Source organism: Pseudoalteromonas sp. SG41-2 (assembly GCF_014164535.1).
Taxonomy (GTDB): Bacteria; Pseudomonadota; Gammaproteobacteria; order Enterobacterales; family Alteromonadaceae; genus Pseudoalteromonas; species Pseudoalteromonas rhizosphaerae.
The window spans coordinates 57672-101314 of sequence record NZ_JACJFK010000004.1 but is presented as its reverse complement, the minus strand read 5'-3'; the positions used below and the strand labels follow the sequence as shown (position 1 = coordinate 101314).

General features: G+C 39.9%; 39 protein-coding genes and 2 pseudogenes (1 of these 41 only partly in view). 22 read left to right on the top strand and 19 right to left on the bottom strand.

The window, feature by feature from the left end; translation table 11 throughout:
- Positions 1-621: 621 nt before the first annotated feature.
- Together H5186_RS04475 and H5186_RS04470 are read left to right on the top strand one after the other, a co-directional pair.
- Positions 622-1611 carry an FHA domain-containing protein gene (locus H5186_RS04475; protein ID WP_182717283.1) on the top strand — a complete coding sequence of 330 codons (990 nt, stop codon included), beginning with the start codon at positions 622-624 and terminating at the stop codon, positions 1609-1611.
- Complete coding sequence (locus H5186_RS04470) at positions 1595-4186, top strand: serine/threonine-protein kinase (RefSeq protein WP_182761126.1); 2592 nt, start codon at positions 1595-1597, stop codon at positions 4184-4186. Before H5186_RS04475 ends, H5186_RS04470 begins: the two co-directional genes overlap by 17 nt.
- Here H5186_RS04470 and H5186_RS04465 read toward each other — a convergent pair.
- Positions 4183-4731: a hypothetical protein gene (locus H5186_RS04465; RefSeq protein WP_182717285.1), complete on the bottom strand. Its 549-nt coding sequence runs from the start codon at positions 4729-4731 to the stop codon at positions 4183-4185. The genes H5186_RS04470 and H5186_RS04465 overlap by 4 nt on opposite strands.
- 214 nt (positions 4732-4945) lie before the next feature.
- Between H5186_RS04465 and rmuC the strand changes: the two genes are divergently transcribed.
- From rmuC to H5186_RS04445, 4 genes are all read left to right on the top strand, one after another.
- Complete coding sequence (gene rmuC, locus H5186_RS04460; protein WP_182717286.1) at positions 4946-6415, top strand: DNA recombination protein RmuC; 1470 nt, start codon at positions 4946-4948, stop codon at positions 6413-6415.
- A gap of 9 nt (positions 6416-6424) precedes the next feature.
- Positions 6425-6736 carry a cupin gene (locus H5186_RS04455; protein ID WP_182717287.1) on the top strand — a complete coding sequence of 104 codons (312 nt, stop codon included), beginning with the start codon at positions 6425-6427 and terminating at the stop codon, positions 6734-6736.
- 220 nt (positions 6737-6956) lie between these two features.
- The gene (locus H5186_RS04450) at positions 6957-7760 is read left to right on the top strand and encodes a hypothetical protein (RefSeq protein WP_259400280.1); all 804 of its coding nucleotides are present in this window, start codon (positions 6957-6959) and stop codon (positions 7758-7760) included.
- Entirely contained in the window at positions 7757-8335 is a 579-nt protein-coding gene (locus H5186_RS04445; protein ID WP_182761128.1) for a DJ-1/PfpI family protein, read from the top strand. The genes H5186_RS04450 and H5186_RS04445 overlap by 4 nt, the downstream gene beginning before the upstream one ends.
- On the opposite strand, the gene H5186_RS22990 is transcribed toward H5186_RS04445, so the two are convergent.
- Positions 8332-9222, bottom strand: a complete 891-nt coding sequence (locus tag H5186_RS22990) for a LysR family transcriptional regulator (RefSeq protein ID WP_182717290.1) — start codon at positions 9220-9222, stop codon at positions 8332-8334. The two genes, H5186_RS04445 and H5186_RS22990, sit on opposite strands and share 4 nt — an antisense overlap.
- 100 nt (positions 9223-9322) lie before the next feature.
- On the opposite strand from H5186_RS22990, the gene H5186_RS04435 reads away from it, so the two are divergent.
- The 3 genes from H5186_RS04435 to H5186_RS04425 all read left to right on the top strand — a co-directional run bounded on the left by H5186_RS04435 (position 9323) and on the right by H5186_RS04425 (position 13004).
- Complete coding sequence (locus tag H5186_RS04435; protein WP_182794166.1) at positions 9323-9814, top strand: DUF2938 domain-containing protein; 492 nt, start codon at positions 9323-9325, stop codon at positions 9812-9814.
- Positions 9815-9823: 9 nt separating this feature from the next.
- Complete coding sequence (gene tmpT / locus H5186_RS04430; protein WP_182794165.1) at positions 9824-10465, top strand: thiopurine S-methyltransferase; 642 nt, start codon at positions 9824-9826, stop codon at positions 10463-10465.
- 196 nt (positions 10466-10661) lie between these two features.
- Positions 10662-13004 carry a S9 family peptidase gene (locus tag H5186_RS04425; protein ID WP_182794164.1) on the top strand — a complete coding sequence of 781 codons (2343 nt, stop codon included), beginning with the start codon at positions 10662-10664 and terminating at the stop codon, positions 13002-13004.
- A 156-nt stretch (positions 13005-13160) separates the two neighbouring features.
- Here the strand turns inward: H5186_RS04425 and H5186_RS04420 are convergent, their stop codons facing one another.
- Positions 13161-13757, bottom strand: a complete 597-nt coding sequence (locus tag H5186_RS04420) for a hypothetical protein (protein ID WP_182739325.1) — start codon at positions 13755-13757, stop codon at positions 13161-13163.
- A gap of 85 nt (positions 13758-13842) precedes the next feature.
- On the opposite strand from H5186_RS04420, the pseudogene H5186_RS22985 reads away from it, so the two are divergent.
- Positions 13843-14184, top strand: a pseudogene (locus H5186_RS22985) (integrase core domain-containing protein); the annotation flags it as partial.
- 165 nt (positions 14185-14349) lie between these two features.
- Positions 14350-14568: pseudogene (locus H5186_RS04410) on the top strand (haloacid dehalogenase type II); the annotation flags it as partial.
- Positions 14569-14701: 133 nt separating this feature from the next.
- Here the strand turns inward: H5186_RS04410 and H5186_RS04405 are convergent.
- Both H5186_RS04405 and H5186_RS04400 read right to left on the bottom strand, forming a co-directional pair.
- On the bottom strand, positions 14702-16012 hold the full coding sequence (locus H5186_RS04405) for a DKNYY domain-containing protein (protein ID WP_182739327.1): 1311 nt from the start codon (positions 16010-16012) through the stop codon (positions 14702-14704).
- Between the two features lie 344 nt (positions 16013-16356).
- Positions 16357-17208, bottom strand: coding sequence for a LysR family transcriptional regulator (locus H5186_RS04400; RefSeq protein WP_182761131.1), 852 nt, complete (start codon positions 17206-17208; stop codon positions 16357-16359).
- A gap of 129 nt (positions 17209-17337) precedes the next feature.
- Here H5186_RS04400 and H5186_RS04395 point away from each other — a divergent pair, with 129 nt between their 5' ends.
- Positions 17338-18009 carry an FMN-dependent NADH-azoreductase gene (locus H5186_RS04395; RefSeq protein ID WP_182717303.1) on the top strand — a complete coding sequence of 224 codons (672 nt, stop codon included), beginning with the start codon at positions 17338-17340 and terminating at the stop codon, positions 18007-18009.
- A gap of 6 nt (positions 18010-18015) precedes the next feature.
- Here the strand turns inward: H5186_RS04395 and H5186_RS04390 are convergent, their stop codons facing one another.
- The 5 genes from H5186_RS04390 to H5186_RS04370 all read right to left on the bottom strand — a co-directional run bounded on the left by H5186_RS04390 (position 18016) and on the right by H5186_RS04370 (position 23050).
- Positions 18016-18201, bottom strand: a complete 186-nt coding sequence (locus H5186_RS04390; protein WP_182739330.1) for a hypothetical protein — start codon at positions 18199-18201, stop codon at positions 18016-18018.
- Between the two features lie 76 nt (positions 18202-18277).
- Positions 18278-18430 (bottom strand): hypothetical protein, encoded by a 153-nt coding sequence (locus H5186_RS04385; protein WP_182739331.1) that lies wholly within the window; start codon positions 18428-18430, stop codon positions 18278-18280.
- Positions 18431-18598: 168 nt separating this feature from the next.
- Positions 18599-21316: a TonB-dependent receptor gene (locus H5186_RS04380; protein WP_182794163.1), complete on the bottom strand. Its 2718-nt coding sequence runs from the start codon at positions 21314-21316 to the stop codon at positions 18599-18601.
- Positions 21317-21571: 255 nt separating this feature from the next.
- Entirely contained in the window at positions 21572-22447 is an 876-nt protein-coding gene (locus tag H5186_RS04375) for a FecR family protein (RefSeq protein ID WP_182717307.1), read from the bottom strand.
- A 60-nt stretch (positions 22448-22507) separates the two neighbouring features.
- On the bottom strand, positions 22508-23050 hold the full coding sequence (locus H5186_RS04370) for an RNA polymerase sigma factor (protein WP_182739334.1): 543 nt from the start codon (positions 23048-23050) through the stop codon (positions 22508-22510).
- Between the two features lie 212 nt (positions 23051-23262).
- Between H5186_RS04370 and H5186_RS04365 the strand changes: the two genes are divergently transcribed.
- Entirely contained in the window at positions 23263-26031 is a 2769-nt protein-coding gene (locus tag H5186_RS04365) for a TonB-dependent receptor (protein ID WP_259400279.1), read from the top strand.
- A 79-nt stretch (positions 26032-26110) separates the two neighbouring features.
- Complete coding sequence (locus H5186_RS04360) at positions 26111-27937, top strand: metallophosphoesterase (RefSeq protein ID WP_182794162.1); 1827 nt, start codon at positions 26111-26113, stop codon at positions 27935-27937.
- Positions 27938-28025: 88 nt separating this feature from the next.
- Here the strand turns inward: H5186_RS04360 and katG are convergent, their stop codons facing one another.
- Positions 28026-30203 carry a catalase/peroxidase HPI gene (gene katG / locus H5186_RS04355; protein ID WP_182784039.1) on the bottom strand — a complete coding sequence of 726 codons (2178 nt, stop codon included), beginning with the start codon at positions 30201-30203 and terminating at the stop codon, positions 28026-28028.
- Between the two features lie 414 nt (positions 30204-30617).
- On the opposite strand from katG, the gene H5186_RS04350 reads away from it, so the two are divergent.
- Genes H5186_RS04350 through H5186_RS04335 form a run of 4 tightly spaced genes read left to right on the top strand, consistent with a single transcriptional unit; the run spans position 30618 to position 33424 of the window.
- Complete coding sequence (locus H5186_RS04350) at positions 30618-31238, top strand: MarC family protein (protein ID WP_149980324.1); 621 nt, start codon at positions 30618-30620, stop codon at positions 31236-31238.
- Positions 31239-31274: 36 nt separating this feature from the next.
- Entirely contained in the window at positions 31275-31913 is a 639-nt protein-coding gene (locus H5186_RS04345) for a glutathione S-transferase family protein (RefSeq protein WP_182717311.1), read from the top strand.
- Positions 31914-31924: 11 nt separating this feature from the next.
- A complete protein-coding gene (locus H5186_RS04340) occupies positions 31925-32566 on the top strand; it encodes a glutathione S-transferase family protein (protein WP_182717312.1) in 642 nt (213 codons plus the stop codon).
- Between the two features lie 36 nt (positions 32567-32602).
- Entirely contained in the window at positions 32603-33424 is an 822-nt protein-coding gene (locus H5186_RS04335; protein ID WP_310736215.1) for an alpha/beta hydrolase-fold protein, read from the top strand.
- An 80-nt stretch (positions 33425-33504) separates the two neighbouring features.
- On the opposite strand, the gene H5186_RS04330 is transcribed toward H5186_RS04335, so the two are convergent.
- From H5186_RS04330 to H5186_RS04315, 4 genes are all read right to left on the bottom strand, one after another.
- Positions 33505-33714 carry a cold-shock protein gene (locus H5186_RS04330; RefSeq protein ID WP_016706518.1) on the bottom strand — a complete coding sequence of 70 codons (210 nt, stop codon included), beginning with the start codon at positions 33712-33714 and terminating at the stop codon, positions 33505-33507.
- Positions 33715-33899: 185 nt separating this feature from the next.
- Positions 33900-34109 (bottom strand): cold-shock protein, encoded by a 210-nt coding sequence (locus tag H5186_RS04325; RefSeq protein ID WP_149980327.1) that lies wholly within the window; start codon positions 34107-34109, stop codon positions 33900-33902.
- Positions 34110-34516: 407 nt separating this feature from the next.
- Positions 34517-34966 (bottom strand): GyrI-like domain-containing protein, encoded by a 450-nt coding sequence (locus H5186_RS04320; protein WP_145238947.1) that lies wholly within the window; start codon positions 34964-34966, stop codon positions 34517-34519.
- 142 nt (positions 34967-35108) lie between these two features.
- A complete protein-coding gene (locus H5186_RS04315; protein WP_182717314.1) occupies positions 35109-35978 on the bottom strand; it encodes a LysR family transcriptional regulator in 870 nt (289 codons plus the stop codon).
- Positions 35979-36081: 103 nt separating this feature from the next.
- Between H5186_RS04315 and H5186_RS04310 the strand changes: the two genes are divergently transcribed.
- Complete coding sequence (locus H5186_RS04310; protein ID WP_149980329.1) at positions 36082-36582, top strand: lactoylglutathione lyase family protein; 501 nt, start codon at positions 36082-36084, stop codon at positions 36580-36582.
- A gap of 126 nt (positions 36583-36708) precedes the next feature.
- Here the strand turns inward: H5186_RS04310 and H5186_RS04305 are convergent, their stop codons facing one another.
- Genes H5186_RS04305 through H5186_RS04290 form a run of 4 tightly spaced genes read right to left on the bottom strand, consistent with a single transcriptional unit; the run spans position 36709 to position 40083 of the window.
- Complete coding sequence (locus H5186_RS04305; RefSeq protein ID WP_182717315.1) at positions 36709-37443, bottom strand: HugZ family protein; 735 nt, start codon at positions 37441-37443, stop codon at positions 36709-36711.
- Positions 37440-38231 carry a heme ABC transporter ATP-binding protein gene (locus H5186_RS04300; RefSeq protein WP_259398440.1) on the bottom strand — a complete coding sequence of 264 codons (792 nt, stop codon included), beginning with the start codon at positions 38229-38231 and terminating at the stop codon, positions 37440-37442. Before H5186_RS04300 ends, H5186_RS04305 begins: the two co-directional genes overlap by 4 nt.
- Positions 38231-39277, bottom strand: a complete 1047-nt coding sequence (locus H5186_RS04295) for an iron ABC transporter permease (RefSeq protein ID WP_145238934.1) — start codon at positions 39275-39277, stop codon at positions 38231-38233. Before H5186_RS04295 ends, H5186_RS04300 begins: the two co-directional genes overlap by 1 nt.
- Positions 39274-40083 carry a hemin ABC transporter substrate-binding protein gene (locus H5186_RS04290; RefSeq protein ID WP_182717316.1) on the bottom strand — a complete coding sequence of 270 codons (810 nt, stop codon included), beginning with the start codon at positions 40081-40083 and terminating at the stop codon, positions 39274-39276. The genes H5186_RS04295 and H5186_RS04290 overlap by 4 nt, the downstream gene beginning before the upstream one ends.
- A 142-nt stretch (positions 40084-40225) precedes the next feature.
- Here H5186_RS04290 and H5186_RS04285 point away from each other — a divergent pair, with 142 nt between their 5' ends.
- The 3 genes from H5186_RS04285 to H5186_RS04275 all read left to right on the top strand — a co-directional run.
- Positions 40226-42307 carry a TonB-dependent hemoglobin/transferrin/lactoferrin family receptor gene (locus H5186_RS04285; RefSeq protein WP_182739339.1) on the top strand — a complete coding sequence of 694 codons (2082 nt, stop codon included), beginning with the start codon at positions 40226-40228 and terminating at the stop codon, positions 42305-42307.
- Between the two features lie 362 nt (positions 42308-42669).
- Complete coding sequence (locus H5186_RS04280; RefSeq protein WP_145238924.1) at positions 42670-43290, top strand: fused MFS/spermidine synthase; 621 nt, start codon at positions 42670-42672, stop codon at positions 43288-43290.
- On the top strand, positions 43283-43643 hold the beginning of the coding sequence (locus tag H5186_RS04275; RefSeq protein WP_182761146.1) for a spermidine synthase. Its footprint extends 524 nt past the window's final position; only the first 361 of its 885 coding nucleotides appear in the window; the start codon lies at positions 43283-43285; the stop codon falls past the right edge of the window. The genes H5186_RS04280 and H5186_RS04275 overlap by 8 nt, the downstream gene beginning before the upstream one ends.

The following is a 43643-nucleotide window of genomic DNA, read 5'->3' as shown; positions in this document are numbered from 1 at the left end:
TATGCCTGTTATTTGGCGCATGCAGTATTATTTTATCAATTTTAAATTTATTTTGAACTAAAGTACCCTGAGGGCGTCTACTCTTTTGCTTGTTGTTGAATTGCAGTTTAAGCAAGCATCATGTTGATTTCCCTATTTGGTTACTAATTTTAGTAATGATTGAGCCAGCCCATTTTGAGCTGGCTTCTTTTATGTCTGCTATTTGGCGCATGCAGTATTATTTTATCAATTTTAAATTTATTTTGAACTAAAGTACCTTGGGGGCGTCTACTATTATGCTTGTTGTTGAATTGCAGTCAACGCAGGCATCATGTTGATTCCCTAGTTTTAGTTACTTATTTTAGTAATATTAGGCCAGCTCACCTAGAGCTGGCTTTTTTTATATTTCATTCTTTTACTTATCCCTTTAATAAACAATTGCTGTAATAGTACGTAATGTTTATTTTGCCTTTTTGTTTCTAAAATACTGTTATCTGGCCGCAATTGTTTGCGGATTAATCCATGAATACATTAAATGTTAATTTTTTGTTTTATTTTGATTTGGTTGTGTCTATTATAGAGAATTGGTTGTAATATCAATAGTTAGACACATACCTCATCATTCGATAAAAGGTAGTGAAAATGGCTTATTTAATTAATAAACATACAAGTGAATATTGTTTTTTATATGCGCATCATAGTTTTGGGCGCTTTCAATATTCTGTAGATACACTTGTCAACGATCTGAGTGTGTCGAAAATACACACTATTATTGAGTGGTTGAATGGTAAGTGGTATATCCGTGACTTAAGCCTGAATGGTACTTGGTTAAATCATAAGCGTTTGGTGAAGGATGACTCTGAAGAACTAAGTATTGGCGATAAAATTTATTTTGCCGGTAATTCAGAGGTCACTTATGTGGTTAAAGATCTCAGTGCTCCTACAGACCAATTAATCAAGTTAGATGACGAGCAAAGTCAAACAGCCGAGACAATTAAGCTTAATCATTACCACCTATTGCCTGAGCAGCAACCTGATAGCGTGGTTGTTTTTGAGCAAAGTAGCGGCCAATGGTTGTTAGAATCATTACACGATGATGAGTTTACGATACGAGAAGTCTTAGAAGATCATAGTATTATTACCTTAGGTGGTGAACAATGGATGTTTCTTTCTAGTCATCTGGAAGTTGCAACCCAGATGAGCTCCGTACCACAATTGTATATTAGTGATTTAGACTTTATTTTTAACCTAAGTTTGGATGAAGAAACATCAGAATTAAAAGTTCAACATCACAATAATAATAAAGATTTTGATTTGCATGTTCGCTGCCATCACTACTTAACCTTAAATTTAGCGCGCTATAGAGCTTTAGATGCTAAAAAAGGAGTATTACCAGCTAACCAAGGTTGGGTAAATACGGAGCAATTAGTGAAAGATTTAGGTGTCGACATGCGCTATTTAAATATACAGATACATCGTGCTCGCAAGCAGTTTTCAGAAGTTTTAGTAAATGTTCATGATGCTGAAAATATCATCGAAAGACAATTGCGAAAAGTACGGTTTGCTGGCGCATCCTTTATGATTTATAAAGGGTGTGAATTAGAGAGTACCTCGGATGTCGTTAGAGCATGAAACAGTATTAAAATTTAATAAAGTCATCACTAACTATAAATTAATTAAACTACTTAACCAAGGAGGTATGGGAAGTGTGTATCTTGCAGAGGATACACGTTTAAAGCGCTATGTTGCGATTAAATTATTAAAGCCTACTGAGCACTCAATAGAACATAGCGACCCCTTGGTTGAAGCGCAGCTGCTTGCTCGTTTAAATCACCCTAATATTGTACAAATACATGATGTAATTTTATATGAGCAGCAAATTTGTATTGTAATGGAGTACTTAAAAGGCAAAACATTACAGCAGTTTCAACATCAGCACGTCACCACACTCTCCGAAAAGCTTAATTTATTAGCACAACTGTGTGCTGGTCTAACCCATGCCCATAGTCAAGATGTTATGCATTGTGATTTAAAGCCTAGCAATATTTTAATTGATAAAAATGAATTAAAAATCACTGATTTTGGTATTGCAACATTACAAAATAAGCCGCTTAGTGAGCAACGTGATGAATCCAGTTGTGGCAGTGCTAGTGCGATGTCGCCTGAGCAGCTTAATAAACAGCCGTTAGATTTTCGCAGTGATTTATTTTCTTTTGGTATGCTGGCCTATATGTTTATTAGTGGCCGTCATCCATTTGGTGAAGGATCTGCGCAAACGATTGCTAATAATATTGCCAACGGTAAAGCGTGTAATGCACATGAGATCATTCCCAAGTTACCTAATGAATTATGTGATTTACTAAATCAATTATTACAACGAAAAAAAGACCGCCGCCCTGTTGATGCTCAAAGTGTAGAGCGTAAGTTACAAGCCGTTATTATAGCTATTAAACAGCAAGAAATTTTGGCGCAAGACACAGTTCCACTAGAGCAACTCGCATTACAAAAAAAATCGCCTAAAAAGGCTGTTTTTTTAGGGACTTTGCTTTGTATTGCCGTGGCTGCAACAGGCTTAATGTATAAGCTGCAAGTACATAAACCAGCAGAGCACTATGTTGCATTTTTACCTCCGGTGGTAAAATCAGCCGCACTGTTATCCGCAGATACAAATATGCTCAAAGCCACAATTGATGATGCTATTAGGCAAAGTATTATTAATAGTAAGCAGTTAAATCTTATTTCGCAGGATGAGGTTGCGCTCATTTTACAAAGCGGCAATGCTAAACTTACTTTTACAGATAAGTTACATAAATTAAAGCAAGCAACGGGTGCACAAGAAGTGGTGACCGCTGAGCTTAATTGCATGCAACCGCAATGCTATTTAACGTTAGTTCGGCTCGAGGCGCCAAATTGGACGGTAAAAGCGCGTAAGCAATGGCCCATTGTAATTGATAGTTATAATCAGATGTACCATTTAAGCAGTCAGCAATTAACAGCGCTTTTCCCTGATTTTGATAGTAAATATATTGCAATGGCGCAGCTTAGTGACAAAGAACAAATAGAACATATTGAGCTTTATCAAAAAGTGCAGCAAGTTGGTGATTACACTGATCAATTATTTATGCGTATTAAAGAGGCTATAGAACAAACCCCGCAGTTATATGCCAACTATGAGTTATTACGTGAAGTCGCCCTGAGTTTATATCAGCAATCACAGCAAGCAGAGTATTTAAATATTGCCAGTAAATTACTTTTTAACTCACCAACTGCGTATCAAAACACCCCTGCATTTGCTACAAATGCAATGCTAATCGCGGTTGCTAGGCAAGATTGGTTAACTGCGAAGCAGTATTTAGCTAAAGCTGAACAAGTTGGAGCAAGTTCTACCGCTCTTTATGAACTTAAAGGTTTATTATATTTACAACAAGATCAGTTGCCTGAAGCACAGCAGGCGTTTGAACTTGCATTAAAAATACGAGCAAATCCAATAATAAAGCAAAATTTAGCGCAAGTATTATGGTGGCAAGGTCAAATTGAAGAGGCAAAGCAGCTGCTTAATGAAGTTATAAGCTTAAGTTCTCAAAACTATATGGCAAATCAATTACTGGCAGATATAGCCCTAACAGAAGGTGATTTAGCCATTGCTATAAAGCAATATAAACAGGCAATTGAGATTAAACCTGATAGCATAGATTTAAGTAACTTAAGTATTGCTTATTCGTTACAAGGAGAGTTTTCGCAAGCATTAATAGTTGCCCAACAGGCGGTTGATATAAACCCAGAGCATATCAGCTTTCGCCTTAACCTAGCTGATATTGAAAAGGTTTTAGGACTTAGTGAGTCATATCCAGCTAATTATTTAAAGGTAGTTGAGCTGGCGCAAGATCAACACACCCTTGATAGTTATTTAGAAGTCGCACAAGCATACAGCCAACTCGGCGAAGCTAAACTTGCCTTGCAAGCACTCAATAAAGCAATAAGTATTGCGTCAGATCATAATGAATATGTGTTCACTGCAGCGCTTGTATATAGTGTGATTGGTGAATATCAGTCAGCGTTAATGTATATAGAAAAGTCATTAATGATAGGCTATCACCCTATGTGGTTTAATTTACCCTGGTTTAAACCTTGGTGCCAAAAAGAAGAGTTTATTGCGTTAATGCAACAATATGACTCTTCTTTTCGTTGTGCTAGTGCTTTATATTAGTATGTAGCACCAGGCCTACGAACAACAATTTTAGGATCTTGTGACATATAAATTTTGCCAGAAGGCACATGTTTAGCTGTATACCTAAACGAAATAGGTAAATACTCAGTTTCTTTGCCTTCGGTTACTTCAACAACTTTTTCAAGATTGTCTTTATCTACACCGTTAAATTCATAGGTCGGCTCTACTTGAGCAATTCTTAAAACTAAAGTGTCGTCATCAGTGATCTCGGTAGATATATTATATTGGCAATTGCTATCTGCACCACAATATTCAACACCATTCCCATAAAATTCCCAATCGGCAGCCACTGACGGATCTAGGCTGATAATAAGTTCTACGTATTGTCTTTTTTCAGTGCTTATGAGATCGTTTTTTCCTGCATTATTAAACAAAACACTCAGCGACTCAGTCGGATTTGTTTCGTTATTAAAAAATGTTAACCAATTTTCTTGTGTATGAGGTAAAACAGTCAACGTTTTAACGGAAAAGTAGTTATCTGCTTTACATTGCACTTCAATATTTGGGGTTTTGATATCGTTCATTTTTTCAGTCCTTGTATTGTTGTATAAGTAAAACCACTTGTTGGTTTTTATTATTGTTCTGAGTGTAGAATAAAATTGTTTATATAACTAATTAAGATGGGTCTTTTGTAATGCTCTGTAATGATTTTTAGAGTCATAAAAAAGTAAAAAAACCTATCGTGGTATTTTTAGATTGGCTATCATGAAGTGTCTTTTGGTTAATTAAAGTTTATTTATGTATATACAGTTACTTACAAACATTGATTGGGTAAGTGTTGGGATTGGTTTTAGTGTTGGCGCGGTGCTTTTTAGTGTTATTTATGCAAGTCGTGGTAAGCGACTAACAGCAGAGCTAAGTGAGCAGCAGCAACAACTAGCTTTATTGCAAACACAGTCCAATGAAAAACAGCAGCAATATACTGCCTTGATAGATGAACACGATTTACTTAAGCAAAGCCACCAAGAACAACGCGACGAAACTCAGCACTATAAAACCCGCTTCACTGAGCAAGAAAAGCAAAGCCAGCAATACAACCATTATTGGCGCAAGGCTGAAGCTGATTTAACAACACTACGAAGCGAATACAATGCCCGTGATGTTGAGCTCAATAATATGCGCACTATGCTTGAGCAAAAGCAAAGCCATTTTGAGCAACAGTTACAACATATTAAAGAAAGCAAAGAGCAACTTAAAAAAGAATTTGAAAACCTTGCTAATCAAATACTCGAAGAAAAATCGCAAAAATTTAAAGTCCTTAATCAAGAAAGTATTGAGCAGCTGTTAAAACCTGTCCAAGGTGAGTTAAAAGGCTTCAGGGATAAATTGGAATCAATTCATGTTGAAGATCTAAAACAACGTGAAGCTCTGAAAATAGAGTTATTACATCTACAAGCGAAAAGCCAAGCAATCACTGAGCAAGCAGACAGGCTCAGTAACGCATTACAAGGGCAAAAGAAAACCCAAGGTAATTGGGGCGAACTCATGCTTGAAAACGTGTTAGACAGCGCAGGACTGCGCGCTGGTACTGATTATAAACGCGAGGTATCGTTTAATACCGAAGAAGGCCGCCTGCGCCCTGACGTGGTGGTGTATTTGCCTCAAGGTCGGCATTTAGTGATTGACGCTAAAACTTCGCTAAACGCTTACACTCGCTACGTAAATGCAGATAATGAACTGGAGTCTCAACAAGCAATTAGAGAGCATGTTGAGGCTGTAAAAGCGCGTATTAATGAGCTGGCGAGTAAATCATATGATCGCTTACCAGGGCTTAACTCTCCTGAAGTGGTGGTGATGTTTGTGCCGATAGAATCAGCTTTTGTTGAAGCTCTTAAGTATCAAAGTGATATTTATCAACAAGCGATAGAAAAGAACATTCTGGTTGCCACCCCCACTACCCTCTTAACCAGCTTAAATATTGTGAAACAGTTATGGCGTTTTGAAGAGCAGACTAAATATTCAAAAGAGTTGTCTAATCGCGCGGAGCGTTTTTATAGCAAGCTCAACGGCTTTTTAACCAGCATGGAAGGTGTTGGTAAACAGTTAGATAAAGCCAAAGAAAGCTACGATAAAGCGTTTTCGCAGTTATATCGCGGTAAAGGCAACCTAATAAAACAAGCCTCAGAATTTAAAGAGCTTGGTGTATCAGTACAAAAAGAACTACCCGCCGAAACGTTAGAGCGGGCGCAATTAGAGCTAGACGAATAAGGAAATTGTATGCAGATCATACGTGGTAAAGAATTCACCGCAGCAAAGGCATGGGGAGCTAAAAATATTGCCAATATGAATGGCATCACTACCCGTTTACATTGGACTGATAAACCCTATAAATGGCATATTAATGATGGCGAAGAAGTCTTTGTGGTGCTTGATGGAGTCGTTGAAATGTTTTACAAACAAGATAGCGAGACGCACTCAACTGTACTGCAAAGTGGTGACATTTTTTATGCCTCAATAGGCACTGAGCACGTAGCCCACCCTATGGGTGAAGCGCGTATTTTAGTGATTGAAACGCAAGGTAGTGTTTAAGCTGCTAAAGTTTGATATTTAATTGCTGGGCTTTTTAGACCAGCTTGTATAACCTTTACGGCAGCTAGCCAGCTAGAATCGAATTGGATCAACAAATAATTATGAAAGATTTTATAAATAAAGGAATTGTTAAGCTAAAATCGACATCTAATAAAATGTTTGATGAATTCAATAAAGGCTATGTATTTGCAAAAGAAATGATTGATGGTCTGCCTTTTTTATGTCATTTGAACGATTTGGTACGCAAACCCCCACGTCATTTGATGAAAAGCATTATTTTGTAATTCCTTTTGCACTATCTGAACATCAATTCGCTTTACACACCATGCGTTATTTACCAAACGGCGTACCTGAGATTAATAACTTACCTAAGCGGCGTATTTTTCATTTTCCTAATGAGCATGCTGAGGCCGGACTTCGCCATTACATGCTAAATAGCGCTGATGCAATTATGCGTGATCAAGCTTTGGGGCAAACTAATTCATTACAGTCGCTTGCTAATGATATTGATGCCTTAGATAAAAAACTCACCTACGGAATGCTTTTGGTGGGCGGCTTAGCGGCTATTGCAAATCCATTGTTAGGAGCCAGTATTGCGGCCAAAGCTATGCTGCCAAGCATCACTGGCCTACTGAATAAATACGGTGTGCGTGCCTCTGCCGATAAATTGTCTCAATATCAACTTGAAAAAGAAATCAAAGCAGCCCAAAGCAATATAATTGCAGAGTTTGAGGCCGCAAATACGCTACAGTTGATCAACCCTATTTTACAAGAGTTAGAGTTAACTCTTAGAACGACTGAAGCTGAGCATGATCCTATCAGTTCTTTTAATTTAGCAGATGGCTCACTATCAGAGTTTAATGACGACAAATGGCGTGAGTTAACAGAAGTTGCTATCTGCCATGTTTATAAAGATGTTTATGATGATCCCTCATTACATAAACAAGCAAATTTAGATGCAAAAGACTTAAGATGGTTAAAGTTAATGTTTGATGCAGAGCAAGCTAAGGAAAACACATTATGAACATTGCTATTTATATTTACGATGATGCCGAAGTGCTGGATTTTTCAGGCCCATTTGAAGTGTTTAGCACGGCAAAGCGTTTAGCAGACAATAATTGGCAGGTATTTTTTGTGGCAGAGCATGCCGGGCCGATAATTGCCCGTGCAGGTTTTAGTGTAAACCCCCATTACAGTTTTGCTGATCACCCCGCGATTGATTTACTCATTGTTGTCGGTGGTATACATACACATGAGCTTGAAAAACCAGCCGTAATAAACTGGATCCGAGAAACCGCTGGTGCTACTGCTAAAGTTGCCTCAGTGTGTACAGGCGCTTTTTTACTGGCCAAAGCGGGTTTACTCGATGGCTTAACGGTGACTACGCATTGGGAAGATCTTGCGGATCTCGCTAATATGTTCCCTCGGTTAAATGTGATCAGCAATAAGCGCTGGGTATCACAAGGTAAATTCACCACTTCAGCGGGTATTTCTGCAGGAATTGATATGAGCTTGCAATTAGTTACTGAGCTGGGGAGCTCTGAGCTTGCAGAGCTTACGGCAAAACAAATGCAGTACCAGTGGCACAAAAACATTTAACTGTTCGGTAACTGTTCACTGATAAAGTTATGCATATAATCTTTAAGACAAACCGCTTTTTTACTAAGTAAACGACCACTTGGCCAAATGGCATAAATTTCTCGCGGCAGGCTTTGCCATAGTGGCAATACTCTAACTAACTCTTTTGTTTGTAGCTCATTTATAATTTCAAAGCGCGGTAACAAACCGATACCTTGATGATCCGCAACTTGATATTTTACAAAGCCAGTATCGTTATAAATGCTTTTAAAGCGGCACATGTGTGTGTAAGTAGCACATGATTGCGTGTTCGTTAATAGCCATTTATTTCTAAGTGTTGTACCAATTAAACGGTGATGTTTTAAATCGTTCGGTTCAACAAGTTTTGCTGCATTTGTTAGGTACTCAGGTGATGCGACTAAGATAGAGTCGGCTTCTGCGAGCTTTTTTTGCTGTAATAACGAATCAGCTTGAGGGCCGATCCTGAGCGCTAAATCAGCTTGGTTTTTAATAATATCGTCAAGTTGATTACTTAAAATCAGCTCCAACTGAATATCAGGGTATTTCTTGCAAAACGACAACCACATCGGCTTTAAAAAACCATGACAGATATTCAGTGGCGCGAGCACTTTTAGCTTACCACTAAGTTGTTCTTTTTGTTGATTAAGTTGATAACGAGTTTGTTCAAATTGCTCAACTAAGTTGGCATAACTTTGATAGTACACCTGTCCTTGTTGTGTGAGTGTGCATTGGCGTGCAGAGCGATGCAGCAGTTTTTGCCCAAGGCGAGATTCAAGGCGCTGTAAACGCCGCGTAACTGTTGCCGCAGGCAGCGATAAATACTCCCCCGCTTGAGACAATCCTCCTTGTTGTACTATGTGCACAAACAGCACTATATCATCTAGCATGATTCCACTTTTGCAATTTAAGTTTGATTAAAGCTTTATATTTAACATTTTAGTAAGTCTATATCATTGCTTTTAGGTTTTCTTGTTAAAGAGTATTTTTATGGAACACAGTATTAATTGGGTAGCTGTTATTGTTATCGGTGTAGGCGCAACAGCAGTGCTTGATAGTTGGTCGCTATTACTTGCGAAAGTGTTTGGCGTGCCATCTTTAAACTTTTGTATGGTCGGTCGCTGGATAAGCTTGATGCGAAGTGGTCAATTTAAACATACAGCAATAAACAAAGCGCCATCGCAAAAAGGCGAATGCGCAATCGGTTGGTTTATCCATTATGTAATAGGCGTTATTTTTAGTTTTACTTTTTTATTGGTTATGTCAAATGACTGGCTAGTATCCCCCCGCCTAATACCCGCCCTTATATTTGGTTTAGCCACAGTATGTACGCCTTTTTTTATTATGCAACCTGCGCTTGGGCTGGGTATTGCTGCGAGTAAAACGCCAAGACCAGCGTCGGCCAGAGTTAAAAGCTGTGTATCACATTGTGTATTTGGTGCAGGAATTTATATCAGCTCGCTTGTTTTATTGCTATTTTGAGGAGCTACTATGTCTGCTGATTATTGGTTAAATCGTTGGAAAAACAATGATATTGGTTTTCATGAAAGCCGAGTAAATCCATACTTAGATCGTTATTTTACTAACTTGAAAATTCCTCAAAATGGCCGAGTTTTCGTGCCTTTATGTGGTAAAACAAACGACATTGCATGGCTACTCGAGCAGAATATACAGGTTGTGGGCGTTGAGCTCTGTGAAAGCGCCATTAAACACCTATTTGGCTCTTTAAATGTTACACCTACAGTAACGGTGCACGACAAGTTTAAACTGTATAGTGCGGATAATTTGGCTATTTGGGTGGGAGATATTTTTGCACTAACCGCCAACTTACTTGGATCTGTTGATGTTATATATGATCGCGGATCATTAGTAGCCCTGCCTTTTACACTACGTAAAAAATATAGCAGGCATGTAGTGATGATCACACAAAAAGCACCACAGCTACTTATTTGTTGTGTATATGATCAGTCTAAACGCGATGGCACACCATACAGTATTAGCGCTCAAGAGGTATTTGATCACTATCACCATGCTTATTCGCTACAATTAATTAGATGTGAAGCTATTGCGAATGGAGTTAAAGGCGTTGTACCGGCAAATATAGTTGTTTGGCAGTTAAACAAAAAAGATTAAACTTTATGTTGTATATTGCATGTAATGTTTGGGGTCAATGGATGAATGCTTGCGATGAACGTTCTGATCTTATATGCAAACTTTGCTAAAGTATCTGTAGTTAACCTTGCTCAGTTTTACGAGCGAATCATTTTGTCACTTCCTCAACCATTTGAACAAATACAATAACTAATAACAGCACTTTTAGGATCATATAATGAATATAATCAAAACCTCAGGGCTTGTCCTGTCGGTATTGGCTGGGCTGTCGCTATCAGGCTGTTCGGTAACACACAACGTCACGGCTACAACAACGATGACACAAATTAGCAATCCACTGTCGCTTGAACAAATCTATAAAGATAAATATTTCAAGGCACAGCGTAGCACTTACTTTAAATGGCTTGATGATGGCACCGGTTATACAGTACTTGAAGAGCGTGAAAGCGAAAAAGATAAAAAAGACGACGCTGAAAATGCCAATGCAGATGACGAAAAAGAGCACGGCGTAAAAGGCAACGACATTGTGTTTTACAATGCCGATGGTACTGGCCGCAAAGTTCTAGTTGAGTTTGAAAAACTACTGCCTGAGGGCGCAGATGAGTCATTTGCAATCGAAAGCTACCAGTGGTCAAAAGATGGCAAATGGTTGATGGTATTTACCAACAGTGAGCAAGTGTGGCGCTCTCGTAGTCGCGGGGATTTTTGGTTACTCAATCTTGAGACCAATCAATTACAGCAATTAGGTGGCGCAGATGTTGAACCAACTAAATTAATGTTTGCTAAGTTCTCACCAGATAGCTCAAAAGTGGCTTACGTGCGCGATAACAACATTTATATGCAAGCGGTTGGCAGCAACAAAGTAACAGCGCTTACAACCGATGGTAGCGCTAAAATCGTTAATGGTAACTTTGATTGGGTTTACGAAGAAGAATTCAGCATTGCTGATGGCTTTCGTTGGAGCCCAGATAACAAATCAATCGCCTATTGGCAGCTAGATACCAGCGGCGTTAAGTTTTTCACCATGATCAATAACACCGACGAGCTCTATCCTACCTTAAAAGAGTTTCCTTACCCAAAAGCCGGTGAACCTAACTCGGCAGTACGCGTGGGGGTTGTTAGCGTTGCTGATAAGAAAACCCGCTGGGCCAAACTTGAAGGCGATAACCGCGACCGCTATATTCCTCGTATTAGCTGGGCAGGCACCGGTAAGGAATTAATGATCCAAGACTTAAACCGCCCGCAAAACCACAACAAGGTTTGGCTGTTCGATTGGCAAAAACAGCAATTGACCAAAATTTTAGAAGATAAAGACGATGCTTTTATCGAGTGGTTTTACAAAGCCAACTGGTCAAAAGATGGTAAGTTCTTTATTTGGCACAGCGAGCGCGACGGCTGGCGTCACCTTTATCGTGTATCTCGCGATGGTAAAACCATTATCGATTTAACCCCAGGTGATTACGATATTGTTGATATGCTGGCGCTAAACGAAGATAAAAACGTGATGTATTTTACCGCTTCGCCAGACAATGCAGGTCAACGTTATTTATTTAGTACGTCTTTGGATGGTAGTAGTAAACCTGTACGCGTAACGCCTGCTGAATTTCAAGGTTCAAACAGCTATTACATGTCTAAAGATACCTCATGGGCAATGCACACTTACTCACAATTTGGCACGCCGCCAATTAAAGAGATCATTAAAGTAAGCGATCACAGTAATGTTAAAACCTTAGTTGAAAATAAAGAGCTGAAAGAAAAACTCGCTGAGCAAAGCTTACCAAGCCACGAGTTCTTTAAAGTAAATGCGCAGGATGGCACTGAGCTTGACGGCTACATTATGTTCCCTAAAAACATGGATAACAGTAAAAAATACCCAATTATTTTTTACGTGTATGGCGAACCATGGGGCTCAACAGTGCAAGACCGCTTTGAAGGCGACAGCTACTTGTATAAATCACTATTAACGCAAAAAGGCTTTATTGTGGCATCGGTTGATAATCGTGGTACACGCGCACCAAAAGGCCGTGATTGGCGTAAATCGATTTATAAAAAAATCGGCTCAATCACAGTACAAGACCAAGTTGATGCGCTTGATGCCATGGCTAAACGCTGGGATGTAATAGACACCGACCGTGTTGGTGTATGGGGTCACTCAGGCGGCGGCAGCTCAACCCTTAACTTATTGTTCCGCCATGGTGATAAATTTAAAGTCGGTATTGCCTCAGCGCCGGTGCCAGACATTCGCTTGTACGACACTATCTACCAAGAGCGTTATGCAGGTAATCCAAAGACCGATCCTGAGAGTTACGACAATACTTCGCCAATTAACTTTGCCAAAAACCTAACCGGTAAGCTATTGCTTATTCATGGTACAGGGGATGATAACGTTCATTACCAAGGCTCAGAGCGTTTAATTAACGAGCTTGTTAAGTACAACAAACAGTTTGAGTTTTTCTCATATCCAAATCGCTCACATAGCTTACGAGAAGGCAAAGGCACTACCTTGCACTATCACACCATGATGGCCGATTTTTTTGAAAAGAACTTACTAAATAAGTAATTACATTAAAAAAAGTTAAAGGCTAAAAAGCCACACGTTAACCATTGTTTGCGTGTGGCTTTTTTAATCAAAATGTAACGGGGGTTTACAGCTAAGGTAAAGCTTTTGACCAGTAGAGAGTTAATTTGAAGCAGTGTTAGTGAGCCCTTTAACTTTTTAGATTTCGTTTTTTAATGATTTTATTTTGCACTGGCTAAGTATTTCATCAACAGTATTTGCTATTACATTAGTTGGCACCAATTCCTGTTGATTAGAAGCGTTTAGTGCATTTAATGAAAGAGTGAACATCTCCTCGTCGCTTGCTGCTGACCAAAAGCCTATTAATCTATAATGCTCATTAAACGTAGCTTTCCAAATTGATAGCTTTGCAGTACGTTGCTCCCAAATATAGTTTTTAGAATGTAATAAAGTCACCGTATAAAAAAGCTCCTCTTCCCACATTTTTTCATATCTTTTGTGTGAGTCTTCCACAATTTCAATCTTCGATGCTTCTTTCGCTGAGTTTTTAAATAAAATAGAGTCGTGCTCAGGTCTTATAACTCCTACTGTAACGGTTATTATTTTATGTTCATCTATAAGCTGAAAGTCATATTTGAGGTCATTATCATACTTTTTCTTATTAATTGTGACTGCTTGGCCCTCGATAGAGGATATTTCGCAAAACATACTCGACTGGCTACGCCCATGAGCACTCAATGAAATGAGCAATAAAATTAAACAAAAAAAACTATATTTTGAAATATTGTGTATCACTAAACGATCCTTTTAAATAATTAGTACAAAGAGTTAGAGCTTACATCTGTCTTAATTATTATCTAAAAACTAGACGGAAAGAATAGCATTAGATAAAACCTACGAGCAACGAGGCAAACCATCTGAATTGATGTTTCACTCAGATCAAGGAAGCCAATACGGCGCAAAGAGGTTTTAGCAAAAGTTATTGCGTTACCGGATAAAAAAGCATGAGCCGCCGAGGGAATTGTTGGGACAATGCGCCGATGGAGCGCCTATTTAGAAGTTTAAAAACAGAATGGGTTCCCTCATTGGGTTATAGTAATTATCAAGACGCTGAAAAAGATCTTAGCTTCTTGATGAATTATTATAATTGGCGCAGGCCACATAGCCATAATCACATGGTGTAGCAGAAGAAAAACTTAATTCACTGCTTGGAATTAGTTGACCACAACAAACACAATCTTACCGTGCGTATTTTTAACCAAATCGTAACGGGGTTTACAGTGGGTGCTTAAATCGCCGGTAGTGTTACTGTACTTTATTACCTGATATGGTGATTAAGCTGAGCGATAAAATCGCGTTTTAGTAACGATTTAAACAGGAGTCATTAATGGCAACTACACTGGCGTTTGATGTATACGGTACACTTATAAACACTCATGGCGTGGTGTCGTTACTTGAAAATATGGTTGGCGATAACGCACACGCATTTTCAACTACCTAGCGTGAAAAACAGCAAGAATACTCATTTAGATGGAGCTTAATGCAAAACTATATGCCTTTTTCTGTGTGTACTGAGCATGCGCTTGATTATGCCTGTTTACTGCACAATGCCCGAAAAGACTTGGCAAGATCTTCAAACGTCGATATTGTCGTAAGGGCTTATCAGACTGTTTGGAAGTCATAGTCGAATACACAATAAAGATACAGAGTAGATAGCCATACCCTGTACCTTTGAGCGTTTATTCCCATCTTTTTAAGTAGTACTCACCCGCATCGTTCTCGTCTGCATATAAATTTTCTTCATATTCAAAGGTTAACGGGTCGGCATCGACTACCTTATACACTTCCCAGTAAACATGCTTAGCATCTTTTGAAAAACGATCGGCTATTACAGTGAAAGTGTTTGGATCTGCACCCTCAACTACAACATTATAATAAAAAACCTGAGATCCTATACGGACAAATATTTTTTCATCTTCATCAAGAATAACCACATCTTCAGGTTCAACACCGACAAGTTTATTATTTCTGCTATACACTTCGTTATTGTAAGCATAAAAATTATTTGTAATGTCTTCAACATCATCAGTAGGAACCAGAATCACCCGCGTTGGGCTTAAGTGAAGAGAATTCCATTTCCACATCTTCTCAAGCTCGCTGGCATCAGACCGGCTCACTTCTGCCACCGTTCTATTGTCAACAATATAACCGTTGTAGTAAACGTGCTTACCATCTTTGGCAACAGAATCATTTAATACTTTAAATGTAGATGGATCACTTTCTGGAATGGGTGTATTAAAATAGTACGCTTGATTTTTATCTTTTCTGTAGTAAGGCGTAATCACCGTAAAGCCATCGGCTACCATGCCTTCAACAACCTCACCATGTGAATAAACATGCTGTCCGTCTACGGCATACTCATCATTAATAATTTTAAAACGACTGGCTTCGTTACTAATTATTTTTCCCTGATAAATTACCTGCTCACCATGACGAATATAACGCTCGTTCGCATTTTTAATCGCTTCAGGCATTGTTTTACGTGGAAATTTGTCATCGATGTAGTAATATAAATATTCTTTATCCATGGCGTATGAGCCCAACAAATAAGAGAACGAAGCGGCGTCTGCACCTTCTATCATTTGTCCATAACAAAAAACTTTGCCACCACTAACAAGATAACCAGATTCATCTTTACTTGTATTAATACCCGATGTTATCAACTGAATTGAATTAGGATCAGCACCCTCAACCCGTCTTCCGTTGTAATAAACACTATTATTATCTCTAGCGTAAGACTGACTAATCACACTGAACGTATCAGGGTCAGCTCCTTCTACTGGAGAGCCTCCAATTTGGAAAAAATTGCCATCTAAAACATAAACAACTTTACCGTCTTGTAGGTAATATTGATTGCTAATTTTACTATCAAAAGCAGTCGCGTTATGCGTGCTAGGATTATTAACATATAAGCCAATAATAAGAGCAATTAAGGCACCAACAAGGGGGATGACTAAAAATATAATTCCAATCCATATGAGTATTTTCATTTATCTTTCCATAGCTATTAAATATATCAGCGGATAAAATAACATATTTATAGCGCCATGTTTAACGGGCTGCTAATGATTAACACAAGATGAAGAGGGCGTTCATAATTCTATGCCATAACATAGTAGGCAATTTAAAAGATCATTTCGAAAGAATGAATAACCCCTAATTGCTTAGTGTGAACTTACATAGAAACCCAGGGGAGCAAATATTGACTTCAGACATAATATTTATTGACTGACCCTTTATCCTTATTTTGCCTATTAGACAAAGTCTAAAGCAATAAGATAAATCAGTAACCCCCTACTTTTAGCTATTACTTAATTTGATTTATAACTAGCATTTATAAATTCAACAGCCCTTCTACCCATTCTAAAACTAGGCGTGTATCTCGGGTTTGAAAACGCTGTTTATTGGGTATGTAATAACAAAACTCAGATTCAACTGCTTGAGTATTAAAGTTTTTAAGTAACTCGGTGTTTAATAATCGTTGTACTAGCGTGGTTGAACAAAATACCAGTCCTGAGCCTGCCATAGCTTCTTGAATGCCAAATAGCTCTTGGTCGAAGGTTTTAATAATAAACAAAGCAGGATCTAAGTTGTTTTGAGTAAGCCATTGTTTAATTGGAGGCTCACTTAGCGCGTTGTTTTTCCATTTTGTGGTATAGAGCGTAACAGGGCCATTTTGCCATGGGATATCGGCGGCTTTGTATGAGCCAAACAGGTTAAAATGTTCGGTTTTTATAATGTCATCTGCGTTTATATTGCGCTGCTGGCCAAAGCGAATGGGTAATGTGTGCAATTGTTTGTCAATGGCTTCACTGGTTGATATATCTACCTCAAGATTGGGCTGACTTTTTGATAATTCCTGCAATGCGGGTATTAAGCGCAGGGCGGCCAGTGACGAGGTGGTGGTTATTTTAACTGTTGCCCCTGTGGCTTGCACAGTTGCCAGTGCTTGGTCGATGCGGTTAAAGCCGTCACTTGTGGCCGCACTTAAATATTCACCAGTGGGAGTGAGAGTGATCTTTCTTACTTGGCGGTAAAATAAATCCACATTTAAACGGCTTTCAAGATTATTTATATGGTGTGAAATCGCTGTTGGCGTGAGTGAGAGTTCATCAGCGGCGGCTTTAAAGCTGCCTAAACGCGCTGCAGCTTCAAAGGCTTTAAGCGCTTGTAGTGATACTTGCATAAGTGATATTGGCAAATAATAAAATTGACTATAGATGAGTATAACTTATTTATAGCTGAGGTTAACTCGTTTGTGAAAAGCCTCTGTTAGTTGGATGATGACCGCACAATTACTAACAGGATAAACAGCATGACCACCCTACTACACATTGATGCAAGCATCAGAGCCGTTAAAAATGACAATCCAGATCACGATTCAATCTCTAAAAATATAGCTAAGCGTTTTATAGAGAGCGTTACTCAGCAGCAAAGCATAGATGAGTATATTTATCGTGATGTAGGTGTGAATCCGCCGCCTTTTATTACCCAAGACTGGATAGGTGCGGTATTTACTCCTGATGATAAAAAGACTAATGAGCAAAAGCAGTTACTGGCGTTGTCAGACTTACTCATTGCAGAAATTGCTGGTGCTGACATTATTGTGATTTCCTCGCCTATGTATAACTATGGTATGCCAGCGCAGCTGAAAGCCTGGTTTGATCTAGTTGTTAGGATCAACAAAACTTTTGATTTTGATCTGGCCCGTGGAAACTTTCCGCTGCTGCCTTTACTTGGCGGTAAGACTTTGGTTGTGATCACCTCAAGCGGTGAGTTTGGTTTTGAGCAAGGTGGTATTCGTGAGCATATGAGCCATTTAGTGCCGCACTTACGTACGTTGAGCAAATATTTAGGCGTGAGCACAATTCATGAAATTGCCTGTGAGTATCAAGAGTTTGCCGATACTCGTCATCAACAATCACTAGAAAATGCTTACAGTCGAGCTAAAGAGCTTGCGCTGCATCTCAGTTATGTTGCTGCTTGAAAGCTCTTATTTAACGGCTTCCTGAAACTGCGCTAAGTCTAGCTTTGTTACGGCTATGTCTTCTTTGTTAACTGCGTAGCTTATAAATAAGCTTTTTTGCCAAAGATAACTTTTTGGGTAGCTGTAACCAATGCGTTTGTATTTACCTTGATACTGCATGGTCGGTAGAGTTTGTTGGTCACGAAAAGTCATAACCACGTTGTTTGCTTTATTGATAAACCAGCTAGGCTCTAGCTCATCGCTAACATATTTACTAAAAGGCCGGTTGTTAGGCTTTTAAATCCTGTTCAATAACGCCTTTTAGTGACGTGCCTGCTTTATTTAATACCGATTTAAACTCACCCCAATTTATGCCACCTTCACTTTGGCTATATAAAACATGTGTATTTGGGCCATCTTCGTCTTTTTTTGAGGATTGCATGAGGTAATTATCGTTATGTATCATTTCGATACTAGCAAGCCATTAACTCAGCGGCTACTGGGTTTGCATAAGCTAGCTTTAAACATTAGTTGCTTGTATTATTTTTACTCAAAACGTAATGGGGGTTTACAAAAGCGATCTTTGTTTACGTGTGGTAAATTCAAAAACTTATATTCTTAATGACAAGCTAACTACCACGCGGCGGCCAAATTCTTCAGCTTTGAGTAATGAACTGGCGCCGTCAGTTTTTGCTGTACGGGTGAGTGTTTCATTGGTGGCATTAAATAAATCTAAGCGCAGGCTGGCATTGGCTGAGTAAAACCAGCTAAAGCTTAAATCTGTGCTGGTGTAGCCTTCAACATAACTATTGGCATTATTACTAATGTCGTGTTGCTCCAAAAAGTCACTACGGTAATTAATATTAAATGCAGCTTGCCATTTATCATCACTGACCAAAAAGCGCAGGTTACCTGTCCAGTCAGAGACTCCTGCAACTTTTAAGTGATTGCCAGCTAAGGTGCTTACATCAGCTTTGTTTATATGGGTGATGCTTGCTGATAATTGGCTTTGTAAGAACCACTGGCTATATTGCGGTAATTGCCACTGGCTACTTGCTTGTAAGCCATTGACTTGAGCTTGGCCATCGTTAGTACGTTGCAAAGAGTTGTAATGCTGGCCTTGATAATTAAAGCTTGCTGCTTGCTCAACAATAAAGTTATTCATGTGGTGATTAAAGCCCAGCAATTGTGCGCTGACGCTTGGTTGTTGCCAGTTAACGGAGAGGGTACTAGTGTTGGCTATAACCGGTTGCAAATTGGGGTTACCAAGCTCTGCATAAGGTAGACCTCCTGAGTTTACATGCAGCTTTGGGTTTAAATCTGAGTAATTCGGCCGATTTAAAGAGCGGCTAAAGCCTGCCCGCCATTGCCAAAATTGCGAAGGCTGCCATTTTAAATTAACTGACGGTAACCAAGTGCTATCATTATTGCTGCTATTGATGGGCGCTAATTCCCCTGTTGTTGCATGCTGTGAGCCTTTTGTTTCACTTAATGTATTGCTGTATCGCAAGCCTGTACTTAACGTTACTTGCTCAAATTGCCACTTTGAAGAGATGTATCCTTCCTTTGATACAAACCTTACTTTGTAACTATTTAATCGGTCACTATCGCTCATTTCAGCGAACGATAAATCAATATCATAAAGTTGAAAAAGGTCACTTTTTGGGATTAGCCAAGGCTGTACATCTGCGTTGATAAACTCAGCTGAAAATTTATTAGTGATTGGTTCAAGCCAACGACCATCTAAATTAGGTAGTTGCTCTAAAGCCGAGGGCGATAAACTTATATCTTTGCGGGTGTAGTCATAATTTTGAGTTGAATGTAAAAAGCCGATATCCAGCGCTTGTAAGCCCCAATAATTTTCACGACTCCAATGACTATCAATGCCCCACTCGTCCACTTCATTAAGCACATTAATAGTGCGTTTGCTCATTTGATTAATATGTGAGTAGCTACTTACCAACCCTAGGTTGCCTGCAAAATTAAAGCTATCAACCGATTTATTTTGTAAAACTACGTTTGCCTGCATAGGCGAAATAGCCCCATGAACGCGAGAGATAGGTTCTTTGGTTTTACTGTTTGCTTTACTGCTACTGTAAAATGGCGAAAGCGTTAAGGGTAAATGCGCACTTGGTTGCCAGTTAGCATCAACTTGTATGGTTTGGTTGGCATAATATAAGTTGGATTCTTCACGGCTAGTTTTGGCATTTACATCGTTAAACACAAATTGGTTTAAGCTATTATTTTCATCGTTAACCTGTGCTTGAGCTGACTGACTTTGTGGGTTAATTGAAATACGGTGCTCATCAAACGAAAAGTCAGTATCTGATCTAAACCACAGAGTATTAAGCTTTAAACGCTCAGTAGCTTGCCAGGCTAAAGCGCCATAATATGTTGCGCGAGTGCGATCTTCGTTTTCTATGGTCAGTGCTAAGCCATCTGTAGGCACCAAGATGTTTTTATTAATATCAGGCCATTGGTAAGGCTGCGGTGCGCCGCCATTTTCTCCCCAGTGCCAGGTTTCAAACTGAAACTGACGTTGCAGACGGTTTTCATAGTTCATTTTTACCATCACAGCTAAGTCACCATCTGCTGTTTTGGCATTGCCTGTTAATCCAAAGCTTGGTTGAAGGTTTTGTTCACCTTCAAGCGCAGCGGTGGTGAGCATAACTTGTAGGTTATTGTCTTGATAAGCAAGGGGGTCATCGCTGAGCAAGTTAACTGTAGCGCCTACTGCACCACTAGGAAGGCTTGAATTTGTGGTTTTATACACCGCGATATTTGAAAATAACCCTGCGCTAAATATATCAAAGCGATGTTGTTGCCCATATTGGTTTGAATTTCGAACGTTTTCGGTATTTGCAAGGCGATGACCATTAAATAGCGTTAATTGATACTCAGCACCCAATCCCATCGCATTAATATTGAGGGCTTCACCGCGATCGCGGGTAATGCTTATGCCGGGTACTGCTTGTAGTGCCTCGGCAAGATTTTCAGCTGGCAGTTGATTGAGCATTGCGCCTATTGCTATTTCGCTTTGCCCTACATAGTTACTCTTTATTTGTTGGGCGTAGTTAATTGCTTGTTGGTAATTGTGGTTATAGGCATCACCATTGGATGGTGTAGGTAATGACTCGGTTACTGTTACTTCTTCAATCACCTGCGTATTGTTAGTTTCGAGTATTGATATTGCCGTTGCTGGTACTGATGTTGCGGTTTGAAAAATAACGATGCCAGAAGCGGTTTTTTGCCAGCTTAATTGCCTAGGAGTCAGCCATAAATCAAGAGTTTGCTCAAGTGTGGTTTGAGTTCTGGGCTCTGGGCTCAACGGTTATGCCTGCTAGTAATGAGGTGTTGTATATTATCGCAGTGGAAAACCGTTTAGATAGGTCAGTTAATTGCTCTATTAAACTGGCCGTTGCGGCATCTGCTGCAATAGAAAAAATCGAGAGTGCTACACATAAAAAACTGCTTATACGTAACATCTATGAACGGCCTTGCTACTTCATTAATAAAACGACAGTGTGCAGAATATAAATGAACAATTTATGACAATGCCACCAACTGCAAAAATATGCTCAAACTAGTTTGTTGGCGACAATACAATACTGTCGTCAAAGCGATTAACCTCAAGCTGGTTTAATTGCGCGATTAAAGATGCCGCGCCAACGACATCGGTTGTTTTAAAACGACCGCTGACTCGTAAGTTAGCATCCACATTACTCAGAACTAATGGTTTGTCGGTATAGCGATTAAGTTGAAAAATAGCATCATTAATGGTGACATTTTCTAAATCAAGCCAGCCAAGTTGCCAATCAGGCTGCTGTGCTTTAAATGTACTTACAATAATATGATTATTATGAACGCGAGCTCGCTGCCCTTTTACTAATTCTACTCGCTGTGCGTTATCTGGTGTGGTTACCGCCACCTTGCCATGAAACACATCAATTGTGGTTTCGCGTAGGGTTTTATCGATATTAAAAGCGGTGCCTAATACGCTTATTGTTGCGTTACCGGTATTGATGGTGAACGGGCGATGTTCATCACGTTTTACTGAAAAATAAGCTTCGCCTTTACTCAGGGTTGCTTGTCTGGCTTTATCGTTTTCATTAAATTGCAAATTAGTGTGTGTATTTAATGCAACTTCAGAGCCATCTGACAAAGTAATATCAGTGGCTTCAGTGGCAAAATACTGTTGTGCAGCAACGAGCGAAGAAGCTTCAGGGGTTACCTCTGAGCTTAATTGCATAACGCCAACCACGGCGACAATAATACTGGCTGCAAGCGCACTTCCCCACAACCAAAAAGGCTTTTCTTGGCTAGGTTCTGCCTGTGTTGGCTGATTCACTTGTGTTTGTGAGTCTAATTTTTGTAATGCTGCAATGAGTGCGGCATCTTGCCAAATCGCTTGCTTAAGTGGATCTTTATTTTCATCGTCATGTTTGGATGAGGTGACCATGTTATTTCTCTATCTATCTCTATTATTGATATAACGACTTAACGTTCATTAAGGGGACACTTAGTCGGCAATAAATTCGCTGATTGCGTCTTTGAGCATATCCATCGCGCGGGAAATATGCTTTTTTACCGCTTCTTCTGATAACCCTAAGCTTTGCGCTATTTGTTGGCGGCTTTCGCCATGTAACCGCCTTCGAGTAAACACATCACGACGTAGCGCAGGCATTTGTGTGAGTACCTGTTGATATAAACGCAGTCGTTGCTCATGGTCGAGTAAGTTTTCAAGGGAAAGCTCTGTACTTAATGGCTCATGCTCTAGGCACTCGGGATATTTACTTTGCTCTTTGTGATGGTCAATCACTAAATGATGTGCCATCCGATAACCATACGCTAGTGGGTTATCAATATGATCGGTACATTCTATTTTTAATGCTTTGAGCAACAATTTTTGAAATAAATCGTCCGCATCGGCTTGTTCACCAACCGCCCGACGAAAGAAACTTTTTAATGCATCTTGATTCGCAATAAAACATTTAACCAATGGTCGATGAGATTGACTTTGCTTGCTTGCAAGCGATAGAGGCGGTTGTGTTTGCGATATCATTTTATTGTATTTACAGCATTTTCCTTTAATTAGGCGCCATACTAGAGCAAAAAAGTGGATATTGATGTGATCATTTGATGACATTTTTATGAGCGCGCTGTCGCAAAACCGACATAAAAACTTCATCAAATAAATACGTCCCCTATTAAATTTTTGCACCGTCATTAGAAGCGAAATCAATTTAAAGTCGTAATACATACAACAGGACCAACATGATGACTAAGCGAATTTTTACTCTATCACCGTTAGCATTAGCACTTAGCTCGTTATTTGTAGCACCAAGCTATGCACAAGAAACTGAAAAAGAAGATCAAGCGATGGAGCAAATCGTCGTAACCGGTAGTTATATTAAAAGCTTAGAGCAAGCGATTGATTTAAAACGTAGTAATATTGGCTTTTCTGATTCGATAGTCGCTTCAGATATTGCGGATTTTCCTGAGCAAAACTTAGCCGAAGCGCTACAGCGTATGCCAGGGGTGACTATTGAGCGTAATAAGGGCTTAGGTCAAAAGGTGAATGTACGTAGTTTACCGAGTGAATTTACGTTCGTATCAATCAATAATCTTGCTACGGCATCGGGCAGTGGCGGACGTGATGTTGAATTTGATATGTTTGCCTCTGAAATTATTCAAAGTGTTACTGTAAAAAAATCATCAACGGCTGCGGATGAAGAAGGCGGTATTGCAGGTTCAGTCGCAATCACAACAGCAAGACCATTTGATTATGACGGCCGTAAGTTAGTGGCATCGGTCGAAGGGGCTTATAACGAAATATCAGAAAAATCAGATCCTAAACTAACCTTTTTAGCCAGTGATACATTTGGTGATTGGGGGGCACTTGCCTCGTTTGCATTCTCTCAACGGACTAATCGTACTGATAGTAATTCAGGGATCGATTTTCGCCCCCTTTCTCGATTTTTAGAAAAGAAAGGCTCATCGCAATGGCAATCTGACCAAGCTGCGGACGTATTAGAGCGTGATACCGGTATAACAATTAATGATCGCTTTGATAGTGATGAAACAAGCCGCGTGGTGTTTTTAAATAAAGTAGGCGATCGTTCATACTTAACAGAGCAAGAAAAATGGGGTGCAACACTATCATTACAATATAAACCTAGCAGCGAATTTAGCTTAACCTTTGATGGCTTACTGGGTAATTTTGATGATCATGAAGACGAATATGATGCATCCGCTTATGCCGCATCAAGTGTTAGCTCTTTAGAACGCATTAATCAATATGATAGCTCTACGCTAGGTGATTACGGTATCACTGTTCTAACCGACGTTGACTATGCGGCTACTCAACACGAATTTTTAAGTAAAGAAAACAGCAGTGATACTGACTATCAGCAATTTAGCATTGCGATGGACTGGTTAGTGGGTGAGTGGGATGTGTATGGTTTAATCGGCTACAGTGGCGCAGATAAAACAACCGAGACGACCAACTTAAAGCACACGGCTTATCGTGCAACACGTTCTCGTTATACCAGTACCGGCGCAGAAACTATCCCAAGTGATAACCCAGATACCTTTGATATGTATAACTCACCAGAGGCTTATTTATTTGATTATAACGAAGTAAACCTTGAGGCTATTTCTGATGATAAATACGCAGCGCAATTGGATTTTTCACGTCAGTTAAATTTAGAGTTTTTCCCTGCGTTAAGTAAAGTACAGTTTGGTGCTCGTTATACAGATAAGTCAAAACAACGCGACTACGGTACAAACCGCGTAACGGGCCCATCAGCGGGCGACTCGTCTTGGGTCGGCACGCGTACCCTTGCTGACAGCCAGCTTAGCAGTATTTCAGATCTTGTTAATGGTGGTGAGTACTTGTCTGAGGTGTCTTCTAAGCAAGGTTGGAGTCAAATTTCTAATCGTTATGCTCGTAACCAACTTAGATATGAAGGCTTTGGTGTTGATTTCGAACCAGACCAATATTATCAAGTAGAAGAAAAAACCACGGCTATTTATGCAATGGCTGATTTTGCTTTTGATATTGGCGATATGCCCGCAACCTTGAATACCGGTGTGCGTTATATTGATACTAAAGTTGATTCATCAGGTTATCACCAAGTACAAAATGATGATGGCTCAACATCTTATACGTCAACACCAGTCTCTAAAAGTGGTGGTTACACTGAAGTACTGCCAAGTATTAACTTTACCCTTGAGCTTAATAATGACTTAGTTTTACGTGCTGCGGCATCACAAACGCTTATGCGTCCATCATTAACGGATATCGCTTATAAACGTACAGTGAGCTTAAGTGAGTTTAAATATCGCGATGGTAACCCTGATTTAAAACCAACCTATGCTGATCAATGGGAACTGGGCTTGGAGTGGTATTTAGAAGATGGCGGCTTATTAGCGGTTTCTTACTTTGAAAAAGAAATTGAAGGCGTCGTACGTGAATCACTCACTGGTGTTGTTAATGGCGTAACTAAGTACAATGATAATGGTACTGTTGACGGTGTTTATGATTTTGATGTTTATCAAAAAGTGAATGCCGAAGGCTCGTATGATGTTAGTGGTGTTGAGTTTATTGCACAAATTCCATTTGCTCGTTTTAGTAGCATGTTAGAAGGTTTTGGTGTCAATGCTAACTACACGACATTAAATAACTCCTTAACGGGTGCATCTGACTTAGGTATCCCTACCCCGCCAGAGGGGCTTGCAGATGAAACCTACAACCTGACTTTTTATTATGAAAATGAAAGCTTTGATGCGCGTATTTCATATAACTATAAAGACAAATACGTAGAGTACATTGAGCGTGATATGTATCCAGTTTATCGTGATGCGTATGGTCAAACAGATGTCTCATTTGGTTACAGCATTAATGATTCAGTAAAATTCACATTAGAGGGCATTAATATTACCGATGAAGCGACTAAAGGATATACATTAGATCCAGCTTTCCCATCAATGTATGAGTTCTCTGGAAGACGCTTTGCATTAGGTGTTCGCGCAATATTTTAATATATTATAAAGCTAATAACCGGAAGCATTTTGCTTCCGGTTTTTTTGTTTAAAGTGTTCCAGTCACAGGATATTTAAAATGAAGTTTCTCATTTCATTGCTCATTTTTTTGAGCTGTACACCGCTTTTTGCTGCGCCGGCTACAAACACCCAAATAGCCTTTGTTCCCGACATTCACTTTCACGATATTTATGGGGACTTTTCTGATGCGGGGTTTGCGGGCATACCAGTCGATAAAGCAAAGGATGCGGTGAGCATCCGTAGCATGCAGGCGCAAATTCATTCAACTCGCTTATTTAATGAAAACTACTTTGCGTTAATCGCCACCCTTGATGATATTGCCGCTAAAGGCGTAAAGCTAGTTGCCCTGCCTGGGGATTTTACTGATGATGGCCAACCTGTGCATCTTAATGGTTTAAAAACGATACTAGACGATTATGCAAAAAAGTACGGTATGCGTTTTTTTGCTATTCCAGGTAATCATGATCCGGTTCGGCCATTTAAAACCGCCGGCGGAAAATCAGACTTTTTGGGTTCTAAAGGTCAGCAAATTGGTATTTATTCAACCGATCATCCTCGTTGTGAACATGTAGCTAAAGATAATCACTCATTAGTATGCAGCGATAAAATCGCGCATGCTGGTTATCAAGAGCTTGTAGAGATAATGGCACCGTTTGGTTTGCAGCCAGATAGCCGCGACTTACTCTGGGAAACGCCATTTGGTGAGCAGGTATCGCTGGTTGAACGTAGTTATTCGCAATGCGCGAAGAATAATAAAGCACGTTGTAAACAAGTCCCCGATACCAGCTACTTAGTAGAGCCTGTCACTGGGCTTTGGCTATTGGCAATTGATGCGAATGTGTATGTTCCTGAGTTTAAAAATGGCACGTTAGTGTTTCAAGGATCTGGCAATGCGGGTTATAACAAAGTATTGACTGAAAAACCTTATTTGATGAAATGGATCACCAATGTTGTTAAACGCGCGAAAGAGCAACATAAAACCTTAGTTGCGTTTAGTCATTTTCCGATGGGGGAGTTTTACGATGGCCAAACGCAGTCGATTAAATCTTTGTTTGGTGAGTCTGCATTTCAGCTAGCTCGAGAGCCTGAACTTAATACCCGTAAGTTGTTAGCAGAAACAGGTTTAAAGCTGCATATTGGTGGCCATATGCACATGAATGACACTGCAATTATTGAAACTGAGCATAATACATTATTTAATATACAAGCCCCTTCGATAGCGGCTTATCGGCCTGCTTACAAATTAGTTACTCTCAATAACCAACTCGCTAAAGTCGATACAATAACGATTGATGATGTGCCTCATTTTGATACGTTATTTAGCGCTTACCAAACAGAGCATGACTATTTACAAAAGAATGCGCCTGCACAAGTATGGGATAAACGTATTTTAACGGCTAAGAACTATCAAAGTTTTAGTAAGCAACACTTACAAGCATTGGCGAGGTGGCGATTTATCCCTCGTGAGTGGCCCGCGGACTTTCGCGATAAAGTACAGAAAATGTCGTTATTAGAGGTTATTTCCTTACTGAGTGATGACAGTGGGCTATCAAAAGTACAACAGCAACAATTGCAGACTAAAACAGTGCTGGATTTTATTGCTGATTTTTATTTAGTGCGTAATGCCGGCTCACTGGCTTTCACTGATATAAGTGAGTCCACACAACAGACTTACCAAACTATGAGAGAATTATTAAATAGCACGGCTGAATGTAAAAATAAATTGGCTAGAAAAAGTAATAATGACGGGACTCTTTGTCAGCTAAAAATAGCACTTACGCAAGCTTTCTCTATTTATAGTAATCTTAGCAATGCGCTACCTGATCAATGTCTAATCATTGATATGTCAAAAAAGACATCACTGCATGACTGCAAAGATAATTAAGTAATTCTGTTATCAAGTTAAACAAGCATAAAAAAGCGCGAGAATATTAACTCTCGCGCTTAAGTTATAAACTGTTTTTTTGCTCTAATTAAATATCAAAGCGGTCTGCGTTCATTACTTTCACCCATGCATTAACGAAGTCTTGTACAAAGCGCTGTTTGTTATCGTCTTGCGCATAAAATTCAGCAAGGGCTCGTAAAATAGAGTTAGAGCCAAACACTAAATCTACGCGGGTCGCGGTCCATTTTGTATTACCGGAGCTGCGCTCAACAATGTTATACGTGCTTTTACTTGCCGGTTCCCAGCGATAGTTCATATCGGTTAGGTTAACAAAAAAATCATTGCTTAATGTGCCTACATTATCGGTGAATACACCATGCTGGCTGCCACTGTGGTTAGTGCCTAGTACACGCATCCCACCAAGTAGTACTGTCATTTCAGGGGCTGTTAACCCCATCAGTTGTGCTCGCTCTAAAAGTAGCTCCTCGGCTGAAACAGCATAATCTTTTTTCTGCCAGTTTCTAAAGCCATCATGAATTGGTTCTAATACATCAAACGACTCTGCATCGGTCATGTCGTCGCTCGCATCGCCGCGACCTGCTGCAAATGGTACGGTGATATCGACACCCGCAGCTTTTGCTGCCTGCTCAACGGCTGCTGTACCGCCAAGTACAATTAAGTCCGCTAAACTCACCGGTTTGCTTAAACTTGCTTGTACTGTTTCAAGGGCCGTTAACACCTTAGCAAGTTTTTCAGGCTCGTTACCTTGCCAATCTTTTTGCGGGTTTAAGCGAATGCGTGCACCGTTGGCACCACCACGGTGATCAGAGCCACGATAAGTACGGGCGCTATCCCATGCAGTGCTGATCAAGTCACTGGCGCTAATGCCTGCATTTAGCAGTTTGTCTTTAAGTTCGCTAATTTCAGCATCAGATAATGTGTAATCTACGCTTGGGATGGGATCTTGCCAGATCAAATCTTCGCTTGGTATATCTGCACCTAAATAGCGAGATTTAGGGCCTAAGTCACGGTGAGTGAGTTTAAACCAAGCCCGTGCAAACACATCAGTGAAATAGTCAAAATCATTATAAAAACGTTCAATAATTTTGCGATAGCTTGGGTCCATCTTCATTGCCATATCGGCATCGGTCATAATCGGGTTTAAGCGAATTGATGGATCTTCAACATCAACAGGTTTATCTTCCTCTTTAATGTTTACCGGTTCCCATTGGTTTGCACCCGCTGGACTTTTGGTAAGCTCCCATTCGTAATTTAACAGTAGATAGCAATAACCGTTATCCCATTTAGTTGGGTGAGTTGTCCACGCACCTTCAATGCCTGATGTCATAGTATCGCGGCCTATCCCGCGCGTTTTATGGTTGTTCCAACCTAGGCCTTGCTCAAATACATCTGCGGCTTCAGGCTCTGGGCTAAGATTCTCTTCGCTGCCATTGCCATGGGTTTTACCCACCGTATGGCCGCCCACCGTGAGCGCTGCTGTTTCTTCGTCATCCATCGCCATGCGAGCAAAAGTTTCGCGTACTTGTGCCGCAGTTTTGAGTGGATCTGGTTGGCCGTTTACGCCTTCAGGGTTTACGTAAATTAACCCCATTTGTACTGCAGCTAACGGGTTTTCCATGGTGTCTGGTTTTGCTACGTTGTCGTAACGTTCATCACTTGGCGCAAGCCATTGCTTCTCCGCGCCCCAATAGACGTCTTTTTCTGGATGCCAAATGTCTTCACGCCCGCCGGCAAAACCAAAGGTTTTTAAGCCCATTGATTCATAAGCCATATTGCCGGCTAAAATAATTAAATCGCCCCACGATAACTTATTACCGTATTTTTTCTTGATAGGCCAAAGTAAGCGACGTGCTTTATCAAGGTTAGCGTTATCAGGCCATGAGTTCAAAGGAGCAAAGCGTTGGTTACCTGTACCGCCACCACCACGGCCATCAGCTAAACGGTATGATCCTGCTGAGTGCCACGCCATACGGATCATCAAGCCACCATAATGACCCCAATCGGCAGGCCACCAATCTTGGCTTTGTGTCATCAGATTTTTTAAATCGGTTTTAACGGCTTCAAGATCTAATTTTTTAAATTCTTCAGCGTAATTAAAGTCATCGCCATAGGGATTAGGTTTAGTATCGTGTTGATGAAGAATGTCTAAATTTAAGGCCTTTGGCCACCAATCAGTATTGGAATTAGACGATTGTGTATTGCTACCATGCATGATTGGGCATTTACCCGCACCTGAATTGCTCATTTTTAGCTCCTTTATCGGAATATAAAACTCGGTCTATAAATCGCTATGTTGAAAAGCTTAGTTCATAACAATTAACTTGCTACTGAATGTAATACTTTGATTGATAAACCTTGTTGAAGTTCATCCCTTGTACCAATATAGAATATTAACGATTAAAAACTAGATCTAGATCAATACTTTAAAACGATTGCAGCCATCTATTAATTAGATGCAGTTGCCTAAAGTAAGTTAGCTACAGCCATGCAAAACCCTTTTTCGTGATGGGCCCTTTTGAAAATTAACATCAGTACTTAAGCTATAAATATAGCGCGCTAATCAACTGTGGCAGTTTGCTTATAAATATTTAAAATTAATCCAATTGTTTAAATTAAAATGTTACTTTCTAAACAGCTATTAAAATAGGGTGGAAAATGCATGATTGACTTTATTGCTGTTTTTATTACTTTTTTTGCTGTTATTGACCCCATAGGCACGGTGCCAGTATTTGTTGCCGTGACCGAAAAGTACGATGCAAAAACGAAACGGCGCATTGCACTAATGGCTACATTGGCTTCGGCCGCAGTGCTGATATTTTTTGTCGTGATTGGCGAAATAATCTTAAAAGCCTTATCTATTCCCTTACCTGCGTTTCAAATTTCAGGGGGAATTGTTTTATTTTTATTTGCATTGAGTATGATATTTGGTGATAGCAAACCCGAAGAAGAACTCAAGCTGCTTGTTAAATCGGATAAAGAAACCGCTATTTATCCGATAGCTGTTCCCTCGATTGCCAGTCCTGGCGCTATTTTAACGGCTGTATTGTTAACAGAAAACGCTATTTTTAGTATTTGGGAACAACTGCAAACAGCGTTAGTTATGCTATCTGTTTTGCTTGTGGTTTATATATTAATGCTGTTATCGGGCTATATCAGTAAAGTGATTGGCAGTAGTGGCGCCAGCGTTATTAGCCGTGTGATGGGGCTAATTTTATCGGCAATTGCTACAACAAATATACTCACAGGGTTTACAGAGTATTATAAATCGGTGGTAGTTTAATGTATGGTTGATATTAAAGTGTAACAAGGACTTATTGTGTACAAACTATTTTATTACCCGCTCAACGCCAGTATGGCGCCGCACTTTATCCTCGAAGAACTGCAAACTGATTTTGAATTAATTTTAGTGGATAGAAAAAACGAGGCTCATAAAGCAGCCAGTTATTTATCCTTGAACCCCGCAGGGCGAATACCTACATTATTGGACGCTCAACAAGTCGTTTTTGAAAGTGCCGCTATCTGTATTCATCTTGCTGAAGCACATCCTGCTAAGATGCTTATTCCGCAAATAGGTGAGCACAATCGAGCTGCGTGCTTGCAATGGATGATGTATCTAACGAATACCTTGCAAGCTGAGCTCATGGTCTACTTTTATCCGCAGCGCCATAGTATCGATAGCAGTCATATCAGTGCCATTGTCGCTGCACAAGAAAAGCGAATTGCCGACATATTTGCTTTACTGGATGCCCAGCTGGAAAATCAAACATTCTTAGTTGGTGAGCAACTTAGCATCTGCGATTTTTACTTGTTTATGCTTGCGATATGGGCGGATGAACTAAAACAACCACCGCTTTCTTTTGAGTACCTCAACAAGTATTTACGTCGCTTAGCTAAGCGAGAGTCGATTATTAACGTGTGTAAAAAAGAAAATCTCAGTTTGGTTGATTATCAATAATAGGAATTACAATGAAAGTTTATGGAAGAACAACCTCGTTTAACGTACAAAAAGTACTCTGGTTTCTGGATGAGCTGGGCATGAGTTATCAGCATATTGAAGTGGGTGGTCGTTTTGGCGGCCTTGATAGTGATGACTTTTTAGCATTGAACCCGTTGCAAAAAGTGCCGGTACTTGTGGATGGCGATAATGTTATTTGGGAGTCGCACAGTGTACTACGCTATTTGGCGGCAAGTTATGGCACTACAGATTGGTATTATGCATCGCCCTATCAGCGTTCGTTATATGAGCGCTGGATGGATTGGTCACAGGTGATTTTTCAACCTGCTTTTATGGCCACATTTTGGGGCTATTACCGTAAAACGCAAAAAAACCGTTGTATGGAGCAAATCACACGGGACATACAAGAGTGCGAGCAATGCTTACAGATAATTGAACAACAGCTAAGTCATGCCCCCTATCTTGCCGGTGGTAAAATGACCCTGGCTGATATTTGTGTGGGAGCCATTTTACATCGCCTAACATCTCAGGGGTTAGCAATAACATTGCCGGAGCGAGTGACTCAGTGGTTTGAATTACTAAAAACCAGAGCTGGCTATCTAAAATGGATTATGAGTGATTTTACTGAGCTCCAAGGGCGTGAAGACTTTTAATTTTGTTTTAACGCTTTTAACTAAACAAGGATTATAGTGAAATATTTATTATTAGCTGCGATGCTACTTATCACTTTTAGTAGCGCGGCCGAACAGGCATTTGAAATACCCAGAAGCTCGGTGGTTAAACTTATCGATCAGCAAAGCAAGGTGAGCTATCCAGTATTTATAAAGCTCCCGCGAAGCTACAGTCGAAATAAGGATAAAACATACCCTGTTGTTTACTTGCTCGATGGCTCGTATGCGTTTCAAGTGGCATCGGGAGCGACACGTTTTCCTATGAACAGCGGTAAAATGGATGAAGCAATACTCGTTGCCATTGGTTATTCGCAAGGATCTAAAGGCTCATCAAGCCGAATACGTGATTTCACCCCAAGTAAAGCCAAAGATTGGCAGTTAGAGACCGGTAAAGCCGCGCAACATATCGATTTTATAGCTGATGTGGTGTTTGAACATATGAAAGCTAACTACCGAATAAAGCCAAAGCAACGTACTTTAGTGGGAAATTCTCTTGGCGGTTTATTTGCCGCTTATGTGCTTTTTACTCAGCCTAATATGTTTGAAAGTTACATTATCGGTAGCCCGTCGGTGTGGTTTGATAATGAGAGCATACTATCTCAGCCGATTACTAAAGCTAAGCAAAACGTTAGGGTTTACTTATCGGTAGGTAGTAAAGAGACACCTGAATTTGGCGAAGGGCAAGATATGGTAACGGGAGCGAACAAGCTTGCTGACAAAATACGGCAAAGTAATGATCAGCAGGTGCAATTGCAGTTTTCTATAATAGATGGCGCAAAACATGCGACGGCATTTCCAACCACGCTGATCCAAGGTTTAGATTGGCTTTATGCAAAATAGCGCAGACATTAAAAAGCCCACTGATAAATTAATATCAGTGGGCTTTTAATACGTTAAAACGTATTAACTAAAACAATCGTTTAGATACAAACGATGTTTTCAGCTTGTGGGCCTTTTTGACCTTGAGTAACAGTAAACTGTACACGTTGGCCTTCAGCTAGAGTTTTGAAGCCGTCACCGCTGATAGCGCTGAAATGAGCGAAAACGTCAGGACCTGACTCTTGCTCGATAAAACCAAAACCTTTAGCTTCGTTGAAAAATTTAACTGTACCAGTTGTAGTAGTAGACATAATAGATATCCTAGATATTAATAAAAGTGTGCCTAAAATCAGGCGGTTTAGCTGAAAAAACAAGTATTTAACTGAGGATAACGCGATGAATTATTACTAATAACAACGTGGTACGTACAAATAAACAGAATTTCTTTCAAACTTATAGTGCATTAACGGGTTATCACTAACCCATTAATTAAAAATTAGATGCAAACGATATTTTCAGCTTGCGGGCCTTTTTGACCTTGAGTAACAGTAAACTGTACACGTTGGCCTTCAGCTAGAGTCTTAAAGCCATCGCTTGAGATTGCGCTGAAATGAGCAAAAACGTCAGGGCCTGACTCTTGTTCAATAAAACCAAAACCTTTAGCTTCGTTAAACCATTTTACTGAACCAGTTGTTGTAGTAGACATAATAGAATCCTAAGAATTTATAAAAGTTCGCCTTAATGTAGGCAATTTAACAGGAAGAAAACAAGCATTTAACTGAGGATAGCGCGAAGGATTATTACTAATAACAACGTGGTACTTACAAATAAACAGGGCTTTCTATCAACCCGATGCAGAGCAGGATAACAGTAACTTAAACCATATAACAAGCTTTATTTACTTTTCTTTTTAAAGCCAAGTTAATTTTGTGAACATATATTGATTAAATAAGAACAGTCGTAGCCATGCTTACCGTCTCTGCATTCGCTTTGTTAAAGTGATCTAGGTATGGAGTGTAGACTTATTTTTAATTGGGGAAGTGCGAAATCCCACACTCCCCCCCACGAAAAAAAGGAACTCAGCGCTCATTTGAACAGCGACAGACTCCTTATTTATTCAGCAATTGCGATCGCTATTTCTACTTCAGTTGCGGTTTTATAATATTCATAGTCGCTGGTATAAGTACGAGTGTAACGACAATCATCTGAGCTAAAGTATTGCCAAATTTCACCCCATAAATCAATTATAGCGTCGGGCATTTCGCCTTCGCCACTAAAGACTAAATAACTCCCTGCGTGCGTTGTAACTGTTACTGAATCACGAAGGTTAATTGATTGCTCATCGCTACAGGCAATGACATCAAAATCACCGGTCACATCGCTCTCGTAGTTAGTGTAAACACCAAAGACTTTACTGTCTTTTGTGAGTTTTGAGGTATATTTTTCGCCAAATTTTTGCCAAAGCTCAGCTATCTTTGCTGTGCCAGTATTCATTTCATTGGCATTGCATGTTCTTACTTTTAAGCCGGTTAAGGTCTTACTTGCTAGCTGTTTTACTTCCATTGAGACTATCCTTTAGCATTAATACTCAGTATTAACTTAACAGAAAAAGCATGAAGTATTTAATAAATACGCTATAAAAAAGGTTTATTTTTTGTTGGTGATTAAACCTTTTGTTGCAACGACTTCACTTTTTTGCAAACAGTTACAGCCCAGCTTTGATCACCTCGATCACTTTACTCATTCGTTTTGCCAAAGGCCGATTACGGTGATAACACACATAAATAGATTCGCTGATCGGGTGCTGTAATGGATGGACGTTAATCAACTGTGGTTTACTAAATGCACTCACAGCATGTGCTGGTAGCACAGTAAAACCTAGACCAAGGCTGACAGGTTCAAGAATTAAATTAATTTGGTTTGAAAAACCAGAGCGCTTTATTTGCTCAAGGTGTTCAAATTCCGCGTAGTTTTCGCTTAATAATAATTGCGCATGATGCTTTGCATCAGGGTGAGCAATGAAGCCAAGTTCGCATAAGTTTTGCCAGCTTGGAGTTTGGTAATCGATTGGTGTAATTAATAATAGTGCATCTTGGCCGATTTTATGGCTGGTAACCTCGCTGAGTGTTGGGGCTTGAGTTAAAAAACCAATATCAGCATTGTGATTAGCAACGGCCTGTTCCACGCTTTCGTTTGGGGCAAAGCGATAATCAATAGTGAGTGCTTTATGTTGCCCTTGTAAATCAAGTAATTGATTATAAAACTTAAGCCCGCAACTGCCTGGTGATTGAATCTTTATATTGCCACTGTAGGGTGAGTCGTCATGCAGTTGTTGCTCTAAAAACTGCCACTCTTTTAGTAACTGACTTCCTTTTTGATATAAGCCTTGCCCTTGTGCGGTAAGGGTAAACTGCTTGCCATGGCGTTCAAGCAATGCGCAATTAACCTGCTGCTCTAACTTTTTAATGTGTTGGCTTACGCCTGACTGGGTCATATAAAGGCGTTCTGCAGTTTGGGTAAAGTGATTTACTTCCACCAAGGTGCAAAAGGTATGTAGCCATGTAGGATTTATCATTATAAAACGTACTCAAAATTATGATTAATGATAATTTTACTTAATACAGGTCGGTTCGTAAACTAACTCCATCAACTAAGCATAGTTAAACAGGAGCATTATTATGAGTCATACCTATCCACGTAGTTTTTCGCACATTGGAATTTCGGTCCCCGATGTTGAAAAAGCCGTTGAGTTTTACACCAAAGTAATGGGTTGGTACACCATTATGGAGCCGACTTTAATTACCGAAGACAAAAGCCCAATAGGCGAAATGTGTACTGAAGTATTTGGTGAACAATGGGAAAAATTTAAAATAGCGCACCTTTCAACGGGTGATCGTATTGGTGTAGAAATTTTTGAGTTTAAAAATCAAGAAAACCCAGCTGACAACTTTGAATACTGGAAAACCGGTATATTCCATTTTTGTGTTCAAGATCCAGATGTAGAAGGCCTTGCTGAGCGTATTGTTGAAGCTGGCGGTAAAAAGCGTATGGAAGCACCCCGTTACTACTACCCAGGTGAAAAACCGTATCGCATGATCTACATGGAAGACCCGTTTGGTAACATTCTCGAGATTTACAGCCACAGTTATGAGCTTATTTACAGCGCAGGTGCATACTAAATTAATTGGCATCAGTGTTAAATTGTAACAGCCGCAGCTTAGTTACTGCGGCCTCTGATACCGAAAATGCACTACTGGGTTAGTAGTGCTAAGCGTTATAACCAGACATGTGATTCATTTGTTTTCTTATGCTGGCTCTTCTATGCTATTGCGAGCATTTGTGGTTAAGGCAACAAGCGCTTTTCGCACTGCTTGTGGTGTCTCGCACACGTTTTCAAAGCTAATAAAATAATTACGTTGTTGGCTTTGAATATAAAACCCCTGTGGCAGTATGCCACTCATAACCGGTGCATTATCTGATACGCAATAATGCTGAGCTAATATTAGCGCCATTGCATTTTGATGATCTTCATTCATGTGGGTGATCATGCTTTGTTCTTGATCTTCGTCCCAGCTTTTAGCAGCGCTTTGCCACTCATCTTTTTCAAGCCAAAATATTTTCCCAAAGCCGCCAATAAAGCGAACTCGCACAACATCTAATTGCCATAATTTAAAGTCGTGGGCGTTCCGATAACTGTCAGCTTCTGGGTATAACGCTATGTATTTGTTAAGCAGTATTTCGGCCTGAGGGCCTGCAACTTCACAACCATCGCCCACCAATGTGACTCGGCCATGCTCGTTTTGGTCGCCACGGTCAGCGGCATCAAAAATAGTTAAGCTCATTCGAGAATCGTGCTTTAAGTTTTTAGTGTGTTGGGCTATATCGCTAATAAAAAAGTAGATGCGGCCTTGCTCATCACACATATAAGGGGTTACCGAACCAAACGGATAACCTCTTAAGTTGTAAGAAATAGTCGACATAACACCAGCATGGGTTTTAAAAACCAGCTTTTGTGCATCGCTTAATGCTTGCTCTCTCATGAAAACTCCTGACGTTGAGAAAAAACCATGGGTGCATTGTTATATGGATGAGAATTAACATGCAGTTTCATGGCGTACATTTGTTGTAAATTAGATTCTGTAAGTACTGTGTTTATTGGCCCGCTATCGAGTACTTTTTGATCGTGTAATAAAATAGCGTCGGTTGCGTAAAGGCTGGCCAAATTTAAATCGTGAATGGCTATAATGGCACTGTTGCCCTGCTCTACAAATGCTTTAACACAACTCAATAAAGCATGTTGATGGCGCATATCTAGTGCTGATGTAGGTTCATCAAGCAGCATCAATTTAGGCTTGGTATGAGTAGAAAAAGCATCTAATTGAGCCAAAGTACGCGCCATATGAACGCGCTGTTGCTCACCGCCTGAAAGCTTACTGACACGGCGGGATAAGTACTGGGTTAAGTCCATGAGTGCGGCATACTTGTGGACTTTTTCAGCTTGCATTTTAACAGACTCGGCATAGGGGTAGCGTCCCATTGCAATGAGCTCAAATACACTAAAATCAAAGCCAACAAGATTGCTTTGCATCATTACTGCTCGTTGAGTGGCTAAGTGTGCTTGAGACAATGTACTCAGAGGATAATTATTAAACCGTACTTCGCCTTTAAAGTCATAATGCCCGGCTAAAGCATGCAGCAGTGTTGATTTTCCTGCGCCATTTTCGCCTATCAGTGCTACTAGTTGAGCTTTTGCAATGTGCCCACTTATGTTTTTTAAAACACTGTGATTGCCAAAACCAACAGTTAGGTTATTAAAAGTAATCATCATTACCCTCGCTTAGTTTTAATGATCAGATAAATAAACAAAGGTGCGCCAAGTAGCGCGGTAATAATACCAATGGGTAACTCTGCAGGCATAACAACTAAACGTGCTAACCAGTCAGAAAGCAGCAGCACAACAACGCCTAATAACATGCACAGCGGTAACATTTTACGTAAATGCGGGCCAACCATTAAACGGGCAATGTGTGGCACAACTAAGCCAACAAAACCTATCAAGCCAGTAAGTGCTACAACGGCACCAACACCTAATGCCACGAGTATAATTACATACAGTTTAAGCTTGTCTGTGTTGACACCTAAATACTGTGCTTGAGACTCGCCAATCAATAGTAAGTTCATCGGTTCTTTGAGTCGCCACAGACCAAGAATACTCAGTAGCAATAATGGTGTTGCTTGAGTTATGGCATCCCAATTGGCACCACCTAATGAGCCCATCGTCCAGTAGTTAATTAATCTAAGCGCACTATCGTCAGCGAAATAGCTTAATAAGCCAATAACAGCAAAGGATAAAGAATTGATCGCAACCCCCACTAAAATTAGTGTGGTTATATTGACCTGCCTATGCTGCTTAGCAATTAAATACACTAAAGAGGTCACTAACAATGCCCCTAAAAATGCGGCATAAGGTAAATAGTATTGAGCATTAAAATTAAACTGGGCGCTAAATGCTATAAAGGCGACCGCGACCATGGCTGCGCCTGCGCTAATACCAATAATTGATGGATCAGCCAAAGGATTACGACACAAAGCTTGCGTTGCAGCGCCAGTTTGGGCAAGCACTAAGCCAACCAATACAGCTAGTACAAATCGAGGTAGACGTATTTGCGTGACCACATTGATTTGCAGCGCATCAAATTGATTAAAATACTCTGGGGCAATCCATGCGATGGCTAAACGCCAATCCCAGCCTGCGGGGCCATATCCGATGCTCAGTAGTGCTAGAGCAAAAATACACACAGTAATTAGCAGCATCCACTTTTGGTTTGCAGTTATAGAAACAGGCTTAAAACGGCTCAAAGTTAATGTGTTCATAAGGTCGCTTTATAGTCGCTTAATTCTTTAATACCCGTGGCTATGCGCGGCGACATTCCCAGTGATAGCAGGCTATCCATCACCAATAATCGGCACTGCTTTGCAGCTGTTAATAAGCGCAGTGTTGGTTGATTACAAAAAGCCTCTTTACCGCCAAGGCTATAAACAACATGAGCTGGTGCGATTAAAAAATCGGGCTGTTTTACGGCAAGTACTTCGTTATTTATTACTTTAAAACCTTTGTGCGTAGCGCCTAAATTAGTGACTCCAGCATAATCAAGTAATAAGTCAGCAACCGTGTCAGTGCCCGCAGCAACAAGCCCGCGCTCATTAGCTGAGAGTAAAAATAAAGCGCTGTGTGTTTCGTTGCTCGCTTTTGGAGGCAATGAATTTTTTATTTGGGCTACGAGCACTTGGGCTTTGTCGTTCGCATTTAAGTCTTTACCAAGGCGTTTAACAAGATTTAGTAAGTCATTAATTGAGTTGGGTTTTTTATAGTGGATAAGCTCTACACCAGTGGCTTCTATTTGTGCAAGCGCTTGTGCTCGTCCTGCTCCTTCAAGTGCTAAGAGTTTAGTTGGGCGCACCGAAAGTACACCTTCTGCGGCTAAATCACGGTAATAACCAATTTGATCGAGCTGTGTCGCTTGTTTTGGATATAGGCTCGATTGATCCACCGCGACAAGGGTATTTTGCTTATCTAAGGCAAAAATAATTTCAGTTAATGTACCGCCAGCACTCACTATACGCTCCTGCGCGCTTAGGGGGTGAACAGTCAATAAAATCAATATAAAAAGGTATCTCATAAAAAACTCCAATTATTATTTTCGATTATTATACTCAACTAAATGCAAATGAAAATGATTATCATAAATAATTGATCTTGTTTTTAGTTAGTTGTAACATCCCTTTCCTACTAAATAACAACAATTATCATTTGGAGTTAATGTGAATTTTCCTTCTTTTCAACTTACTGCTTTAGCAACGTTACTACTTGGTTCGGGCTCTGCCATTGCCGAGGAGATAATTGGTGAGCATATTGTTGTCAGCGGTTCTCGGTTTGAACAAAAACTTGAAGACGTAACAGGCTCTGTAACTGTGATTACAGGGCAAGACATAGAACGTAAATTGGCTGTTGATTTACAAACAATGTTTCGTTATGACCCCAGTATATCAAGCACGGGCAGTGGCTCTGCGGCTCAAACGCTTTCAATTAGAGGAGTCGGTGGTAACCGCGTGGTGTTTATTAAAGATGGCCGTCGAACTAACGATGGTTATGCTGGCGGAGATGGCTATTTGGTTGGTCGTAGCTATTTTGATGTCGCTGGGATAAAGCAAGTTGAAGTCGCCAAGGGAGCCGCGTCTTCATTGTATGGTTCAGATGCACTGGGTGGTATTGTGGTTATCACCACTAAAGATCCGAGCGATTATTTATTAAACGAAAATAGTTTTGCTCAAGTGGCGCTTGGATATCAAGGTCAGAGTAATCAAATGTCGGTAGATATTACTGCGGCTAAAAATTTGGGAGATTTAGGTGTTAGTGCCGTTTATAGCCACCGAGATAACGAAGAAGTACAAAACTTTACTGAAAACCTACCTGGTTATGATGCTAAATCAGATTCGTTATTGGTTAAACTAGAGCAGCAACTTGATGAAAAGCGCACGTTAAAATACACCTTAGATTATTTTAATCAAACTACTGAACAAGTAATCACCAAAGCGAGCCAAGAAACTAAAGACGAAAATACTAATTGGTCGCTAGCACTGGATTACGACTCAAAAGCGGCCACAGCAGCGTTTGATCAATGGCATTGGCAAGTATCGTTTAGTCGTTATGAGCAGCAAAGTGATCAAATTAGTGCTACAGCAGCGCATACCGATTACAACAACTATGGCTTTGAACAAGATATTTTAGGGTTAAGGGCTGTATTTAATAAAAAAATAACCTTACAAGATGCGACCCACAATTTTGTTTATGGTGCTGACGTAGATATATACGATACAACACGTCCACGTTATAAAACACGCTTATTGGCTGATGGAACAGTCGATTTTACAGATCAAAAACAAAAAGCTTTTCCTGGCGCTGATACCTCTTTAGTGGGCGTTTTTATGCAAGACAATATTAAATTTGCAAATAGCGCGTGGTCTTTGATTGCAGGTGTACGCTTTGATTATTATTCATTAGCAGCTAAAGATGATGAGCTTTATAGCGATGCTGAGCTTGATGACATTACCGAATCTGCGTTTTCACCAAAACTTGGGATGATTTATCAAGTTAATGATAATTTATCTTGGTATGGGCAATATGTACGTGGTTTTAAAATTCCCCCGCATGATCAAGCGTATCAAAGCCATGGTGTTGAACCATTTTATCAAATATTACCAAACGCAGATTTAGCACCCGAAAGCAGCGACTCATATGAGCTTGGCATGCGCTTTTCTGGTAATGATATCAACGTTACTTTAAGTGCATTTTACGCCGCTTATGATGACTTTATCGATGTTGCAATTGCAGGTGTTGAGCCAACGTTCATACCGAATGTAAATAAAACTTTTTACCAATACCAAAATATTAGTGAAACACAGATCAGCGGAGTTGAAGCGAGCGTGTTGATGCATGTAAGCGATAATGTTTTAGTTGAGGCAAATGTTGCATATGTTGAAGGCGAAAACAAAGAAACAGACGAGCCGTTAACCAGTATCAGTCCATTTAACGGTTCAATACAGTTAACAACAGCACTTGGCGATATTGATTGGACCGCAGCATGGCGCTTTGCTAAATCACAGTCTGATGTAGTGCGAGATGCAAGTGGTGATAAAACAACGCAAGGATATGGTTACGGTATTGTGGATTTATACGCAAGTTATGAATGGCAAACATGGCAGCTAAATGTGGGCGTAATTAACCTGCTAGATAAAAAATATGTACCCTTTGAACTGATTGCAGGGCAATCTCAGGGGGCTGATTTTAGCCAATATACTCAGCCCGGGCGTAACTTTTCTGCCCGCGTAAGTTATCAGTTTTAAAACGTAATCAACGCTGCGCGTAAGTGCAGCGTTTTAAACTTACTACTTTTTTACTTATTCATTGAGTCTTTGCCTAGATGATGTAAAAAGAGTCGTGGTTTTAAAGTTAATAAAGACTGTAAAGGGGGTTAACAGTTGCTAAACAACATGCATCATATTTGGCGCATTAATACTTTGCAGGCTAGCGAAATTAATCCCTATTCTATGATGGCTGACTTTATGTTGCCCCATAACTAAAGTGAGACTGTCTTGGTTTATAAAAGTAGCTTTGAGTTATGTTAGCTCGATTAATTATTACACTGGCGGCTATGTTTACATCACGTTAGTATAGTGCTTCAAATAAGTTACAAAATGATAATTACATGACTTTAAAAACCAATGCTTTAATTTATTTTTTAGCCTTTAGTAGCGGCTTTAGTATTATGGGAATAGAACTACTTGGCGGGCGAATTTTAGCGCCTTTTTTTGGTAGTAGTGTGCATATTTGGGGCAGTATTATTACTGTGTTTATGCTCAGCTTATCGTTTGGCTATTTATTGGGAGGAAAGCTTTCAATTCGCCAGCCTTCGTTAACCAAATACGGTTTAATATTTTTAGTTGCCAGTATTATGGTGCTGCCCATTGCATTATTTGCCCAGCCAATTATGGCGTATATTTTCTCTCACATAGAAGACAGCCGTTATGGCTCGTTATTGGCCTCTACAGCGTTGTTTTTTGTCCCTACTATTATTTTAGGCATGATTTCGCCTTACTCTGTGCGTTTATTAGTGACCGATAGCGAGCACAGCGGCCAAGTCGCTGGCGGCTTGTATTTTGTCAGCACCTTAGGCAGTGCCTTAGGGACTATTATTACCTCGTTTTACATGGTGCTAGCGTTTGATGTGAATACCATTATTTTGGGTTTCGCGACGACATTAGGGCTATTAGGTTTATTGGCAATTGGCGTAAATCAATTAGCTAACAAGGAGAAACACAATGTTTAAGTATTTGCTCGTGAGCTTACTGTTAATTGGGTTTAGCAGCCAAGCTAAGGTGATCCATCAAGAGCGGTCGCTTTATCGTAATATTTTAGTTGAAGAGACCGGCGATTTACGCTGTTTAAAGTTTGACGAAAAAGCCCGTAAAAGCAGTCAAAGTTGCATATATAAAAGCAACCCACAAAAGCTAGTGTTTAATTATACCAAACTCACTTTTGCTAGTTTACTACTGATAGACAATCCAAAAAATGTACTCATTATCGGGCTTGGCGGCGGCACCTTATCAAATGTGATCAGCGAGCTATATCCTGACGCAATGATTGAAAATGTTGAAATTGATCCCGCAGTTATAAAAGTGG

What these genes read in the sequence shown, in the direction of transcription:
- H5186_RS04370 (WP_182739334.1), bottom strand. Translation starts at nt 23,050, where the DNA reads ATGATATCGCAAACACAACCGCCTCTATCGCTTGCAAGCAAGCAAAGT.
- H5186_RS22990 (WP_182717290.1), bottom strand. Translation starts at nt 9,222, where the DNA reads ATGCTAGATGATATAGTGCTGTTTGTGCACATAGTACAACAAGGAGGA.
- H5186_RS04320 (WP_145238947.1), bottom strand. Translation starts at nt 34,966, where the DNA reads ATGGAAGTAAAACAGCTAGCAAGTAAGACCTTAACCGGCTTAAAAGTA.
- H5186_RS04445 (WP_182761128.1), top strand. Translation starts at nt 7,757, where the DNA reads ATGAACATTGCTATTTATATTTACGATGATGCCGAAGTGCTGGATTTT.
- H5186_RS04300 (WP_259398440.1), bottom strand. Translation starts at nt 38,231, where the DNA reads ATGATGATTACTTTTAATAACCTAACTGTTGGTTTTGGCAATCACAGT.
- H5186_RS04280 (WP_145238924.1), top strand. Translation starts at nt 42,670, where the DNA reads ATGACTTTAAAAACCAATGCTTTAATTTATTTTTTAGCCTTTAGTAGC.
- H5186_RS04350 (WP_149980324.1), top strand. Translation starts at nt 30,618, where the DNA reads ATGATTGACTTTATTGCTGTTTTTATTACTTTTTTTGCTGTTATTGAC.
- tmpT (WP_182794165.1), top strand. Translation starts at nt 9,824, where the DNA reads ATGTCTGCTGATTATTGGTTAAATCGTTGGAAAAACAATGATATTGGT.
- H5186_RS04455 (WP_182717287.1), top strand. Translation starts at nt 6,425, where the DNA reads ATGCAGATCATACGTGGTAAAGAATTCACCGCAGCAAAGGCATGGGGA.
- H5186_RS04425 (WP_182794164.1), top strand. Translation starts at nt 10,662, where the DNA reads ATGAATATAATCAAAACCTCAGGGCTTGTCCTGTCGGTATTGGCTGGG.
- H5186_RS04330 (WP_016706518.1), bottom strand. Translation starts at nt 33,714, where the DNA reads ATGTCTACTACTACAACTGGTACAGTTAAATTTTTCAACGAAGCTAAA.
- H5186_RS04295 (WP_145238934.1), bottom strand. Translation starts at nt 39,277, where the DNA reads ATGAACACATTAACTTTGAGCCGTTTTAAGCCTGTTTCTATAACTGCA.
- H5186_RS04375 (WP_182717307.1), bottom strand. Translation starts at nt 22,447, where the DNA reads ATGGTCACCTCATCCAAACATGACGATGAAAATAAAGATCCACTTAAG.
- H5186_RS04340 (WP_182717312.1), top strand. Translation starts at nt 31,925, where the DNA reads ATGAAAGTTTATGGAAGAACAACCTCGTTTAACGTACAAAAAGTACTC.
- H5186_RS04465 (WP_182717285.1), bottom strand. Translation starts at nt 4,731, where the DNA reads ATGAACGATATCAAAACCCCAAATATTGAAGTGCAATGTAAAGCAGAT.
- rmuC (WP_182717286.1), top strand. Translation starts at nt 4,946, where the DNA reads ATGTATATACAGTTACTTACAAACATTGATTGGGTAAGTGTTGGGATT.
- H5186_RS04290 (WP_182717316.1), bottom strand. Translation starts at nt 40,083, where the DNA reads ATGAGATACCTTTTTATATTGATTTTATTGACTGTTCACCCCCTAAGC.
- H5186_RS04315 (WP_182717314.1), bottom strand. Translation starts at nt 35,978, where the DNA reads ATGATAAATCCTACATGGCTACATACCTTTTGCACCTTGGTGGAAGTA.
- H5186_RS04365 (WP_259400279.1), top strand. Translation starts at nt 23,263, where the DNA reads ATGATGACTAAGCGAATTTTTACTCTATCACCGTTAGCATTAGCACTT.
- H5186_RS04475 (WP_182717283.1), top strand. Translation starts at nt 622, where the DNA reads ATGGCTTATTTAATTAATAAACATACAAGTGAATATTGTTTTTTATAT.
- H5186_RS04385 (WP_182739331.1), bottom strand. Translation starts at nt 18,430, where the DNA reads ATGCAATCCTCAAAAAAAGACGAAGATGGCCCAAATACACATGTTTTA.
- katG (WP_182784039.1), bottom strand. Translation starts at nt 30,203, where the DNA reads ATGAGCAATTCAGGTGCGGGTAAATGCCCAATCATGCATGGTAGCAAT.
- H5186_RS04470 (WP_182761126.1), top strand. Translation starts at nt 1,595, where the DNA reads ATGTCGTTAGAGCATGAAACAGTATTAAAATTTAATAAAGTCATCACT.
- H5186_RS04310 (WP_149980329.1), top strand. Translation starts at nt 36,082, where the DNA reads ATGAGTCATACCTATCCACGTAGTTTTTCGCACATTGGAATTTCGGTC.
- H5186_RS04405 (WP_182739327.1), bottom strand. Translation starts at nt 16,012, where the DNA reads ATGAAAATACTCATATGGATTGGAATTATATTTTTAGTCATCCCCCTT.
- H5186_RS04325 (WP_149980327.1), bottom strand. Translation starts at nt 34,109, where the DNA reads ATGTCTACTACAACAACTGGTTCAGTAAAATGGTTTAACGAAGCTAAA.
- H5186_RS04395 (WP_182717303.1), top strand. Translation starts at nt 17,338, where the DNA reads ATGACCACCCTACTACACATTGATGCAAGCATCAGAGCCGTTAAAAAT.
- H5186_RS04305 (WP_182717315.1), bottom strand. Translation starts at nt 37,443, where the DNA reads ATGAGAGAGCAAGCATTAAGCGATGCACAAAAGCTGGTTTTTAAAACC.
- H5186_RS04450 (WP_259400280.1), top strand. Translation starts at nt 6,957, where the DNA reads ATGTCATTTGAACGATTTGGTACGCAAACCCCCACGTCATTTGATGAA.
- H5186_RS04400 (WP_182761131.1), bottom strand. Translation starts at nt 17,208, where the DNA reads ATGCAAGTATCACTACAAGCGCTTAAAGCCTTTGAAGCTGCAGCGCGT.
- H5186_RS04435 (WP_182794166.1), top strand. Translation starts at nt 9,323, where the DNA reads ATGGAACACAGTATTAATTGGGTAGCTGTTATTGTTATCGGTGTAGGC.
- H5186_RS04390 (WP_182739330.1), bottom strand. Translation starts at nt 18,201, where the DNA reads ATGACTTTTCGTGACCAACAAACTCTACCGACCATGCAGTATCAAGGT.
- H5186_RS04360 (WP_182794162.1), top strand. Translation starts at nt 26,111, where the DNA reads ATGAAGTTTCTCATTTCATTGCTCATTTTTTTGAGCTGTACACCGCTT.